36 protein-coding genes are annotated in these 54,383 nt (G+C 69.4%); 12 read left to right on the top strand and 24 right to left on the bottom strand.

Annotated elements, in window-relative coordinates:
• Both ON23_RS35735 and ON23_RS04020 read left to right on the top strand, forming a co-directional pair.
• Positions 1–1,854: hypothetical protein (locus tag ON23_RS35735; protein ID WP_051041959.1), on the top strand; the 1,854-nt coding region annotated here is incomplete at its 5' end.
• A gap of 196 nt (positions 1,855–2,050) precedes the next feature.
• On the top strand, positions 2,051–3,355 hold the full coding sequence (locus ON23_RS04020; protein WP_157170151.1) for an acyltransferase: 1,305 nt from the start codon (positions 2,051–2,053) through the stop codon (positions 3,353–3,355).
• On the opposite strand, the gene ON23_RS04015 is transcribed toward ON23_RS04020, so the two are convergent.
• The 15 genes from ON23_RS04015 to rpsJ form a co-directional block, all read right to left on the bottom strand.
• Entirely contained in the window at positions 3,298–4,614 is a 1,317-nt protein-coding gene (locus ON23_RS04015) for a flavin-dependent oxidoreductase (protein ID WP_063821217.1), read from the bottom strand. The genes ON23_RS04020 and ON23_RS04015 overlap by 58 nt on opposite strands.
• 173 nt (positions 4,615–4,787) lie before the next feature.
• Positions 4,788–5,456 carry a YdcF family protein gene (locus ON23_RS04010; protein ID WP_039776451.1) on the bottom strand — a complete coding sequence of 223 codons (669 nt, stop codon included), beginning with the start codon at positions 5,454–5,456 and terminating at the stop codon, positions 4,788–4,790.
• 15 nt (positions 5,457–5,471) lie between these two features.
• Positions 5,472–5,912, bottom strand: a complete 441-nt coding sequence (locus ON23_RS04005) for a type II toxin-antitoxin system VapC family toxin (RefSeq protein WP_039776449.1) — start codon at positions 5,910–5,912, stop codon at positions 5,472–5,474.
• Positions 5,909–6,133 (bottom strand): ribbon-helix-helix domain-containing protein, encoded by a 225-nt coding sequence (locus ON23_RS04000; RefSeq protein ID WP_039776448.1) that lies wholly within the window; start codon positions 6,131–6,133, stop codon positions 5,909–5,911. The genes ON23_RS04005 and ON23_RS04000 overlap by 4 nt, the downstream gene beginning before the upstream one ends.
• Positions 6,134–6,249: 116 nt before the next feature.
• Complete coding sequence (gene rpsQ, locus ON23_RS03995) at positions 6,250–6,546, bottom strand: 30S ribosomal protein S17 (protein WP_039776446.1); 297 nt, start codon at positions 6,544–6,546, stop codon at positions 6,250–6,252.
• Positions 6,543–6,782 carry a 50S ribosomal protein L29 gene (gene rpmC, locus ON23_RS03990; RefSeq protein ID WP_025347181.1) on the bottom strand — a complete coding sequence of 80 codons (240 nt, stop codon included), beginning with the start codon at positions 6,780–6,782 and terminating at the stop codon, positions 6,543–6,545. The genes rpsQ and rpmC overlap by 4 nt, the downstream gene beginning before the upstream one ends.
• Positions 6,782–7,198 (bottom strand): 50S ribosomal protein L16, encoded by a 417-nt coding sequence (gene rplP, locus ON23_RS03985; protein ID WP_030513364.1) that lies wholly within the window; start codon positions 7,196–7,198, stop codon positions 6,782–6,784. Before rplP ends, rpmC begins: the two co-directional genes overlap by 1 nt.
• Before the next feature lie 3 nt (positions 7,199–7,201).
• A complete protein-coding gene (rpsC, locus tag ON23_RS03980; RefSeq protein WP_039776445.1) occupies positions 7,202–7,999 on the bottom strand; it encodes a 30S ribosomal protein S3 in 798 nt (265 codons plus the stop codon).
• Positions 8,000–8,407, bottom strand: coding sequence for a 50S ribosomal protein L22 (gene rplV, locus ON23_RS03975; protein WP_025347178.1), 408 nt, complete (start codon positions 8,405–8,407; stop codon positions 8,000–8,002). It lies immediately after the preceding gene.
• Positions 8,404–8,685, bottom strand: a complete 282-nt coding sequence (gene rpsS / locus ON23_RS03970) for a 30S ribosomal protein S19 (RefSeq protein ID WP_030513362.1) — start codon at positions 8,683–8,685, stop codon at positions 8,404–8,406. Before rpsS ends, rplV begins: the two co-directional genes overlap by 4 nt.
• Before the next feature lie 14 nt (positions 8,686–8,699).
• The gene (rplB, locus tag ON23_RS03965) at positions 8,700–9,530 is read right to left on the bottom strand and encodes a 50S ribosomal protein L2 (RefSeq protein ID WP_036498168.1); all 831 of its coding nucleotides are present in this window, start codon (positions 9,528–9,530) and stop codon (positions 8,700–8,702) included.
• Positions 9,531–9,563: 33 nt separating this feature from the next.
• Positions 9,564–9,869 (bottom strand): 50S ribosomal protein L23, encoded by a 306-nt coding sequence (gene rplW, locus ON23_RS03960; protein WP_025347175.1) that lies wholly within the window; start codon positions 9,867–9,869, stop codon positions 9,564–9,566.
• Positions 9,866–10,552, bottom strand: coding sequence for a 50S ribosomal protein L4 (gene rplD / locus ON23_RS03955; RefSeq protein WP_039776443.1), 687 nt, complete (start codon positions 10,550–10,552; stop codon positions 9,866–9,868). The genes rplW and rplD overlap by 4 nt, the downstream gene beginning before the upstream one ends.
• Positions 10,549–11,214: a 50S ribosomal protein L3 gene (gene rplC, locus ON23_RS03950; protein WP_039776442.1), complete on the bottom strand. Its 666-nt coding sequence runs from the start codon at positions 11,212–11,214 to the stop codon at positions 10,549–10,551. Before rplC ends, rplD begins: the two co-directional genes overlap by 4 nt.
• A gap of 14 nt (positions 11,215–11,228) precedes the next feature.
• Complete coding sequence (gene rpsJ, locus ON23_RS03945) at positions 11,229–11,534, bottom strand: 30S ribosomal protein S10 (protein ID WP_003938093.1); 306 nt, start codon at positions 11,532–11,534, stop codon at positions 11,229–11,231.
• A 466-nt stretch (positions 11,535–12,000) separates the two neighbouring features.
• On the opposite strand from rpsJ, the gene ON23_RS03940 reads away from it, so the two are divergent.
• Complete coding sequence (locus ON23_RS03940) at positions 12,001–12,477, top strand: hotdog fold domain-containing protein (RefSeq protein WP_039776461.1); 477 nt, start codon at positions 12,001–12,003, stop codon at positions 12,475–12,477.
• 24 nt (positions 12,478–12,501) lie between these two features.
• On the opposite strand, the gene ON23_RS03935 is transcribed toward ON23_RS03940, so the two are convergent.
• Positions 12,502–13,434 carry an esterase/lipase family protein gene (locus ON23_RS03935; protein WP_039776431.1) on the bottom strand — a complete coding sequence of 311 codons (933 nt, stop codon included), beginning with the start codon at positions 13,432–13,434 and terminating at the stop codon, positions 12,502–12,504.
• Positions 13,435–13,554: 120 nt separating this feature from the next.
• Positions 13,555–14,613: an alpha/beta hydrolase gene (locus tag ON23_RS03930; protein ID WP_039776460.1), complete on the bottom strand. Its 1,059-nt coding sequence runs from the start codon at positions 14,611–14,613 to the stop codon at positions 13,555–13,557.
• Positions 14,614–14,786: 173 nt separating this feature from the next.
• Between ON23_RS03930 and ON23_RS03925 the strand changes: the two genes are divergently transcribed.
• Positions 14,787–16,034, top strand: coding sequence for a lycopene cyclase family protein (locus tag ON23_RS03925; RefSeq protein WP_051041954.1), 1,248 nt, complete (start codon positions 14,787–14,789; stop codon positions 16,032–16,034).
• A 112-nt stretch (positions 16,035–16,146) separates the two neighbouring features.
• Here the strand turns inward: ON23_RS03925 and ON23_RS03920 are convergent, their stop codons facing one another.
• The gene (locus tag ON23_RS03920) at positions 16,147–16,941 is read right to left on the bottom strand and encodes an enoyl-CoA hydratase-related protein (protein ID WP_039776430.1); all 795 of its coding nucleotides are present in this window, start codon (positions 16,939–16,941) and stop codon (positions 16,147–16,149) included.
• 145 nt (positions 16,942–17,086) lie between these two features.
• Between ON23_RS03920 and ON23_RS03915 the strand changes: the two genes are divergently transcribed.
• Entirely contained in the window at positions 17,087–18,346 is a 1,260-nt protein-coding gene (locus ON23_RS03915) for a TetR/AcrR family transcriptional regulator (protein WP_051041952.1), read from the top strand.
• Between the two features lie 43 nt (positions 18,347–18,389).
• Here the strand turns inward: ON23_RS03915 and ON23_RS03910 are convergent, their stop codons facing one another.
• Positions 18,390–19,895, bottom strand: a complete 1,506-nt coding sequence (locus tag ON23_RS03910) for an aldehyde dehydrogenase family protein (RefSeq protein WP_444543685.1) — start codon at positions 19,893–19,895, stop codon at positions 18,390–18,392.
• Between the two features lie 563 nt (positions 19,896–20,458).
• Here ON23_RS03910 and ON23_RS03905 point away from each other — a divergent pair.
• The 5 genes from ON23_RS03905 to ON23_RS03890 are packed head-to-tail and all read left to right on the top strand — an operon-like array spanning position 20,459 to position 23,818.
• The gene (locus ON23_RS03905) at positions 20,459–21,457 is read left to right on the top strand and encodes an ATP-binding cassette domain-containing protein (RefSeq protein WP_276326880.1); all 999 of its coding nucleotides are present in this window, start codon (positions 20,459–20,461) and stop codon (positions 21,455–21,457) included.
• A 38-nt stretch (positions 21,458–21,495) separates the two neighbouring features.
• Entirely contained in the window at positions 21,496–22,263 is a 768-nt protein-coding gene (locus tag ON23_RS03900) for an ABC transporter permease (protein ID WP_083903683.1), read from the top strand.
• A 5-nt stretch (positions 22,264–22,268) separates the two neighbouring features.
• A complete protein-coding gene (locus ON23_RS03895; protein WP_369974806.1) occupies positions 22,269–23,126 on the top strand; it encodes an ABC transporter permease in 858 nt (285 codons plus the stop codon).
• A gap of 59 nt (positions 23,127–23,185) precedes the next feature.
• Positions 23,186–23,389, top strand: coding sequence for a type II toxin-antitoxin system HicA family toxin (locus ON23_RS36675; RefSeq protein ID WP_083903680.1), 204 nt, complete (start codon positions 23,186–23,188; stop codon positions 23,387–23,389).
• A gap of 12 nt (positions 23,390–23,401) precedes the next feature.
• Positions 23,402–23,818, top strand: coding sequence for a hypothetical protein (locus ON23_RS03890; protein ID WP_039776427.1), 417 nt, complete (start codon positions 23,402–23,404; stop codon positions 23,816–23,818).
• Between the two features lie 29 nt (positions 23,819–23,847).
• On the opposite strand, the gene ON23_RS03885 is transcribed toward ON23_RS03890, so the two are convergent.
• On the bottom strand, positions 23,848–24,222 hold the full coding sequence (locus tag ON23_RS03885; protein WP_039776426.1) for a MerR family transcriptional regulator: 375 nt from the start codon (positions 24,220–24,222) through the stop codon (positions 23,848–23,850).
• A gap of 65 nt (positions 24,223–24,287) precedes the next feature.
• Here ON23_RS03885 and ON23_RS03880 point away from each other — a divergent pair, with 65 nt between their 5' ends.
• A complete protein-coding gene (locus ON23_RS03880) occupies positions 24,288–25,154 on the top strand; it encodes a polysaccharide deacetylase family protein (RefSeq protein WP_039776455.1) in 867 nt (288 codons plus the stop codon).
• Between the two features lie 6 nt (positions 25,155–25,160).
• On the opposite strand, the gene ON23_RS03875 is transcribed toward ON23_RS03880, so the two are convergent.
• The 3 genes from ON23_RS03875 to ON23_RS03865 form a co-directional block, all read right to left on the bottom strand.
• Positions 25,161–26,408, bottom strand: a complete 1,248-nt coding sequence (locus ON23_RS03875) for an Nramp family divalent metal transporter (protein WP_051041950.1) — start codon at positions 26,406–26,408, stop codon at positions 25,161–25,163.
• A 112-nt stretch (positions 26,409–26,520) separates the two neighbouring features.
• Positions 26,521–27,549, bottom strand: a complete 1,029-nt coding sequence (locus tag ON23_RS03870; protein WP_039776425.1) for an alpha/beta hydrolase — start codon at positions 27,547–27,549, stop codon at positions 26,521–26,523.
• A 194-nt stretch (positions 27,550–27,743) separates the two neighbouring features.
• Positions 27,744–41,387, bottom strand: a complete 13,644-nt coding sequence (locus ON23_RS03865) for a condensation domain-containing protein (RefSeq protein ID WP_051041948.1) — start codon at positions 41,385–41,387, stop codon at positions 27,744–27,746.
• Between the two features lie 336 nt (positions 41,388–41,723).
• Between ON23_RS03865 and ON23_RS03860 the strand changes: the two genes are divergently transcribed.
• On the top strand, positions 41,724–42,020 hold the full coding sequence (locus ON23_RS03860) for a hypothetical protein (RefSeq protein WP_039776424.1): 297 nt from the start codon (positions 41,724–41,726) through the stop codon (positions 42,018–42,020).
• Positions 42,021–42,095: 75 nt separating this feature from the next.
• On the opposite strand, the gene ON23_RS03855 is transcribed toward ON23_RS03860, so the two are convergent.
• Positions 42,096–54,383, bottom strand: a 12,288-nt coding sequence (locus tag ON23_RS03855; protein WP_039776423.1) for a non-ribosomal peptide synthetase, incomplete at its 5' end; no start/stop codon positions are given.

The raw sequence follows: 54,383 nt of genomic DNA, 5'->3' as shown, positions 1-54,383 counted from the left end.
CTGTCCGATCGGGAGATCGCCGCCGAACGCGATCTCGCCGAATGGATTCGCACCCAGCGCCGCCGGCAACGCAAACGCGCGGTGACGGCCCAGCTGTCGGCCGAGAAGCGCGATCGCCGCGTCGCCCTGGCCCTGCGCCGGGCCGACGACGCGGACGCCCGCTGGCACCGGCGGGCCCGCGCTGCGCGCATGCGGGTGTCGAATCCCGATGCGCGCCTGGCGCAACTGTTCCGCCGCGCCGAATGGTCCTCGCGGGCGCTGATCGGCGTCGTCGTTCTCGGCATGGTGTGGGCGGGCGTGAACGTCCAGCACAACCTCGTGCCCAGCGGCGACATGTCGGATCCGCTGTACTGGCTCAGTTACGGCTTCGAGGCGATGATCTCGATCCCGATCATCACCATCATGGTGGTCGCCACCACCGCCGCCCGGTGGGGCCGCGATATCGACCGCGGCAAGGTCGTCTTCCTGGAAACCGCGCTGCTCGGCGTCACCATCGCCCTCAACGCCGGTCCACATCTGGTCGCGGGCGCACCGGCGCGCGCCGCCGAGGCCGCCGTCGCCCCCGTCATGGTGGGCGTCGTGATCTGGTTGCACGCCTGGGTTTCCGCGCGCTACGCCCAGCTCATCGACGACATCCCGATGGAGGACATCGACACCGATCTGCCGCCGACCGGATACCGCCCGAGCTACCGGCCCGATGACCTTCCGGAATGGGCGGAAGCACGTCCGCTGCCCGAATCCACCGGGACCGCGGAATTCCCCAGTTATCCACAGCTCCCGTCGACGGCTGTGCCGCAACCGGTTTCGGTGGCGGGATGGGATGCCTCGCTGCTGCTCGCGGACGCGGTGGAGAGTTGCCGGTCCACGGCTGCCACGGTGGCTGCTTCCGGGGCAGCGCCCGAACCCGTGTCCGCACCGCCGCAGTCCGCCGCGCGCACCGCACCGGCCGTGTCGATGGCGTTCCGATCACCGGTTCCGGCATCCGGCGACGAGGGCGTGGTGGCTTTCGCCGATTCGCCGACCGTCGTCTCTCCTGCTGCGTCGCCCCAGGATTCGGCCGCACCGACCCCGCCGGCCGCCGGCACGACCGCGGCAAACGCATCGTCGACCACGCGGGGCCCGGCTTCCGCCGAGCCGGCCGCGGCATACGAAGTGGTCACCGACGCGACAGCGATCGACGACCCTACCGGCGCGACGGCCACCGACGGCTCTGCCGACTCGGCACCCGGCAAGGCCGACGAGCCGGCGGTAAACGCTTCGGCGCCAACCGAAGTCACGGAGGCCGAGGCGCCGCCCGCGCGCACCGATGAACGGTCGGGATCGCACGGTGCCGGGCTCCGGATCGTCTCCGACGAGCCGCGCAAGACGCGCACCCGGCGGGCCGTGGACGACGCCGTGCAGTTGGTGCTGGGCGAGCCGGTCGCCGAAGCACCGCGACCCGTTGCGGCCGCAGCCGAACTCGACCGCACGACGCCGGCGGACGACCCCGCCGACCTCGCCCACATCGAGGACACGGAGGTGGACGAGGCCGAATTCGCCGATATCGAGTCAGTAGCTGTCGATCCCATGGCTGGGGATTCCATGGCTGTCGATTCCATGGCAGTGGATTCCGTGGCTGTCGATGCGGCGGAGGACGAGACCGGCGAGGTAGCCATCCGGTCGGTGGCGCACGAAATCCGCCGCCGCGGCCTGTCCAAGCTGTCGGTCGACCAGCTCGCCGAAATCCTCACCCTCACCGACGAATCGTGGACTCCCGCCGCGATCGGCGCCGCCATCGGCCTGCCGGGCTCCCGGATCCTGGGAATACTGGAGGCGGCGCGCCGCATCAGCATGCCCATGGCGGTCGGCGGCTGAGCGCCGATTCGCGACGCCGCTACCTGGCGGTTCAGGCGCCTCGAAGGGCCCGATAAGGAACCTCACAGGCTCGGTCGTAATCATGGAGTGCGACGACCGACTCGAGGAAGCAGATGATCGAGACCTTTCCGCGAGCGCATTCGTCGGCGACCTTGCTGCGCGACGGACGGTGCTCCTGCCCACGGATCACGGCACGATGAGTACGGCGATTGCGACCTCGCTCCGCGGTGCGCCCACCTCCGTCACGACCGGATCCGGAGAGGCCGCACAACCCCAGCCGTCGCGGCCCTACCTGCATCAGGTCAACCTGTTCCGGATCCTGACCTTCGCCAGTGTGATCGCCGTACACGTGATCGACAGATCCAGTGATCCGAACAATGTGTCCGCGAACGGGGCCATGGTGCTGCTGCACTTTCCTCGCGAGGCCTTCTTCACGCTGACCGGATTCGTGCTGATCTACCAGTACGCCGACCGGTCCTTCGACGCGCCGCACTTCTGGCGCCGCCGCTTCGCTCTCGTCGGCATCCCCTACGTGCTCTGGTCGGTGTTCTACTGGGGTTATTCGGTGGTCGCCGGCATTCATCAGGAATCCGCGGCCGGAGCGGTACGCCGGTTGGCGATCGAACTCGTGACCGGCGAAGCCTGGTATCAGCTGTACTTCCTGCTGGTCTCGATGCAGATCTATCTGCTCTTCCCGCTGCTGCTCCGATTCGTCCGCTGGTCGGCCGGCCACCACCGGTGGGTGCTCGGGACGAGTGCGCTCGTCCAAGCGGGCATGTTGTGGGCGCTCACGCATCCGCCGACGCTCACCGGTATGCCGGAGGAGCTGTGGGACCACCTCTACGTGACGGTACTGCCGTACCAGTTCTACATCCTGTTCGGCGCGGTCGCCGCCTGGCATATCGGCACCGTCGACCGGGCCGTGCGCCGCTTCGGCCCGCTGCTGATCCTCGGCACGGTGCTCGTGGCGGCGGGCGCCGAGTGGTGCTATCAGCACGCGGTCGCGGGCGGCACCACACCGTGGCAGGCCGACAACGTCTTCAACCCGTACATGGCCGGCTATTTCGTCGCACTGATCGTCGGCCTCTACACCGTGAGTACGTGGTGGTCGTGGCTGCGGCCGAAGTACCGCGTCGTCGGCCGCATCTCGCGCTACGGCGCCGATCGGTCCTTCGCGGTCTTCCTGATGCATCCGATCGTGCTGGAACTGCTGATCCCCCTCTACCCGAGGCTGCACGACGCGGTCGGCGCCGCGGGCGCGACCGTGCTGTTGTTCGTCGCGGTCCTGGCGGTCACCCTCGCGATCGTCGGCGTGGTGCGCCACGCGCCCGGCAGTATCTACCTCACCGGCCGGCCCCGGATCGAGGGAGCAACTCCGCTCGGGCGCCGATGGCGGTCGCTCGGCCCGGCAGCTCCGCAGCGCGCGGCGGCCTTCGAGACCGGTCACTCCGTCCCGGAGTCGTACGGACGGTCGTCGTCCGCCGAGGCACCTGCGGCATAAGTCGTGGCTGCTGCCGCGGTGTCCGATGCGAGGTCGACGGGAACAGCAGCACTGGCATGGCGGTACGCCTCGGCAAGGCCGGCGAGTTCGGCCGCGGTGAGCACCTCCTCGATCCGATCGAAGCCGAGCGGCGCCCGGTGCGCCACCGCGTGCAGAACCCGGTCCATCGGCATATCGCGGTTCGCCAGCACGATGGCGTTGACCGCCGTCCGCCGGACCTGCTGGTAGCGCGTCAGCCCGGCGATCGGATCGGCGGCCGCCGCGAGTTCGGACGCCAGAACGCCGGCATCGAGAATGGCTTGCGAACCGCCGTTGGAGCCGACCGGATACATCGGATGCGCGGCATCGCCCACTATCGTGACGCGTCCGGTACCCCAGTGCGGCAACGGGTCTCGGTCGACCATCGGATACTCGAGCACTTCGGCGCTGCCCCGCAGCAAGGCGGAAATGTCGACACCGGCCAGGCGCCAACCGTCGTAGTGCGGGAGCACATCCGCCAGCCGCCCGGCGCGATTCCAGTCCGGGCTCTGCGCCGCGGCATCGTGCCCGCGCACTTCGGCAACCCAGTTCACCAGCGAATGCCCCCGACGATGCGCGGCGCCGGAAATCGGGTACATGACGAATTTCGCGGCGTGGTTGGAACCCGCGACCACCATCGTCCGGCCGTCCAGGAAAGGCCGAATCTCACTGACTCCCCGCCACATTCGAATGCCGTTCCACAGCGGAGGTCCCTCGGCCGGATGCAATTGCGCTCGGACGGCCGAATGCAGACCGTCGGCGCCGATCAATACATCCGCGGTCTCCTCGACGAAGGTGCCCGCGGACCGGTCGCGGAAGCGGCAGCGCACCCCATCGGCGTCCTCGGTGAACGAGTGCAGCGCCAGCCCTTCACGCACGGCGTCCGCTCCCAGCCGGGCACGCACCAGCTCCACGAGCAACTCCTGCAATTCGCCGCGATGGATCGCGTACTGCGGCCAGTGATGACCGGCGGCCAATCCGCGTGCCTCACTCCAGATTCGGTTCCCGAACCGATCCAGGTGCAGCGTGCGCGACGTCGCGATCGCGCAATCGGCCAGGGCCGCACCGATTCCCAGCTCGGTCAGTTCCCGCACCGCATGGGGCAGCAGATTGATCCCGACACCGAGGGGACGCAATTCGGTGACCGCGTCGAACACCACCGCGTCGATGCCGACCCGGTGCAGACAGGCCGCCGCGGTCAGCCCGGCGATTCCCGCGCCCGCGATCACAACCCGCATCATCGCCCTCCCGCCGGTAGCCGCAGCGAATCGAAATTCCTTACACCCCACACCTTCTCGCTCCTCCCGACGATGCCCCGAGGACGCGAGTAATCTACCGATTCTCAGGTGTGGGCAGCCCAGTCATTCACCGTGGGTGGGTGTGTCCCGGTCGCCGGCCACCCGCGGCCGGCCGGTTATCGGTGCGGCGGCAGCAGACGCCCGGTGAACCCGGCCGCCACCAGCCGGTCGTACGCGGCGCGAACCGCGTCCGGAACATCCTGTTCGATCGCCCATCCCTCGGCCGCATACCGCCACACCCGTTGCGTATCCCCCACCAGCATCGTGACGACCCGCTCCGCGTCGCCGATCCGCGCCACATACTCGTCCAGCGACTCCGGCAGCGAACCGCACACCACCTCGACCTCCGGCCACCGCTTCCGGCAGGTCGCATAACTGCGCCGCTGTTGATACGGCCGGCAGATCAGCAGAACCGACCGCACGACGCGACCGGATTCGCGCAGCAACGCCCGCGAAAGGTCGATGTTCTCAGCGGTATTCGTGGCGCGGGGCTCGACCAGGACAGCTTCGTCCGGAACCCCCTGTGCGACAGCGTGTTCCCGATAGTGAACCGCCTCCCCGTCCGGGAACTCGGCAACCGTCGTCGGCGCATTGGCGCCACTGAACACGATCGTCGGAAAGATCCCCCGCCGAAACAGCTCGACCGCATACGCCGCCACCCCGATATCGTGGCTCCCCAGCCCGACCCCCACATCCACCGGCCGCACCTCATGCCCCATGAGGTTGTACTCCCACAGGGTGCGGACATCGGCGCGAAGGGAGTCGGGCCAAGCCCTCCAGCTCACAGCGACCTCCCGCGGTCACTGGTCGAGATCATCGGGGAACAATCGGAATGCGCGGAAGCGATTCAGTGGACGCAGCACCCGAAAGTCCCTGCAATCCAACGTCAGGATGGCGTCGGTGTCGAAATCGGCAGCCAGCACGACACTGACCGCGTCGACGAGGTCGAGATTCAGGCTCTCGTATGCGGCCCGCACCCGCACGGCGGTTCGCAGGCGATCGGCGCCCACGTCACCCAGCACGAGTCGTCCGGACTCGATCCGATCGGCGAGCAACGCGACGATACGGTCGGCGATCTTCCGATCACCGCGAACACTGGCCACGTGGTGAATTTCCGTGAGCGCCAGCTGGCTGGTCACCAACGTGCTCGCGGAATCGGCGGCACGCCGCACCGCGAAGTGTTCCGGATCCGAGCGATTGAACAACGCGAGGAGGCCCGAGGTGTCGGCGACGACGATCATGCGGACCGGTTCATCGCGCCCCGGATGTCTTCCTTGCGGATCGGGCCCCCCAAATCCACCGTGTCTTCCTCGTCGACGAACGCGACGTCCCAGCGCCGATGGGCCAGAAGATACATACGCACAGCGTCACGGACGATCTCGCTCTTGGCGCGCCCCTCCTCCCGGGCCTGCGCGTCGAGCTCCGCTCCCTCATCCTCGGGAAACCGCATCGTCCATGCCATGCTCCGATGATACCAGGGTAGATACCACCGGTAAGCCGCCGCAGACACACGAAGGCCCGCTTCCCAACCGGGAAGCGGGCCTTCGCGATTCGACTACACAGCCGAGGCGGAGAAGATTACTTCGCCTTCTCCAGGACCTCCACCAGCCGCCACCGCTTGGTGGCCGACAGCGGACGGGTCTCCATCAGCTGCACGCGGTCGCCGACACCGGCGATCTCGTTCTCGTCGTGCGCCTTCACCTTCGAGGTGGTGCGGATGATCTTGCCGTAAAGCGGGTGCTTCACACGATCTTCCAGCTCGACCACGATGGTCTTGTTCATCTTGTCGGAGACGACGTAGCCGATGCGCACCTTGCGCGAGCCACGTTCCTCCTGCTTGGCCGGCGTCTTGGCCGGGCCCTTTACGTCGCTCATGCGGCGTCTCCCTTGCCTTCAGGACCGGAGGCCAGGCCGAGCTCGCGCTCACGCATGACCGTGTAGATGCGCGCGATCTCGTGACGAACCACACGCAGGCGCCGGTTGTTCTGCAACTGGCCGGTCGCCATCTGGAAGCGCAGGTTGAACAGCTCTTCCTTCGATTCACGCAGGCGGGCGACGAGCTCGTCCTCGTTGAGCTCGCGCAGGTCTGCGGCCGGAGTTCCGGTAGCCATCAGAACTGCTCCTCCCTGGTCACGATCCTGCACTTCATCGGGAGCTTGTGCATCGCGCGGCGCAGCGCCTCGCGAGCGGTCTCCTCGTTCGGGTAGGACATCTCGAACATCACGCGACCCGGCTTGACGTTCGCGACCCACCACTCCGGCGAACCCTTACCGGAACCCATGCGGGTTTCGGCCGGCTTCTTGGTCAGCGGGCGATCCGGGTAGATGTTGATCCAGATCTTGCCGCCACGACGGATGTGGCGGGTCATCGCGATACGCGCCGACTCGATCTGCCGGTTGGTGACGTATGCCGGCTCCAGAGCCTGGATGCCGAAGTCACCGAACGCCACCGAGGTGCCGCCCTTGGCCATACCGGTACGACGGGGGTGATGCTGCTTGCGGTGCTTGACCTTGCGGGGCATCAACATGGGTCAGCCCTCCTGATTCTCTGCCGGAGCCTCCGCCACCGCGGTGGCGGCCCGTCCGGCCTCAGTGCTGGTCGCGGTGGTACCGGCCGAACCGGACCGCCGCGGACGGCTCGGCCGCTCCCGACGCTCGCGACGCTCGGGCTGCGCGGCGGCGGCGGTGACCTCACGCTTGCCGCCGACGATGTCGCCCTTGTAGATCCACACCTTCACGCCGATGCGGCCGAAGGTGGTGCGAGCCTCGTACAGGCCGTAATCGATGTCGGCGCGCAGCGTGTGCAGCGGCACGCGACCCTCGCGGTAGAACTCCGAGCGCGACATTTCGGCGCCGCCGAGGCGGCCCGAGCACTGCACTCGAATGCCCTTGACGTTCGGCGAACGCATGGCCGACTGGATGGCCTTGCGCATCGCGCGACGGAACGCCACACGGTTGGACAGCTGCTCGGCCACACCCTGGGCAACCAGCTGCGCATCCGACTCGGGGTTCTTGACCTCGAGGATGTTCAGCTGAACCTGCTTGCCGGTGAGCTTCTCCAGCTCGGCGCGGATGCGGTCGGCCTCGGCGCCGCGACGACCGATCACGATGCCCGGACGCGCGGTGTGGATGTCCACCCGGACGCGGTCACGAGTGCGCTCGATCTCGACCTTCGAGATGCCGGCCCGCTCCATACCCGTGCTCAGCAGCTTGCGGATGGCTACGTCTTCCTTGACGTATTCCTTGTACTGCTTGTCGGCGTACCAGCGGGACTTCCAATCGGTGGTGATACCGAGGCGGAAGCCGTGGGGATTGATCTTCTGTCCCATTTACTTAGCCCCTCCCTTCCGGCGGCTACGAGCCGGGGCGGCGGAAGCGACGCTCTCGACCTCGATGGTGATGTGGCTGGTGCGCTTGCGGATCCGGAACGCGCGGCCCTGGGCGCGCGGCTGGAAACGCTTCATGGTCGCGCCCTCGTCGACATACGCCGTCGAGATGACCAGGGTGTCGGGGTTCAGGCCGAAGTTGTTCTCGGCGTTCGCCGCGGCACTGGCCACGACCTTGGCGACGGGTTCGCTGGCGGCCTGCGGTGCGAAGCGCAGGATGTTCAGCGCATCCTCGACCCGCTTGCCGCGGACCAGGTCCACGACGCGGCGAGCCTTCATCGGAGTGACGCGAACGTGCTTCGCGGTCGCGCGCGCGGTCGGGTTCTGAAGCGTGGTGTCTTGTTCGCTCATCGCCGCTTGCTCTTCCGATCTTCCTTGACGTGGCTCCGGAACGTCCTGGTCGGCGCGAACTCACCGAGCTTGTGCCCGACCATGTTCTCCGAGACGAACACCGGCACGTGCTTGCGGCCGTCGTGGACCGAGAACGTGTGGCCGATGAAATCGGGGATGATGGTCGAACGACGCGACCAGGTCTTGATGACCTGCTTGGTGCCCTTCTCGTTCTGGACGTCCACCTTCTTGAGGAGGTGTTCGTCGACGAACGGGCCCTTCTTGAGGCTGCGTGGCATCTTTAACCTCCTCCTTAACGCTTCTTGCCGCGGCGGCGGACGATGAGCTTGTCGCTCGGACGGTTGGGCTTACGAGTACGGCCTTCGGGCTTACCCCAGGGCGAGACCGGGTGGCGACCACCGGAGGTCTTGCCCTCACCACCACCGTGCGGGTGGTCGACGGGGTTCATGACGACACCACGGACCGTGGGGCGGCGACCCTTCCAGCGCATACGGCCGGCCTTACCCCAGTTGATGTTCGACTGCTCGGCGTTGCCGACCTCGCCGACGGTGGCGCGGCAGCGCACGTCGACGCGGCGGATTTCACCGGAGGGCATACGCAGGACGGCGTAGGCGCCTTCCTTACCCAGCAGCTGGATGCTCATACCGGCGGCACGAGCCAGTTTGGCGCCACCGCCCGGACGCAGCTCCACCGCGTGGATGGTGGTACCGGTCGGGATCGAGCGCAGCGGCAGGTTGTTGCCGGGCTTGATGTCGGCACCGGTGCCGGACTCGATCCGCGTGCCCTGGGCGATGCCCTTCGGCGCGATGATGTAGCGCTTCTCGCCGTCGGCGTAGTGCAGCAGGGCGATGTTGGCGGTGCGGTTCGGGTCGTACTCGATGTGAGCGACCTTGGCCGGGATGCCGTCCTTGTCCAACCGGCGGAAGTCGATCAGACGGTAGGCCCGCTTGTGACCGCCACCGCGATGACGGGTGGTGATCCGGCCGTGCGCGTTACGACCACCGGACTTGGTGAGCGGACGCAGCAGCGACTTCTCGGGAGTGGACCGGGTGATCTCGGCGAAGTCCGAAACGGACGACCCGCGCCTACCCGGCGTAGTCGGCTTGTACTTACGGATTGCCATGAGTTCTTCTCTGCTTTCTGAAGATCCGACCGCTTAGGCGACCGGGCCTCCGAAGATCTCGATGGGCTTGCTGTCGGCCGAGATGGTCACGAGCGCGCGCTTGGTGCTCTTGCGCTGGCCGTAACCGAAGCGGGTCCGCTTGCGCTTGCCCTGACGGTTGGCAGTGTTGACGCTGGTGACCGTGACGCCGAAAACCTTCTCGACGGCGATCTTGATCTGCGTCTTGTTCGAGTCCGGGTGCACCAGGAAGGTGTAGGTGCCCTCTTCGATCAGCCCGTAGGACTTCTCGGAGATCACCGGCGCGAGCAGAATGTCGCGGGGGTCGGCGATGGTGGTCACTTGCTCTCCTCCTGTGCAGACTCGGCCGGGCCGTGCACGAACGCGTTGAGCGCCTCGACGCTGAACACGACGTCGTCGCTGAGCAGCACGTCGTAGGTGTTCAGCTGGTCCGGCGCGATCGGGTGCACACCCTGCAGGTTCGCCACGCTCTTCCACGCGGTGACATCTTCGCGGCCCACCACGACCAGAACCTTCTTGCGGTCCGACAGCTCGGCCAGGAAGTTCTTGGCGGCCTTGGTCGACGGCGTCTGGCCGGCGACCAGTTCGCTGATCACGTGGATGCGCTCGTTGCGGGCCCGGTCCGAGAGGGCGCCACGCAGGGCGGCGGCCTTCATCTTCTTGGGCAGGCGCTGCGAGTAGTCGCGCGGCTGCGGGCCGTGCACGGTGCCACCGCCGGTGAACTGCGGCGCACGGGTCGAACCCTGGCGGGCGCGGCCGGTGCCCTTCTGGCGGTACGGCTTCTTACCACCGCCGCGGACCTCGCCGCGGGTCTTGGTGGCGTGCGTGCCCTGGCGAGCCGCGGCCTGCTGGGCCACGACGACCTGGTGCATCAGCGCGATGTTGGCGGTCGCGTCGAAGATCTCCGCGGGGAGGTCGACGGTGCCGTTGGTCTTGCCGCCCGGTTCCTTGACCGGAAGCGTAAGATTGGTCGCCTTTTCCGACTTCACAGTGTCGGTGCTCATGCCCGGGCACCACCCTTCGCAGCACTCTTGACGATCACGATGCCGCCCTTGCGGCCCGGGATCGCGCCCTTGATCAGCAGCAGGCCGTTCTCGGCGTCCACCTTGTGGACCGAGAGGTTCTGCGTGGTCACGCGGTCGTTACCCATCCGGCCGGCCATCCGCATGCCCTTGAACACGCGACCCGGGGTGGAGCAACCACCGATGGAGCCCGGCCGGCGGTGCACGGCCTGCGCACCGTGGGCCGCGCCCTGGCCCTTGAAGCCGTGACGCTTCATGACACCGGCGTAGCCCTTGCCCTTGCTGGTGCCGGTCACGTCGACGTAGGTGCCCTCTTCGAAGACATCGGCCGACAGTTCCTGGCCCACCTCGAACGAGCCGGCGTCGGCGACGCGGATCTCGGCGATGTGGCGACGCGGGGTGACACCGGCCTTGGCGAACTGCCCGGCGACGGGCTTGATCACCTTGCGCGGGTCGATCGCGCCGAAAGCGATCTGAACGGCGGAGTAGCCGTCGCGCTCCTCGGTGCGGATCTGAGTCACGACGTTCGGTCCGGCCTTGACGACGGTCACCGGAACGACGCGGTTCTTCTCGTCGAACACCTGGGTCATACCGAGCTTGGTGCCCAGAATGCCCGCGGCGGGCCTGTTCTTGTTGTCAGTCATATCTGCAATCCCCGTCACTGAATGTTGACGTCGACGCTGGCCGGCAGATCGATGCGCATGAGCGCGTCGACCGTCTTCGGCGTCGGGTCGAGGATGTCGATCAGCCGCTTGTGCGTGCGCATCTCGAAGTGCTCGCGCGAGTCCTTGTACTTGTGCGGCGAGCGGATGACGCAATACACGTTCTTCTCGGTCGGCAACGGCACCGGCCCGACGACGCGGGCACCGGTGCGGGTCACCGTCTCGACGATCTTGCGTGCAGACGCATCGATCGCCTCATGGTCGTAGGCCTTGAGCCTGATGCGGATCTTCTGTCCCGCCACGCTGAGTGTCCTTTTCTCCGCTTACGTTGTGACCCAGGAGCTTTCGCTCCCGAACCACCCTCATTTGCACAGCCCGAACACACGAAGACGCATCAGCCACCATCACGACCGGGGCGCACCCGATCCATCGCCGCTGTTCATCTGTCATGGTTCTTCCGGTCCACGCGGTCGGGCGTGTCGCCTCTCCGCTCATTCTCCGACCCCGGGCATACTTCACCTGGTGGGTCTCGGAACTTCGTCCCGGACGTACCCGCGCCGGACTCGACGCCGATACTCAGTGGGTCCTGCTCACCTACCGGCGATGGACACACACCACCGCTGCAGGCAACCCGAACAGTATGCCCGAGGCCCCCCACCCACTCCAAATCGGGGGTCGTCCGCTCCCGCGGACATGCCGCGGTCCTGGTCGGACGGTACCGGAGCGGGTCGCGGCGCGTCGAACTTACTCCAGAGTAAGATGCTCGCCATGAGCACAGAGACCGCCACGTATCGCGGCTGGAAGAAGCTGCCCGACAATCGCCTCGGACATGCCCTGTTCTCGGTCGGCATGATCGCCCGCGTCCCCTACTTCGGCACCGTGGTCCCGAACGTGGTGCGGCTGGAGCCGGGATTGTGCGAGGTCACCGCGCCGAAATGGTTCGGGATCCACAATCATCTGGGTACCTTCCACGCGATCGCGGCCTGCAATCTGGCCGAGGTCGCGATGGGGATGCTGAGCGAGGCGACGGTGCCGACCACGCACCGCTGGATTCCCAAGGCGATGAACGTGCAGTACCTGGCCAAGGCCGAATCGGGTCTGCGCGCGGTCGCGAAACTCGATCGGATCCCGGACTTCGACACCCTCACCGAGGGAACGGAAGTGGTTGTCCCCGTGTCGATCTACGACAAGCGCGGTGTCGAGGTCGTGCACGCCGACATCACCACCTGGGTGACACCGAAGTAGCCGATCCGGCCCGGCCGCGCCGCCTCAGCAGGGCGGGGGCGGCGGCGCGTCCGCGACCGCGGCCAGGATGTCGGCGATCACGCGCGGGGCCGACAACAGCTCGTCGTGGCCGACCGCGAGGTTCGGGCAGCCGTCCTGCACCCAGGAATTGCGGTCTCCCGGCCGCGGCGCGGCCAGCAGCGCGGTCTCGGGAGGTGTGATCACCTCGTCGGTGCGGCTCGCGATCGCGGTGTAGCGGATGCCGGGCGGGGTCTCGCCGCCGGCGTTCAGCGCGGCCAGCGTCGGGGCGCCCGGGACCTGCTCGGCCCCGGCGGCCCCGAAGACCTGAGCCGCGGTCTGCTGCCCGTCCATCCCCAGGGCCCCGTAGAACGGGAACATGCTGGGCAGACCCTCGAAAGTGGATCCCCGGTACGGCGTCCCGACGGTGACCACACTCGCCACCACGTCGGGGCGGCGCCGAACCAGCTCGCGGATCTCGGTGCCGCCGGTGGAATGGCCGACCATGATCACCTTGGCCGCGCCGGTGTCGTTGCGGACCGTCGAGACGAAGGTGCTCAGCTCCGTCGTCTGGGACGCGATGTCCGCGACGCCGTAGATCACATTTCCCTGCAGGGCCGCCGCCACCGGGCCCAGGCCGGGCCACCCCCGATCGGCGGCGCCGCTCGTGCCCGGCGCCGGGAACGGAACCCGGCCGATATCGGCCGCGAATACGCAATATCCCGCGCGGCGCAGCGCCGGCGCCAATGCTCCGAAACTGCGCTGCGCGTCGGTGGCGGCACCGTGCGCCAGCACCACGGGATAGGGTTTGTCCGGCGTCGGCCGGCAGCTGAAGTCGTTCGCGCCGGGCAATGGCGGAACCTCCAGCGGATATGCGCCGACCACGGGCGCATGGCCCGTAATTATGGCGACCAAGGCGCAAAAGAACACGGCTGTCGCCGAGAACCGCACCCTACTCATGGCAGCCCATGGTAGGGGAAGTGCGCGATATTTCCCGGCTCCCGGACCGCCGCCCGTTGTCACGAATAATGAGCGATGATGCGGCATTTTCATCTCGCCCGCTGCGGTTCGAGATATCGATCACAATCCCAGGCCTTCGGCGAGAACCGGCCACGACTGCTCGAGGTCGTCCTGCCAATAACCCCAGGTGTGGGTACCCGTGGGCCGGAAATTGTAGGTGGCCGGAATGCCGAGTGAATCCAATCGCGTCTGCATGTTGTGCGCGCAGAGGTTGGTGGCCGCCTCGATGATGCCGCCGATCACGATCTGGTTCGAGAAACCCCACGCTCCCGGCAGCGAGTACTTGCCGCCGTAGGTGTCGTACGGACCCGGCAGCCCGGTGCCGTTGGCGATATAGATCGCCTTGCCGCGCAATCCTTCCGCGTGCACGTAGGGATCGTTGCGCGCCCATTCCGGATCGCCCGTCGGGCCCCACATGTTGTCGGTATTCGACCATCCCCAGGTATTCACCGTGAGGCGCACGAATTCCTGACCCATCGGATCGCTGGTTTGCGCACAGCCACTGTAGGACCCGACGGCGGAATAGAGTCCGGGCGTGAGGGCGGCCAACGCCAATGTTGTGGTCGCCGACATCGAATATCCGGCTATACCGTTGCGACCGTTGGCATTCAGGAATTTATCGAGCAGGGGCGGCAGCTCCTCGGTCAGGAACGTGCGCCATTTGTTGCGTCCGAGAAAGGGATCGTCGTTTTTCCAGTCGGTGTAATAACTGAACTGGCCGCCGATCGGCGTCACGACGTTGACGTTCTTGTCCGCCAGGAAATTCAACGCATCGGTGCGACTCGCCCAGGTGGCGCCGTCGATGCCGCCGCCCGCGCCCAGCAGTAGATACAGCACCGGCCGCGGCGTGGCCTGATCGGCGGCGCGCTGGACCTGTACCTCGATGTCCTTGGCCATCGACGCCGAATGGACCGTGACGGTCTGATGCCGCGCGTCGTCGGTGCGCACCCCGACGATCGCCGACGCTCCTCCCCCCGATCCGGACGGCACCGGATCGGCGAAACCGGTGGCGGGGTACGTCATCAGCGCACTCGCCGCGAGCACCGCGGCGATGACCGGACCGATTCGCGGCCTGAATCTGCGCCGCGGAATTCGCCCCTCGTATCGATATCTTCGCATCTCGTTCTCCCTGGCCACCAGCAATTCGCGAGCACCCCCCGACGGCGCCCGTGGTCTCAGGTTATGAACTGCCCCAACGCATTTCACGACGCGAATTGCTACGCCACGAGTTTTCGGGGCGTAACGTCCACGGCCCGCGCGGCGATGCGGGGCCGGGCTGGGAGAATGCAGCCATGAGTGCGCAGGATGTCCGTCGAGCCGATCTGTGCGTGGTCGGGCTCGGGCCGACCGGCCGTGCCGTCGCACACCGCGCCATGCGGGCGGGGCTCGACGTCGTGGCGGTGGATCCGCGGCCCGAGCGGCTGTGGCCGCCGACCTTCTCCTGCTGGGTCGACGAACTTCCCGCGTGGCTGCCGCACAGCGCGATCGCCCAGCGCATCGAGGCGCCCACCGTCTGGACGCAGACGCCGCATCGAATCGACAGGCCGTACTGCGTACTCTCCAAGCCCGGGCTACGCGACGCGCTTCCTCTAGACGATGCCACCGTCCTGACTGGTCGCGCTACCTCCGTCGACGCTCATCGCGTCGGCTTGCAGGACGGCAGCACGGTCACGGCCACCACGGTGGTGGACACCCGCGGGCTGGCTTCGCCCGGGTCGCGGCGCACCGCCAGCGCGCACGGCATCTTCGTCGACGCCGACCGGGCGGCACCGATGATCGCCGACGGCGAAGGGCTGCTGCTGGATTGGCGCGACGAGAACGGCGCCGGCCCGGACGAGCCGCCCTCGTTCCTGTACGCCGTCCCGCTCGGCGACGGCACGGTGATCTTCGAGGAGACCAGTCTCGGCCTGCGCGGCGGCATGCCGCAGCACGAACTGCGCCGGCGCGCCCTGCATCGGCTCGCCACGCACGGCGTCCGGCTGCGCGGTGACGAACCGTCCGAGGCCGCGCACTATCCGCTGGATCAGCCGCCCCCGTCGATGCGCCGGTCGTCGCGCGGCAACGATCCGGTGCCGTTCGGCTCCCGCGGCGGCATGATGCATCCGTGCACCGGCTACAGCGTCGCCGATTCGTTCGCGCTGGTCGACACGCTGGTCGACGCGGTGCGCTCGGGCGCCGACCCGGTCGCGGCGCTGTGGCCGTGGCAGGCGCGGCTGGTGTATTGGATGCGGATGCGCGGCGTCTACGGCTTGGGGCGGCTGACGACCGCGCAATCGATCTCGATGTTCGAGGCCTTCTTCACCGCCTCCCCGCGCCAGCAGCGGGCGCTGCTGTCGGCGCACGACGACTACGCGGCGCTCGGGGCGGTGCTGTTCATGACGGTGTCGCGGACCTGGCCGTTCCGCTGGCGATTCGATCTGGTCGGCTGGGCGAATCGCAACCGCTGGGTGGGCTACGAGTATCCGGCGGCGACGTCGGACCCGGTGCTGGACGCCACGCTCGACCCGGCGTTCCCGGAGGACGACAGCGTGGGCGGCTGACGGCCGCACCCGGACACAGCGCCGGCGAGCGCGGCCCGCCCGAACACGTCCCCCACAGCTCGGCCGCCGAAACATACTGCGGCGCAGCGTTCCCGGCGGGAGTTGCGGTCTCCTAGTGCGCGAACACCGCTGTGCGCTTGCCGAGCATCGCGGCGGCGCCCTCGGCGAAATCGGGGCCGCGCAGCAACTCCGCCTGCCCGGCCTTCTCGGCGGCGAGCGCCTCGTCCAACGACGCCAGGGCGGCCCGGTTGAGGGTGCGTTTGGTGAGTTCGAGGGCGCGGCGCGGGCCGTGGGCGAGTTTGGCGGCGACCGCTTCGACCTTCGCATCGAGTTCGTCGACGGACAGGACCCCGGCCAGCAGGCCGCGCCGATAGGCCTCGGTGACCGGCAGCCGCTCCCCGAGCAGCGCCAGCTCCGCGGCCAGCGCCCGCCCGGATGCGGCGGCGACCAGCGCGGCGGCGCCACCGTCGGGCATCAGGCCGATGTTGATGAAGGCCTGCAACAGATAGGCCTCCTCGCTCGCATAGGTGAAATCGGCGGAAAGTGCCAGCGCCACACCGATTCCCGCGGCGGCCCCGCGTACCCGCGCGATCACCGGCACCGGCGCGTCGATGATCGAACGGATCATCCGGTTCGCGCCGTCCATGGTCATCTCGGGGGTGATGCCCCGCTCCTTCTCGGCGGCCGCCGCGGCCAGATCGGCGCCGGTGCAGAAATCACCGCCCGCCCCGGTCAGCACGACCACGCGAATCGACGGATCCGCGGTCACGTTTCCCAGGGTGTCGCCGAGAGCGATCATCGCGTCGTAGCTGAGCGCGTTCTTGCGACCGGGATTGTCGATGGTCACCCGCAAAACGCGATCGTCCCGCACGATGGTGAGGCCGGGCGTGTGGTCGTGATCGCTCATGGTTACTCCCAGGTGGGCCGCCGCCGGTGGCGACGAGACGAGAATGATGGTTAACTTTGCGAATTGTGGTTAACTTATGTTGACTTGTCCGGCGCTGTCAACCAATCGGCGGCGACGACGAGCCGACACGCAGAAGGAGAGGTGTATGGTCGCGGATCGCAGCGAGGCCGGGCTCGCATCCGCGCGACCGGGTACCACCCCGACGACCCGGCGTCGGCCGAAGAATCGCAAGGCACAGATCGTGCGGGTCGCGGCCCGCGCCTTCAGTGAACGCGGCTATCACCCGGTCGGCGTGGACGAGATCGCCGCCGAGGTGGGCATCTCGGGACCGGCGCTGTACCGCCACTTCGCCAACAAGTACGCCCTGCTGGTGGCCGCCGCCGAGGCCGGCGCCCAGCAACTGCTCGACGCCGCCGAGGCCGCCGACGAACCCGGACTCGATCCGAAATCGCGACTCACCGCGCTGATCCGCGCGCTGGCCGAGCACACCATCGATGTGCGCCGCGAGGGCGGGTTGTACCGCTGGGAGCGCCGCTACCTCGAGCGCGAGGACCGCGCGCGCATCCGCGTGATCTACGACGAACTGCAGGATCTGATCGAATCCGCGGTCGCCGCGCTGCGGCCGGAGGCATCGCCCGCCGACGTGGAGCTGATCGCGACCGGCATGCTGGGCGTGATCGGCAGCATCACCGCCCACCGCACCGCCCTGTCCAACGCGCGGCTCACCGATCTGATCCTCGATATGTCCTGGTCGCTCCTGCACACCGAGCTGCCGCCGCTGCCCGACCCCGCGGCCACCGGAGCGCCGGTGCGCGGGCTGCCGCTGAGCTCCAAACGCGAACAGCTGCTCACCGAGGCGATCCGCATCTTCGGCCGCCAGGGCTATCACGAGGCCAGTATCGAGGAGATCGGCGCGGCGGTCGGCATCAACGCCTCCAGCGTCTACCGCTACTTCGCGAGTAAATCCGATCTGCTGGCCGCCGCGTTCCACCGCACCGGGGAGCGCGTCGCGATCGCCAATTCCGAGGCGCTGGCGGAGGCGACCAGCCGCTCCGATGCCGCGTTGCGCATCGCGGCGCGGTTCGCGCGGCTGACCTTCTCGACGCCGGAGATCCTGCCGGTCTACTTCGCCGAATTCTCGAATCTGCCCGCGGCCGAACAGCAGAAGCTGCGTTCGGTGCAGCGGCAGAACGTGCTCGAATGGGCGCATCTGCTCGACGACGACCCGGCCGAGGCACGCTGCCGCGTCCATGCGGCCATCGCGCAGGTCGTCGACGTCGGGCGGCGTGTGCGCTTCGAGAATCGGCCGGAACATGTGGCCCGGGTCTGCGCGTTGATGGAAGCGGTTCTGCTGGGCTGGAATTCAGCGCCCGAAGCGACAGAGGGCGAACAGCTCGAGGCGTAGCGGGCGCGCTGGTGCCGGCTGTGGCCGGCACCTCCGGCTGTGGCTAGAACCTGCTGTGGCGGATCCGGAAGATCGCCCGCGTCAACCGCAGGTGGCGCGGGTGCCGGTCGAAACTCGACAGATCCACCGGCGCCCGGTAGCGCTTCTCCGCGATCGCCAGGGTGCGGCTGAATTCGCGCAATCCGGCCTCGCCGTGCGTATGCCCCTGCCCGTACTCGCCGACCCCGCCGAAGGGCAGGGCCGGGTTGGCGGCGTAGGCCATGGTCGAATTCACCGTCACCACACCGGTTCTGATGCGTTCGGCGAAGTCGGCGACACCCCGCACGTCGCGGGTGAACACCGAGACGGCCAGGCCCTGATCGGCGGCGTTGATGCGATCGATCGCCTCGTCGATATTCGCCACCCGATTCACGATCAGCACCGGCCCGACCGCCTCCGCGGTGATCGCCTGGCTGTCCTCGGGCACATCGGTCAGCACGATCGGCTCGATATACGGTTCGCGGATCGATTCCAGGCCGCCCACCACGGCCCGGCCGCCGCGCGCGATCGCATCCTTGACCTGCCGGCGGACCACCTCGACCTGGGAATCCATGATCATCGGACCGTAGGAGGCCTTGCGATCGCCACCGGGCCGTAGCGAACGCGCCCGGGCGACGACCCTTTCCAGGAACGGTTCGTACACCGAGTCCGCGACGTAGGCCCGCTGGATACCGGCCGGGCTCTGCCCCGCGTTGGACATGGCGCCGAACACCGCCGCTTCGGCCGCGGTGTCGAGTTTGGCGTCGACATGCACGATCATCGTGCCTTTACCGGCCTTCTCCACCACGACGGGCGTCAGCGTGGGCGCGCACAGTTCGATCACCTCGCGCGCACCGGCCTCGGAGCCGGCGTAGGCGATCTTGTCGACCCGGGCGCGGCACAGCTCGGCACTGGTCGCGCTGGTTCCGGTGATCACCTGCAGGACAGGCTTGTTCGGCGCCAGTGCGGCCCAGCTGTCGGCCAGCCAGATACCGACACCCGGGGTGAGCTCGCTGGGCTTGAACACCACCGCGTTGCCGGCGGCCATCGCGTACGCGATCGAGCCCATCGGGGTGAAGACCGGGTTGTTCGGCGAGCCGAGCACCCCGACCACGCCCAGCGGCAGATACCCCACCGAAGCCCGCTGGTTGCGGGTGAGCCAGGTCGAGGCGAGTTTGCTTCGCCCCAAGAGCTTTTCGGCGTTGCGCGCGGCCCAGTTCAGATGTTCCACGGCGAGCATGATCTCGATCGCGGCGTCGACGCGCGGCTTACCCGATTCGGTGCAGATCAGTTCGGCCAGTTCGCCGGCATTGCGGGCGATACTGCGCTTCCATTCCAGCAGCCAGCGCTTGCGCCCGGCGAATCCGATTGCCGCCCACCAGGTCTCGGCCGATCGAGCGGCGCGCACGACCTCGGTGACCGCGGCCGCGTCCAGGATCGGATATTCGCCGATGAGCTCGCCGGTGCGTGGATCGTGGGACTTCAGCATCTCGGCCATTGGCCACCCTCTCGCCGGCGGAGACCTCGGCATTCGTTCGACGTGTGCACCAGCAGCGGGCGGGCGACGATGCCGCGGGCGGGTGCGGACGAATCGATACCGCTGCCCTGATCGTCAGACTATGGTGCGTTCCGGGCGGGCGACAACAACCGCGAACATCCTACGAACCGCCCGGTCCGCGTCCGGACCAGCGACAATGGTGATCGAGACCGATTCGCCGACAGAAGTGTGAGCAACGCCACAGATTGAACCCGCGGAGGCGTTTCGACAACACCATGTTTCAGATCGCGGTAGAAAACTACCGCGGCGGAAAACACCAGGGCCCGGTCGGCGCCCCGAGCCCGCGGCACCGACGGCCGCGCAGCGAGACGAAGTAACATCGCGCCCGGTGGAAGGTATCCATCAACCGGGACAAAGATCAGCGTTCCGGACAATCCGGTCGCGGCCCGGCCGATAGTGGAGAGTTGATGCCGAGTTTGGACAACGCAGAATCGCACACACCGCGTGAGGATTCGGGCGCCACCGACGCGGCAGCGTCTCGGGCAGGTACCGACGCGGCAGCGTCTCGGGCCGGTACCGACGCGGCAGCGTCCCGGGTGAGCACCGACGCGACCACCGGGGCCGATACCGCTGTGACCGCATCGGGCACCGATCCGGCCGTCGTGGTCGACGATGTGCGCAAATCCTTCGGCGAGGTCCAGGCGCTGCAGGGCATCAGCTTCACCGCCGCCCGTGCCTCGGTGCTGGGCATCCTCGGTCCCAACGGCGCCGGCAAGACCACCACGGTCAAGATCCTGTCCACTCTGCTGCGCCCCGATTCGGGCAGTGCCTCGGTGGCCGGGCACGACGTGGTGGCCGACGCGGCCGGAGTACGCCGCTCGATCATGATGACCGGGCAGTACGCGGCGCTGGACGAGAATCTCTCCGGCCGCGAGAACCTGGAACTGTTCGGGCGGCTGATGGGCCTGCCCAAGAAGGACGCGCGTCGCCGCGCCGACACCCTGCTCGAGGAATTCGACCTGGTCGGCGCCGGTAAGCGCGCGGTGCGGCACTACTCCGGCGGTATGCGCCGCCGCGTCGACATCGCCTGCGGATTGGTGGTGCGGCCGGAGGTGGTCTTCCTCGACGAGCCGACCACCGGCCTCGACCCGCGCAGCCGCCAGGGCGTGTGGGATCTGGTCAACGCGCTCAAGGAGCAGGGCATCACGGTGCTGCTGACCACGCAGTATCTGGAAGAGGCCGACGTCCTCAGCGACAACATCATCGTCATCGACAAGGGCACCGTGATCGCCGAGGGCACGGCCGACGAACTCAAGGAGAAGACCGGCGGCAGTTACTGCGAGGTGGTCCCGCTGGATCCGACGCAGCTGCGCAAGGCGGTGACCGCGCTCGGCGAGCTGGTGCCCGAGGCGTTGCGGCACGAATTCGCCGGCGACCGGATCTCGATCCCCGCCCCGGACGGGGCGAGCACCCTCGCCGAGGCGGTGCGCCGTCTCGACGCCGCGGGCCTGGAACTGGCCGATATCGCGCTGCGGCGGCCCTCGCTCGACGACGTCTTCCTGTCCATCACCGGACACTCCGGCGGAGTTCAGTGAGCGCGCCGGTGGCCGCCGAGGCCCGTCTCTTCGCACAGATGCCCGAGGCGCGGATCTCCAGCTTCGCCCAGTGGCGGGCGCTGACCGGTCGGATCGTGCGCACGATGGCGACCAAGGGTGAACTGGTCGTCGCGGTGATCACGCCGCTGGTGTTCACCCTCGGCTTCTATCTGCCGCTGCGGTATGTGATGCAGTTCCGCGGCATCGACTACGCGCAGTTCGTGATGCCGATCATCGTGCTGCAGACCATGTCGTTCACCATGATGTCGAATGCGCAGATCGCCGCCTTCGAATCGATGACCGGTCTGCACACCCGGATGCAGACCATGCCGATCGGGCCGATGGTCCCGCTGACCTCGCGCATCTGCGCGGGTCTGGTGCGTTCGGTGACCTCGCTGATCGCGGCGTTGATCTTCGGCTACATGATCGGCTTCCGGTTCACCGCCGGACTCGGCCAGGCCGTGCTGTTCTGCGTGTTCTCGCTGGCCGTCGGCACGGTGCTGGCCATCGGCGCGGACGCGCTGGGCAGTTTCACCAAGAGTCCGGAGGCGCTGAGTCAGGCACTGACCCTGCCGACGCTGATCCTCGGCATGCTGTCGTGCGGCTTCGTACCGGAATCCGGATTCCCGGCGTGGATCCGGCCGTTCGCGCGTAATCAGCCGGTCTCGCAGTTCTCCTTCGCGCTGCGGGATATGGCCGCGGGCGGGGTGAGCTGGCATGTGCTGTGGGTGCCGCTGGTGTGGTTGATCAGTCTGACGGCGGCGTTCGTACCGCTGGCGGTGTGGGCGAGTGTGAGGCGATCGTGAGCAGTCTGACCATCGATACGACCGAGACCGCCCCGGAAACTCTCGGCTGGCAGACGCCGCTGCCGACGGTCGCGCCGCGGTCGGAGCGGTCCGTCGCGACCTGGGCGCGGCACAGCCTGATCCAATGCAAGCGGCTGCTGATGGTGTGGGCACGCGATCCAGCGACCACCATTCAGACGCTGATCTATCCCGCCCTGACGCTGCTGATGTTCCGGATCGTGCTCGGTGATTCGATCACCGCGGCCACCGGCATGCCCAGTGTCTACGGCACGGTCCCGCTGATCACGCTGGTGGCGGCGATGTCCGGAGCCGTGGTAAGTGCGCTGGGCTTCAAAACCGAGAAGTACACCGGCCTGCTCGGCCGCTTCTGGACGATGCCGATCCACCGGGCCGCGGGGCTCACCGGGCGGCTGCTGGCCGAGGCGCTGCGCGTCCTGGTGACCACGCTGTTCGTGATCGCGGTCGGTGTCTGCATCGGCTTCCGCTTCTGGAACGGCCCGCTGGCCTCCCTGGCCATGATCGGCATCCCGGTGCTGTTCGGCGTGGGCTTCGCGGTGATGGTGACCGCCCTGGCCACCGTCTCCGAGGGCGTGATGCTGGTCAACATCATCAGCATCATCAATACCCTGCTGATGTTCTTCAACTCCGGCTTCGTCCCGGTCTTCGCCTACCCCACCTGGTTGCAGACGATCGTCGAGAACCAGCCCATGAGCACTGCCATCGACGCGATGCGCGGACTCTGCTGGGACGGCCCGGTCGCCGAACCCCTGTGGAAGACCGTGGCCTGGGTCCTCGGCATGATCGTCGTCTTCGGCTACCCGGCCGTCCGCGGCTACCGCCGCGCCGCCGAAACAGGAGCCTGATTCGACAAGGACACGTCTACTCATTTGACTTGTAATTGTCCAATGAGTAGACAACACTGGTGATCAGCGAACAGCCGACCCGGACGATCCTCCAGGAACTCATCCGTTCGGGATGGAGCCGTAAGCGCCAGGGCAAGGGCAGTCACAGTCTGTGGCAGTGTCCGACCGGGCAACATTCGGTGACTGTTCCGGATGGGCATACGACGATCCGAGCCGGCGTGGTGCGGAGCATCCGGAAAGCGGTCGACGGCTGCAGTTGCTGAGAGGAGACGGCGATGAAATACGAGGCACACGTAACCGGACGCGAGGGCCGGTGGTGGGCGGTGACCATCCCCGCACTCGGCGAGGACGCACAGACCCAGGCACGCAGACTCGACGACGTCGCGGACGAGGCACGGGACTATGTCACCCTCACCCTCGACGTAGCCCCCTCCACGATCGATATCGAGGTGGTGATCGATGACCTCGGTGGCGTGCGCAATATCAACGAACGCGCCGCGCGTATCCGCGCCGGACGGGCCGAAATCGAGCGCATCGAGCGGGAGAACCAGGCCGAGGCGCAGGCGCTGGCCGTCGAACTCGCCGAGCAGGGAATTCCGTTGCGAGACATCGCAAGTCTCACCGGATACACCTTCCAGCGGATCGGACAGATGACAGCATCCAAGGCACGTGAGCAGGCCCAGGCGAGCTGAGCCCGCCGATCCGGCCGCCAAGGGCCGGCCTACGAGGCCGGGCGGGCGCAGCCGCGGAGTTCGCCGATGTAGGCGGTCATGGCGTCGCGGTTGCGGATGAGCAGGTCGATGCGCTGGGTCAGGCGGTCGCGCTGGTGTTCGAGGGTGGCGATGATTTCCGGTGTGGCGTCGGCGAAATGGATGTCGCGCGGGTCGTCCAGGCAGGGCAGGATCTGCTTGATGATCCGGGTGGGCAGGCCCGCGTCCAGTAGCCCGCGGATGTGCAGGATCTGATCGACCAGACGCTCGTCGTAGTCGCGGTAGCCGTTGGCGCAGCGGCGCACCCGGATCAGGCCCTGCTCCTCGTAGTAGCGCAACAGCCGCCGGGACGTATCGGTCCGCTCCGCCAACTCACCGATTCGCATATGCCCTACCTCACAACGGCTTTCGATTGACCTTCACATGTATGGCAAGGTTCGACGATACCGGCATGAGCACGGACATCACACTGTACGACTACTCCCCCATCACCGAGCGCGAGCCGATCCACTGGCCCGAGGGTAAACGAGTCGCGTTCTACGTCGGCCTCAATATCGAACATTTCTACGTCGACCTGCCGGGCACCGCGACCTACGAGGGCACCACCGCCCTGACGCCGGACGCCCTGAACTACGGCTGGCGTGACTACGGCCCGCGGGTGGGCATCTGGCGCCAGATCCAGTTGCTCGACAAGTACGGGATCCGGGCCAGCGCGCTGTTGAATTCCGATGTGGGCGAACGGTATCCGCAGATCATCGCGGCCGGGAAGGAACGCGGCTGGGATTGGCTCGCGCACGGCAGCAGCAACAGCCATCTGCACACCGGCCTGTCGCTGGACGAGGAACGCCGGGTCCTGACCGATATCGTCACCACCATCGAGAAGACCACCGGCCGCCGGCCCCGGGGCTGGATGGGACCGGGCCTCACCGAAACCTTCCACACGCCGCAGCTGCTGGCCGAACTGGGACTCGAGTACGTCCTCGACTGGACCAACGACGATCAGCCCTATCGGCTGAATGTGCCCGGGCTGCTGAGTGTTCCGTATTCGGTGGAACTGAACGACATCGGCATCTTCGTCAGCAAGGGCCTCACCGGCCCCGATTTCGTCCGCATGGTCCGCGACCAGCTCGACCAGCTCTACGCCGATTCCGCCGACAGCGGCCGGGTACTGGCGCTGGCGCTGCACCCGTTCGTCACCGGGCAGGCGTTCCGGCACCGCTATCTGGACGAGGCGCTCGACTACGTGGTGAACCATCCGGGCGTCTGGGTGACCACGAGCGACGAGATCGCGGAGCATTATCGACGGACGACGGCGTGACGGCCGCTATCGCCCGGCGACGGTCAGATAGATCAGCAACAGGTTCAAGGCGCTGATCACGGCGGCGATCAGCCACGCGGCCGCGGTGGTCGCCCGATGATTGGCGTCCGCACCCATCAGGACGCGATCACTCGTGAACCGCACCAGCGGGATCAGCGCGAACGGGATGCCGAAGGACAGCACCACCTGCGAGACGATCAGGGCGCGGGTGGGGTCCACGCCGGCGGCGAGGATGAGCAGAGCCGGAATCAGGGTGACGACGCGGCGGAACAGCAGGGGGACCTTGCGCCGAAGCAGCCCGTCCATGATCATCGCGCCGGCGTAGGCACCCACCGAGGTGGATGCCAGGCCGGAGGCCAGCAGGGCCACGGCCAGCAGCAGGGCGGCCCAGGGACCGAGGACCTCGCGGACCGCGGCGTGCGCGGATTCGATCGAGTCGATATCGCGGCCGCCGAGCGTGGCGGCGGCCATCAGCAGCATCGCCAGATTGACCGCACCGGCGATGATCATCGCGAGACCGACGTCCATCCGGGTCGCGCGCAACAGGCGGCTGCGGCGCGGGCCCGGCTCGGTGCGGCCGTGCCGGTCCCGGGTCAGGCCGGAGTGCAGATAGATCGCGTGCGGCATCACCGTGGCGCCGATCATGGCGGCGGCGAGCAGTACGCTCTGCGCACCGTCGAATCGCGGCACCAGCCCGCCGGCCACGCCGGAGGGCGACGGCGGCGAGATCACCACACCGGCCAGGAAGCCGATCGCGATCACCGCCAGCAGGCCGATGATCACCCGCTCGAACGGTTGCTGTCCGCGGCGGTTCTGCACGGCCAGCAAGGCCATCGACACCACGCCGGTGATCACGCCGCCGAGCAGCAGCGGCAGTCCGAACAGCAGATTCAAGGCGATGGCGCCGCCGACGACTTCGGCGAGATCGGTTGCCATCGCGGTCAATTCGGCCTGTCCCCAATAGGCCAGCCGGACCGGGCGCCCGGCTCGTTCGCGCACGATCTGCGGTAGCGAGCGGCCGGTCACCACGCCCAGTTTCGCCGACAGATACTGCACCAGCGCGGCCATCACATTCGCCATGACGACCACCCACACCAGCAGATAGCCGTACTGCGCGCCGGCGCTGATGTTGGAGGCGACATTGCCGGGGTCGACATAGGCGATCGCCGCCACGAACGCCGGGCCCAGCAGGACCACGAGCGAACGCAGCCGATTCCGGCTCGCCGGCCCGGATTCGACGGTGATCGCATCCATGAAAAATAGTTTACGGGTGACCGAACTTTTTAGTGAGCCAGGCCCCGGAAAAGAGCGAATCCGCCCCGATCGCGAGGGCGATCGAGGCGGATCCGTGGTTCGGGTGAGGCGGTCAGATGCCCAGACCGCGGGCCAGCACCGGCCACGAGTCGAGGAAGTCGTCGTGCCAGTAGCCCCACGAGTGGGTGCCCGAGCTGCGGAAGTTGTAGGTCGCCGGAATGTTCAGCGAGTCCAGCTTCGCCTGCAGGTCGTGGCTGCAGTAGTTGGTCGCGGCCTCGATCACGCCGCCGACGACGAGCTGGTTGCCCAAGCCGTAGGCACCGGGGAGGGCGTAGGGGCCGTTGAGGGTGTCCCACTGGCCGGGCAGGCCGTTACCCGAGGAGATGTACAGGTTCGCGCCGCGCAGCTGATCGGCGTGCAGCAGCGGGTCGTTGTCCTGCCAGGCCGGGTTGTCGTCCTCGCCGTACATGTTGCGCACGTCGCCGCCGCCCCAGGTGTTGACGGTGAGCTTCACCGCTTCGCGGCCGACCTGGGTGCTGCTCTCCGCGCAGCCGGAATAGGCGGCCACCGACTTGTACAGGCCCGGCTTGGCGATCGCCAGGTTCAGCACCGAGGTGCCCGAAGTCGACAGGCCCGCAATGGCATTGACACCGTTGGTGCCCAGCGCGCCGTCGATCAGCGGGGGCAGCTCCTCGGTGAAGAAGGTCTTCCACTTGTTGCGGCCCAGGCTCGGGTCGTCCTTCAGCCAGTCGGTGTAGTAGCTCCACTTACCGCCGATGGGCTGCACGACGTTGACGTTCTTGTCGGACAGGAAGCCGTTGACGATATCGGTCTTCTTCTGCCACGACGCGTCGTCCTCGCCGCCGCCCGCGCCGTTGAGCAGATACAGGGTCGGGCGCGGCACCGAGGCGTCGGCGGGGCGCTGCACATCGACCGGGAAGGTGCGGTTCATCGCCGCCGAGTGAACGTACAGCCGGATGCTGCGGTCGTCCTTGTAGGTGGCCTTCTCGATCCGCGATCCGTCGGGCGACTGCGGGTCGGCCAACAGAGACTTCGAGGCGATGACCGGATCCTCCGCCGAGGCGGACGTTGCGCCGACTCCGGCCACGACGCCTGTGAGGACTCCGGTGGCCGCGAGCACGGCAGCAGCTCTCAGACCACTACGCCGGAAGTGTCGACGAATCAATGTTCACACCTTCGCTATCTGCTCGAATTCGGTTTCAGCTCTTCCGTGGGGCGCCCGGCGAGGCGCCACCCGGACGGTCGAGACCTCGCCCGACCCTACGGCCTATCTAGTCGTCTGACCAGACCGGTCCGTTACGCATGCGCCGCCCATCATGCCGGAGACCGCCCCTCCGGGCGAGGACCGGCCCCGCGCGCCAGGAGTGGCCCGGGGTCGGAGGGGGCCGCCGATCCGGAGGCCGCCGGCGCGTCGAGGTCGGCGAGGTCCGCATCCGGCGTCTCGACGAACCGGGCGACGAGTGCGGCGAGCCGTTGCGAGAAGGCGCCGGCGGCCGATTCGCCGAAGACATCGCACGCGTATTTCAGGGTGACGCGAAGCTGGTTGTCGCGCACCACGACTACGGTCAGCGGATAGTCGAGATCGTCCGCTACGGCGAACCCGGTGACCCCGACGCCGTCGACGGCCAGCCGGTCGAGTACCTCACGATCGACCGGGAACGATTCGAATACGACCAGGGAGTCGAACATTCCGGCCACACCGGCGGCATCCTCGATATCGCGCAACCCCAGACAGCAGGATTCCGACAGCGCGGACTGTTCGGCCTGCAGGCGGGTCAGCAACTCCGTCACGGTGCCCGAGGACGCCCCGCGCAGCCGCACCGGAACCACGGCGCGGAACGAACCCACCATCGCCGCCACTCCGGGCAGGGCCGCCGGCCGGCCGGAAACCACTGCGCCGAAGACGATGTCGTCGCGGCCGGTCTCCCGCGCGACGACCAGCCCCCACGCCGCCCGCACCACCGTGTCCACCGATACGTTCAGCCGGACGGCGAGCCGGGTCAAACGTTCGGTCTCCGCGGCCGACAGTTCGAAGCCGACGACGCCCGTCTCGTTCGAGCGGGCGCGACCCGCGTCGGCCGGGGCCAGCAGCGTCGGTTCGGTGACTCCGGCCAGTGCGTGCCGCCACCGCGCGCGTGCGGTGGTGAGATCCTGTGCGGCCAGCCACCGCAGATACTCCGCGTGCGAGACGGATTTCGGCAGTTGCCTGGTCCGCGTGCCCACCGCGTAGCGGGTCAGCAGATCCCTGACGAGCAGCGAGGCCGACCAGCCGTCGATCAGCGCGCGATGGCCGGTGATCAGCAGGCGGTAAGCCGCGGAAGGCAATCGCAGGAAGGTGAACCGCAGCAGCGGCGCCCGATCCGGCTCGACGTTCTCGGCGGAGTCGAGTGCGGCGATACGCGTCGCCTCGGCCTGTGCCGCGTCGAGTTCGAGATCGGTGAGATCGATACCGCGCCAGGCGACGTCGACTCGGGACGAGACCACCTGGATCGGATGGCCGGCGCGGTCGGCGGTGAAAGCGACGCGGAGGGCGTCGTGGCGCTCGAGCACCGCTTGCGCCGCGGCGCGCAACCGGGACTCGTCCACGGAACCGTCGAGATCCACGGTGACCCTGGTCAGCGCCGGGCCCGCCGGGGAGTCGGCGCGTGCGGCCAGCATATCCGCCTGCGCCGCGGGTACCGGCCAGACGTCCGCCAGGTTCGGGTAGGTCTGCGACAGTTCGGAGATCTCGCTCTGCTCCATCCGCACCAGGGCGAAGTCCGACACCGTGAAACCGCCGGCGTCGGGGCGTGTTCCGTGTTCGGCCAGACCACCGAGGGCCCGAACCCATTGTCCGGCGAAGTCTTTCACCTGATCGACGGTGAAAGCCGCCGCCGCGTAGTCGAATCGCGCCAGCAGGCCGTCATCGGTCGCGTCCACGGTGATGTCGAGCAGCACGTCGCCGGGCGGCGGTCCCGGATAGGGCCGGGCCGGACGCAGGTCCCGATAGCGGAAGGCGGTGCGCCCTCGGGCCGCCGCGGCCAGCTGCGGACCGGTCCGCGGGTTGAGGTAGCGCAGCAGGCCGTAGCCGACGCCGCAATCGGGGACGGCGCGGCGCAACTCCTTGATCCGGCCGATGGCCACGCCGGCAGCGGGGCCGCCGAGCAGGGCCTCGTCCACATCGATTCCCGCAAGGCTCACGAGCAACGGGTGGGTAGCCGTGAAACCGCCTGCGGTCGTGGCGTATTCCGCTCCGCACGCCGCGCGACCGTCGGCCGGCAGCTGCACCACGGCACCGATCAGGTCGCCCGCGGTGCCGCGGGGTGTGGGTTCCTGCGCCAAGGCGAACGCGGTGAGCAGTACCTCCTCGACGGTGGCATGGTAGGCCCGCGCCACCGCGTCCACCGCGTTCGCGCCCTCGGCGGTGATCACCAGCGACACCCGGCCGCGGGCCGCGAGATCGAGACCCTGGATCGGGGCGTCGGCCGGGGCGGGCCGGAGATGGTCGTGCCACCAGTCGAGTTGCTCGACGGTGCCGGCGGCGTCGGCCCGCTCGTGCAGGACGCGACTGAATCCGATCGGGCCGGCGTCGACGGCCGCGGGCGCGGAATGGCCACCCGCCCAGGCGTCCGACAGCTCGTCGATCACGATGCGCCAAGACGTATCGTCGACCACTAGGCAGTTCGCGACCACGACCACACTCGCCGCCGCATCGCCGCCTTCGGGCGAGGGGATCAGCCCGAAGGCGATGTTGTGCCCGCTCGCCGGATCCAGTTCCCGGCCCATCGCCCGGACCGCCAGATCGACGGCCTCGGAGCCCGGCGCGAACTGCCGCAATACGGCCGCCGGAGGCGTTTCCGGGATCACGAAGACTCGGGCCTCCTCGTCCAGCCGCGCCGACAGCATCGGATGCCGCTCGAGCACACCCGCGACCGCTTCCCGGATCCGCTCGGGATCGCAGTCGGACGGAAGGTCGACCACGATCGCCTGCTGCGGCAGCGCGGACGCTTCCAGTCCCAGCAGCCGAATCGCCATCGGCGGCAACGGCATCGGGCCGCCGGTGGTGGCCGGCGCCTCGATGACCGCGAGGCGGGCGAGCGATTCGATCGTGCGCGCGGTGAACACGTCGCGAGGCGTGAATCGCAGACCCCGGATGCGCGCCCGCGCGGCGAGCCGGACGGCCAGCGCGACGTCACCGCCCAGCGCGAAGAAGTCGTCGGTCGCGCCGACGTGCTCGATCCCCGCCACCTCGGCGAAGACCTCGGCGAGCAACCGCTCGGCCGGTGTTTCCGGGGCTCGGCGGGCCGGCTCGATCGCCGGGCCGCCCGCGCGCGGTTCGGTACGGCCCAGGTATTCCAGCGTCGGCACACCGCGCTGCCGGCGAACCACGTAGCCGGTGCGGAACAGCCGCTGCCCGGGCACCCCGCTGGGATCGGCGACGAACCGGTTCGCGGTGGCACCGGGGCGGTCGTGATATCCCCGCGCCAGCTGGACACCGCCGAGATACAGCTCGCCGGCCACTCCCACCGGCACCGGCCGCAACCGTGCGTCGAGGAGCACCGCGCGCACGCCCTGGTTCGGCGCAGCGATCACCGGCACCGCCTCGGTCGCCGCCACCTCGCCCACGGCGAAGGCGACGGTGCTCTCGATCGCGCCGAAGGCGGTGTGCACGCGACGATCCGGGCCCTCGGGGCCGCTCGGCCTCCACGCCGGCGCATCGCCTCTGGCCGGCTCGGCATCGGTGAGGATGATCCGCACCGACTCCGGGAGATCGCCGTCCAGTGCGGCCAGCGTCGGCACGTCGAGGACGGCATGCGTCACCTCGCGGTCCTGCATGACCCCGGCCAGTTCGGCGCCGCCCGCGATGTGCGGCGGCACGATCACCAGCGGCCCGGCCGTCCCGACGGCGAGCAACAGCTCCAGCAGCGCCGCGGCACGCGCGGGCGATGCGAAGGCCAGGACCCGAGCGGCCTGGTCCGGCTCGTAGCGCTCACCGAGTTCGGCGCTCAGGTTTGCCAGCCCCGCGTGGGTGAGCACGACGGCGCTCAGCCGGTCGGCGACATCGTCGGAATCGGGAGCGTAGAGCAGCCACGCGGCATTGTCCGGATCCAGCGCGACCGTGCGTTCGGCATCGGAGATCGGTGCGCCGGAACAGGAGTCGACCTCGTAGGCGAACCTCGGATCGTCCAGCACGATCCAGCCGCCCGCGGTGTCCGGTAGCTGCGGGTCCGCGGCTCGCACCGTGACGCCGAGATCCGCGCGGCATTCGGACACGATCCGGGCGATCCGGTCGGCGGGACCGCTCGGATCGATCGGCACCAGCACCGCACCCGATTTCACCACCGACCAGAGCGCCACCACGGCCTCGAGCGAACGTCCGATGGCCACCGCGACCCGGACATCCGGGCCCGCTCCCAGTTCGATCAGCCGCCGGGCCAGTTTGGTCGAGGCCAGGTCGAGCTGGGCGTAGGTGAACGCGCGACCGCCCACGACCACCGCCGGGCCGTCCGGATCGGCGGCGACTGCGGCCGCCATCAGGTCGGGCAGTGTCATGGGCGCGCGCACCGGCACGTCGATGTTCGCGACGAGATCGTCGGGCGCCGCGGGCATATCCGGGCCGTCGAGCGCGATATCGGCGTCGTGGGCCACCACCGCCAGAATCCGGACCAGGTGCTCAGCGGCCTGCACGACCGTCTCGCGGTCGAACAGGTCGGTGGCATAGATGAATTCACCGCGGATCCCGGCCGCTCCGCCGGCGCCCGTGCGGTGTTCGCGCAGACTCAGTCGCAGATCGAACCGCTCGCTGTCGGTAACCGGTTCCGCCACCACGGAACTCAGATCCGGTACGTCGAAACCGCACGCCACCGGATCGCCGAAGGAGAACGCCACCTGCGCCAGCGGATGCCACGCTCGGCTGCGCTGCGGAGCCAACGCGTCCACCAGGCGTTCGAAGGGGACGCCGGCGTTGGCGACAGCCCGCAGGTGGGTGTCGCGGACCTCGGTCAGCACCTGCGCGAAGGTGCGATTCGGTGTGACCCGGCTGCGCAGCACCAGAGTGTCGGCGAACGGGCCGACCACGTCGGCGAGGCCGGGTTCGCCACGGCCCGCGACCGGGATGCCGATCGCGACGTCGTCGGTACCGGACATCCGAGCGAGCACCACCGCGAGCGCCGCGTGCACCACCGTGGACACGGTCGAGCCGTATGCCGGCGCCAGCGCGGTGAGGGCGGCGTGCACCCGCGGATCGACGGTGATGCCGACCGTGCCGACGTCGAAACTCCGCTGCCGCGGGCGATCGGCCGGCCAGCGCGGTTCATCCGCGAGATCGGCGAGTTCGGTTGTCCAGTAACGCAACCGGTCGGAAATCGGGGATTCCGGATCGTCTTCGGAACCCGATACCGCGCGCTGCCAGTGCGCGTAATCGGCGTAGCGCACGGGTAGCGGTGCCCACACGGGCGCTCGGCCCGCGCGCCGGGATGTGTACGCGGTCGCGAGGTCCCGGACCAGCAACCGCATCGAGATATCGTCCACGGCGATCCGGTGGGCGGTGATCACCAGCACGTATTCGGTACCGGACAGCTGATGCAGACGCACTCGGAACGGAACCTCGACGGTGACGTCGACACCGCCGAATTCGCCTGTCCCCCGGTCCGCGCCGGTCTGCACGACCTCGAGATCCGGCGTCGCCTCGGCCACCGGCAGCACCCGTTGGATCGGGATGCCCGTTCCGGCCTCGGCCTCGGGATAGACCGTGCGCAGTATGTCGTGTCGTGCCACCAGGTCGGTCAGCGCCTGCCGCAACACCGCCACATCCAGTGCGCCCGACAGCCGGATCTCGCAGGAGACGAGGTAATCCGTCGCGGTGGTGTCGAACTGGTCGAGCAGCCAGAACCGTTGCTGGGCGTAGGACAGCGGCAGCGATTCCCGCCGCGGCGCCGCGCTCAGCGCCGGTCGTGTGCCACGCTCCAGCCACGCGGCCAGCGCCCCCACCGTCGCGGCCTCGTACAGGGCTCTCACCGGCACGTCGAATCCCAATGCGCCGCCGATGTTCTCGGCGGCGCGGACCGCCTGCACGGAGTTGCCGCCGCGCGCGAAGAAGTCGTCGTCGATGCCGATCCGGTCGAGGCCGAGCACCTCGGCGAAGGCACCGGCCACGACTCCCTGCACCGGGGTGCCGGGCGCCCGGAAACCGGTGGGCGCCGATTCCGGTTCCGGCAGGGCATCTCGATCGAGCTTCCCGTTCGCGGTCAGCGGCAGCGAGTCGAGCACCACGAACGCGGCGGGGATCAGACGGGCGGGCAACGCCGCGCGCAACGCCGATCTCACCTGCGCCGGATCGAGTTCCCGATCGGCGGAGACGAGATAGGCGACCAGTCGATCACCGGTGCGCGGATCGGATTTCGCCACCACCGCCGCCTGCGCGAGTTGCGGCAACCGCAGCAGCACGGCCTCGATCTCGCCCGTTTCGACGCGGAAACCGCCGGCCACCGCCTGCTGATCGGTGCGGCCGCGATAGTCGAGGCCGCCGGCCGCGGTCCACGCGACCAGATCGCCGGTGCGATACATCCGCCCACCGCCGCCGAACGGGTCGGCGACGAAGCGTTCCGCCGTCCGGGCCGGACCCGCGACATACCCGCGGGCGAGGTCCGGACCCGCCAGATACAGCTCGCCGGTGACACCGGCCGGGACCGGATGCAGGCGCGAATCCAGCACGCGGACACGGTTGTTCGCGGCATCGGCCACGTGCTGCGCGTCGGGCCGATGGTCGACGATCGAGATCCCGCCCTCGGCGTAGGCGGACAGGTGGTGGAACGCCACCGGATGCGAGGCGTCCGGACGGTGTGGCGGCGTGGCGGGCACATCGCCGAGGACGATCACGCGCCGGAGCGAACTCGGGCTCGCCGCCGGGTCGTCGAGCGACGAGGCCGGTGCCGCGGCCACGGTGTGCAGCGTGGTCACCCGTTCGCGCTCGATCAGATCGGACAGCGAGCCGTCCGTCGCGTCCGGTGCGGCGAGTACCAGGCGGGCGGACGCCGTGACCGCGGTCCAGAACTCCCAGGCCGCCGACTCGAAGGGTGAGGTGGTCGCGGGGAGCACCGCATCGTCGGGCCCGAGCTCGAATCGTGTTCGATACCGGGCCAATTGGCGCGCGGCGGCGCTGTGCGCAACGGTGAGGCCCCGGAGCCGGCCGTTCGCCCCCGGACCGACGATCACGGAGGCCGGATGCTGCGGGAGCAGCGGCGCGAGCCGATCGTCGTCGCCGACCGGCCGCGGCGAGACACCGGACAGGTCCAGTTCGTCGATGCGTACGACGTCCTCGCGGACCACACGCCGGCCCGCCTCGGTGAACGCCGGCATGGATTGGGAGCGGCCGCGCCAATCACGGGCCACCACAGCGGGTTCGGCGGGCGCACCGGGCCCGGAGGGCACCGGCAGGTTCGTCGCGGACAGTACGACAACCGGCTCGGCGGCGGCGAGGAGGCGGCCGATCCTCTCGGCCGGCTGATCGGGATCCACGGGCACAGCAGCGCCACCGGCGACCGAGACCGCGAACATCGCGATCATGAAGTCCACACCGCGCGGCATCACCAGCGCCACCCGCGACTCGGGGCCCACACCCAGCGAGATCAGATGTCGCGCAAGGCGGTTGACCCGGGCGTCGAGTTCCGCGTAGCTCAGTCGCACCGGAGCCGGTTCGGACCCGCCGGCCTCGGCCGAGTCGGCCCACACCGCCACCGCATCCGGTGCGGCGGCGACGGCGGCCGCCAGCAGGGCCGGCAGGGTGGTGGCGTCCGGATCCGGTTCCCCGGTCGCGCCACGGCCCGGCAGGGTCCGCTCGGTGGGTGTGAGGATGTTCAGGTCACCGACCGGCGTCACCGGGTCGGCCACCACCCCCGCGAGCAGCAGCGTCAGCCGCTCGGCGATCGTGGTCGCGGTGGCGGCCTCGAACAGGTCGGTCGCATATGTGAGAGCGCCACCGATTCCCGTGGGATTTCCGTCCTCACCGTAGGTGTCGGTCAGGCTCAGATGCAGATCGAGCGGCGTGGCGGCACTATCGGCATCGACCTCGGTCACGCTCAGACCGGGCAGATCCCATTCCGGCAGTGCCGATTCGGCGGCCCGGTCGCGCAACGACAGGCCCACCTGGAAGAGCGGATGATGCGCCGTCGACCGGGGCGCGGCCAACGCCTCGATCAGGATTTCGAACGGCAGTTCGGCATGCGCGTGGATCTGCGCGTCGCCGTCGCGCCGGCGCGTCAGCAGCTCGGTGAACGGCGCCCGCGGATCGACGTGGGTGCGGACCACCACGGTATCGGTGAATACGCCGATCAGATCGTCGAGTTCGGTCTCCGTGCGGCGCTCGACGGGAGTGCCGACCGCGATGTCGGTGCTGTCCGACAGCCGGGCGAGCAGCACGGCGAAGGCCGCATGGACGACCGTGGCCAGTGTCGCGCGGTGCGCGCGTGCCACCTCGAGCAGCCCGGCGTGCACCCGCGGCGCTATCCACACCTCGACGCGGGCGCCGGCCCGCGTCGCCAGCGGCGGACGGGGACGGTCCGTGGGCAACGCCAGGACCTCGGGCAGCCCGCGTAGTTCACGCTGCCAGTACGACAGTTCGCGGTGGGCGACCGAACCCGGCTGCGACGCCGATCCGAGTACGCCGTCGCGCCAGAGCACGTAATCGGCGTACTGCACCGGCAGCGGCGCCCACTCGGGCGCCGCGCCGCGAGTACGGGCGGCGTAGGCGGCCAGCACATCGCGCACCAGCGGACGCGTCGAGGACGCATCGGCGGCGATGTGGTGGACCACCACGATGAGGACGTACTCCCGCCGCGCTCCCGGGGCGAGATCGGCGATCTCGACCAACCGCACCCGCAGGGGGATCTCGGTCGCGAGATCGAACGGCGTTGCCGCCGTTGCCTTCACGGCTTCCGGCACATCGGCCGCGTCCAGCCGTTCGGAACGCAGCCGCAGCCGGATATCGGCGGGAAGCACCGTCGGCACCGGTCCGTCCGCGGTGTCCGGATACACCGTGCGCAGGATCTCGTGCCGGACGAGAACGTCGTCGAACGCGATACCGAGCGCCTCGGTGTCCAGGCTGCCGGTCAACCGCAGCGCGAAGCTCAGGTGGTGGGCCTCGGCACGCGGGCGCGACTCCGGCGCGGCGGCCTCGCCACGGTCGAAACGCTCGAGGAACCACATCCGCTGCTGTGCCGGAGCGAGCGGCAGCCGCTGCGGACGCTCGATCGAACCGAGGCGGGGCCGGCGGCGGGCATGGATCTCCGCGTCGAGAACGACCGCGAGCCTCGCCACGGTGGGGTTCTCGAACAGCCAACGCAGCGGCACCCGTTCGCCGAGCGCCGCGTCCAGCCGGGTCACCACCCGGAGAGCGAGCGCGGAATCGCCGCCCAGTGCGAAGAAGTCGTCGTCCGCGCCCACCCGCTCGCGGGCGAGTTCCGCGCCGAAGGCGTCCGCGACGACCTGCTCCGTGGGAGTGACGGCCGCACGGAACTCGGGCTCGGCACGCATCGGCTCGGACGATGCCGTCCCGGCGGCCCGGGTCGCGCCCGGCCGCCGCCGGAATTCCATCCGATGATCCGTGCCGCCCACCCGAACCAGGCGTGCGGGCCGCGTGTCCTCCGGGGCATCCCAGCGCGCCCGATCGCCGGTCCGGTACATGCGTTCACCGGAGCCGAACGGGTCGGCCACGAAACGTTCCGCGGTCGCACCGGGACGGCGCAAGTACCCGCGAGCCAGCCGCTCGCCGGCGACATACAGTTCGCCCAGCTCTCCCTCCGGCACGGGACGCAGGCGGTCGTCGAGCACATAGGCGCGAACGTTCCACTGCGGCAACCCGATCGGCACGACCGGCCGATCCTCGCCGTCGGCCGGCCAGTAGGTGACCGAGATCGCGGCCTCGGGCGGCCCGTACAGATGGTGCACGCGGGCATCGCAGACGGCGTGTACCGCATCGACGGTTTCCGGGTACAACTCGTCGCCGATGACGAAGACGTCCTGCAACGTGGGGCAGCTTCCCGCGGCGGTGTGCTCGGCGAACTCCGACAGTGCCGACGGGGAGAAGTCGGTGACCGTAACACTGTGGGCGGCAACAGTTTCAGCGAGAACGCGGGGATCGCGCTCGCTGCCGCGCGCGGCGAGCACCAGCGTGGCGCCGGCCCGCAGAGGCAGCAGGCAGCCCCACAGCGCGACATCCGCGGTCACCGCCGTCCACTGGAGATAGACGTCCCGGCTGCCCAGTGGATAGGCCGCCGACATCCACTCCAGCTGCTGGTCGAGCGCGGCGTGCGACAGCACGGCGCCCGTCGGCCGGGCGGCCGTGGCCGGGGTGAAGACGACGTAGGCCGGATGCTCGGGGAGCAACGGCGACAGCAACTCCTGCGGCCTGATCGGGCTCGGATCGAACCCGCCGAGATCCATCGTGTCCAACCGCAGCAGGGGGATGCGCGCGGGCACGGTGATGACGTCGGCGACGGTGGTCACCACGCAGACGGGCCGTGCGATATCGACGATATGTGCCGTGCGATCGGCCGGATCGTCGGGATCCAGCGGCACACAGACGCCACCGGCCGCCAGGATCGCGTACATGCCGACGAGCAGATCCGGGGACCGGCGAACGGCCAGGCCGACCGACGTCTCCGGACGCACCCCGCGGGAAATGAGCAGGCGGGCAAGCTGATTGACCTGAGCGTCCAATTGGGCGTAGGTGAGTTCGGCGCCGGCACAGGAGACGGCCACCGCGTCGGGCACCTGCGTCACCGCTCGACGGAAACCGGCCGGCAGCAGCGCCGGCGCGATGGGGTGCCGATTGTCGTTGTATTCGTGAATGATCCGGGTCAGCTCGTCGGGCGCGAGGCCCTCGAGGTCGCCGATCGGGCGGTCCGGAGCGTCGGTCACCTCCGTCAGCAACCGCAGCAAACGATCGGCCAGACCGGCCACCGTCGGCTCGTCGAACAGATCGGTCGCGTACCCGAATCGCGCGGACAGCTCCTGCCCCCGGCCGTCGGAACGGACCGGCACCACGGTGAGGTGCAGATCGAACGGCGTTGCGGTGCAGTCGATCTCGACCGGCGCGAGCGACAGGCCCGGCAACGACAGCGGAATCCGATCCGGCTCACGCACCGACAACAGGACCTGCACCAGCGGGTGACGGTCACGCGAACGCCGCGGGCTCAGTCCTTCCAGCAGGAGTTCGAACGGCAGGACGGCATGCTCGAACGCGTCCCGGTCGCGCCGCGCCACCGTCGCCAGCAGTTCGGTGAACGGCGTCGCCGGGTCCACCGGCGTCCGCAGTGCGACAAGATTTTCCAGCGGTCCGACCAGGGCGGCGAGGGCATCTTCGCGACGGCCGGAAACCGGAGTGCCGACCACGATGTCGCGCCGGCCCGACAGCCGCGCGAGCAGAACGGCCAACGCCGCGTGCACCACGGTGAAGAGGTCGACGCCCGATGTCAGCGCCAGCTCGTCGATGCGCTCCCGGAGCCGGGCGTCGATGGCGAACGGATATTCCGCGCCGCGCCCGGAAGCCACCGGCGGGCGCGGGCGATCCGCGGGCAGGGGCAGCGGCTCGGATATCCCGGCGAGCACCTCCCGCCAGTATTCGATCTCCCCGGCCGCGAGCGACGTGGGATCGCGTCGATCGCCGAGGAGTTGGGCATGCAGCAGGGTGTGGTCGGCATAGTGCAGCGCCAGCGGCGGGCGCGACGGAACCGCGCGATTGCGCCGCGCGAGAAAGGCGATCAGCAGATCGCGCAGGAGCACGGCCATCGACTCGTGGTCGGCGGCGATGCGATGCACGACGACCGCGAGTACGTGCTCCGCGTCGTTCAGTTCGGCCAGCGCGAACCGCACCGGCACCTCGGTCGCGACATCGAAGGCGGTGGCCACGGTGCCGGCCAGCCAGGCGGGGAGTTCCGCCTCGTCGATCGAGACCGGCTCCACCTCCCGCACGGCCTCCTCCGGCGACAGGACGACCTGGTGGGGTACGCCGTCGGTCTGTGGATAGACGGTCCGCAGGATTTCGTGCCGCTCGGCCACATCGGCCAGAGCCGCCCGCATGGCGTCCACATCGAGACGGCCGGACAGCCGCAGCGCGGAGGCGACCGCATCCACGGGTGCGGTCGTGTGACCGTCGCCGGCGTCGAACTGATTGTGAAACCAGATGTGCCACTGCTGCGGCGACAGCGGAAGACGGTCCGGACGCGCCGGCGGAACCGACAGTGCGGACGGCACCGGGCCCGCAGGGGGCTCCGGTAGCGCCGACGACACCGGGCGCGCAGGCGGCTCTGAGGGTGCCGACGACACCGGGAGCGCCGACGGCACCGGTAGCGCTGACGGCTGCGGGCGCACAGGCGCCTCCGGCAGTGCCGACGATTCCGGGGGCGCGGACGGCACCGGTAGTGCGGACGGCACCGGGCGCGCAGGCGGCTCCGGCAGCGCCGACGGCTCCGGGCGCACAGGCGGCTCCGGCAGCGCCGATGACACCGGGCGCGCCGACGGCTCCGGCGCGACGACCCGCCCGGCTGCCGGCAGCACCGGCGCGGAAGCAGCAGGCTCCGGCGCGGAAGCAAAGAGCCTCGGCGCGGACACAAAGCGCTCCCGCGTGGACGCAGCGGACTCGGGCGCAGAAGCAGCGGACTCCGACACGGACGCAGCGGGCTCCCGCGCGGGCACAAAGCGCTCCCACGCGGACGCAGCGGACTCGGGTGCAGAAGCAGCGGACTCCGGCACGGACACAACGGACTCCGACGCAGACACGGCACGCACCGGCGCAGAAGCACCGGACTGCGGCACGGACACGGCAGGCATCGGCGCAGAAGCAACGGACTCCGGCACGGACGCTACGGTTTGCGACGCGGATGGCTCGGCGGCATGCTCGCGCGCGTCGGTGCCGGGTTTCGGCAGGAATTCGAGTTGTCCGCTCTCGGTCCGCCGCACCACTTCTCCGGTGCGGAACAGGCGAGAACCGTCGGGCTCGAACGGATTCGCGACGAAAGCCGCAGCGGTGGCCGCCGGACGGCCGTGACAGCCCCGCGCCAACCTGTCACCACCGATGTACAACTCGCCCGCCACGCCGTCCGGCACCGGCCGCAGCTGATCATCGAGCACCCATGCGGCGATACCCCGCAGCGGCTCACTGATGCCCGGTGCGACACCCGCGGTCGCGAGTACGGTGACGGGCGTGACCGCCTGCGTCTCCGGGGTGAGAACGGCGTGGGTGACCTCCGCCGCGGCCGACAGTTCCGTGAGGTCCGTGCCCGGGGCCACCGTGGGCGCGGCGACGACCAGCGTCGCAATCCCCCGGATCGCGGTCAGCAGCTCGAGCAACGAGAGGGCCGAGGCCGATGCCGCCGGATGCAGTACCCGCGATTCGGCGTCGACGCCCAGTCGCTCGCGACGCTCGTCGCAGGCGGCGCACAGCCCGGCCTGGGTGATCACGGTGCCGACGGCCGCGTCCGCTTCGGCGACCGGATAGAGCACTGCCGCCGGATGTTCGGCCCGCAGCGGGCGCACCCGGTGGGCATAGGTCACCGGATCGGCGGGCAACCGGTCCAGCGCGGCGCCCAGTTCGGCGCTGTCGAGACACAGCCATTCCGGCCCGGCCGGCAGTTCCGCGAGATCGGCCGTCATGGTCAGCCCCACCGCGGGACGGGCGTCGGCGAGAATTCGGCTCGTCCACGTCTGCGGCGCGGCGGGATCCAGGAGTACGACGGCGGCGCCGGTCTGCGCGACCGCCCAGATCGCGATCACCGCTTCCAGCGAGGGCGGGGCCGCCACCGCCACCCGATCCTCACTGCCGATGCCGCGCTGGATCAGCAACCGGGCCAAGGGCGCCGACTCGGCGTCCAGCTCGGCATAGGTGAGATCGGCGACCGGGCCGGTGCCGTCCGCGACGACGACGGCTATCGCGTCCGGATCGGATTCCACCGCGGCGGTCAGCAGTTGCGGCAGCGTTCTCACGAACGATCTGTGGGACCGTGCTCGGCGAATGCCGACAGAGTGAGTCATACCGTGGTCTCCTGCCGAACATCTTCCCGCCGCTCGAACAGCCGAACCACGAGCCTCTACCTCCTACCGCCGGTTGCCCGCTCATTGTCGGGCATGGGCCGACCCCACGCACCCCGGGCGCCGATCCCTCAGCATGGTCGCAGATCGGCGGCAACGGCGGGTGAAACCGGGCCACCCGGATAAACCACTGTGGCGAAGCGACATACGTTGTCCGGTGCGCGACCGGCATGCCAGAATCGCCCCTGTACGGATGACGGGTCGGGAAGAAAACTACACGGAGGACTTTCGATGTTGCGAACTGCAGGTTTTATCGGCGCTGCCGCGCTGGCCGGCCTGGTCACAGTGCTCGCGCCCGCGTCCGCGAACGCGGCGACCGGCTCGCTCGGCATCAACAGCCGGATCATCGGCAACCCGTCGGGATGCATTCAGGTGAACGGCAGCCCGCTGATGGCCAACTCGGTGGCCAACTACACCGATCGCGACGCCATCGTCTTCAGCAACGCCGACTGCACCGGTGATGTCACCGGCACGGTGCCCGCGGGTGCCGTCGGCGCCGCGAACGGCGGCAGCATCCAGATCGGCTGACATGCGGTAGCAGCTCGGACAGTCGAAGGCCGCGTGGCGAATTCGCCACGCGGCCTTCGTCGTGTCAGGGCCCGGTCACTCCGCTCGGTCGCGGTCGCGCAACAGCTCCTGCAACACCGGACCGATCACCGCGAGCGCCTCGGGCTGAGTCATCAGCTCGTGGCGGGTCGGGACCGGGTGGTCCACGACATCGCCGGCGTACGGACGCCATCCGGCGATGACGTCGTGGGTCCGGCGCTCGTCCGCGGCGGCGCGGAAGTAGTGCACGGTGCCGTCGAACACCTGCGGCACGAATCCGCGGGTCAGCTGAACCGAACGCATGGCGCTGGTGTAGATGCGCCGCAACCGATCCTGCGTGAGCACGACCAGATCCGCCGGAATCGCATCGTGCAATCGCACGAAGTCCTCCTCCGTCAACTGGTCGAGACGCTCCGGGTCCACATCGCGAATGCCGAGTTCCGCCAGCGTTTCCTGCATCGCCTCACGGAACGTGCCGAGGTCGAACCCGTGATCGCTGTCCAGCATGGCGAGCAGATCCACCTCGTGTCCCGCCGCGCGCAGCCGGACCGCGACCTCGTGCGCGAGCAGACCGCCCAGCGACCAGCCGAGCAGCCGGTACGGCCCCTCGGGCTGGCGGGCGACGATCTCGCGGACGTACCGGTCCGCCATCTCCGCCAGCGACCGCGGCGGTTCGGAATCCTCCGACAGCGCGGCGGCCTGCACACCGAAGATCGGCTGCTCCGGATCCGTGTAGCGCGCGAGCCCGGCGTAGCACCAGGACAGGCCGTACATCGGATGGATGCAGAACAGCGGACGCCGATCGCCCGCGGCGCGAATCGGCAGGATCAGCCCCAGCGCGGCGTCGGACTGCTCGTCGTATTCCAGACCGGCTTCCAAGGATTCGGCGATCCGCGCGGAGATACCGGCCACCGTGGGATCCAGGAAGAACCACTGCACCCGAATCTCGGCCCCGGTGACCCGGCGCAACTGATGCACCACGCGACCGGCGTTCAAGCTGGTCCCGCCGAGGGCGAAGAAGTCGTCGTCCAGACCGACTCGATCGGTGTCCAGCACATCGGCGAAGGCCGCTGCCACGGACTGCTGCAATCCGGTCACCGGTTCCCGGTAGGGACGCGCGGCGAGCGCGGGAATCGGCAGTGCGCGGCGATCCAATTTCCCACTGGCATTGAGCGGTAGCTCTGCCAGCGGCATCAGCACGGCCGGGACCATGTACGCGGGCAGGCGGCGCCGCGCATAGGCGGTGAGCTCGTCCGGGTCGACGGCGCGGCCGGCGGCCGGGACCACATAGGCGACCAGGCGGTCCGGATCGGGTACCACCGCCGCGGCCGCGTGCGCCACCGAGTCGTGATCGAGCAGTACTGCCTCGATCTCGCCGAGTTCGATGCGCTGACCACGCAGCTTGACCTGGAAGTCGGCGCGGCCCAGGTATTCCAGTCCGGCCTCGCCGAACCGCACGATGTCGCCGGTGCGGTACAGGCGACCACCCGGCTCGAACGGATCGGCGACGAACCGCTCGGCGGTCAGCGCCGCAGCGCCGTGGTAACCGCGAGCCAGCTGCACACCGGCGACGTAGAGTTCGCCGGCCGCACCGGCCGGCACCTGCCGCAACTGCCGATCGAGCACGTACACGCGGGTATTGGCGACCGGATCACCGATCGGCACCGCGGTGCGCCCGGCGCGGGCGGCGGTCACCACGGTGGCCTCCGCGGGGCCGTACCAGTTGTGCAACTGCGCGGGCAGGGCGTCGTGGAACGCGGCGGCGGTACCCGTCGTCAGCGCCTCACCGGCGGCGAACACCAGGCGCAGCGGGGAATTCGGTTGCCGGCCGAGCTCCAGGAATGCGTCGAGCATCGCGGGCACGAAATGTACCGTGCCGATCGACTCCCGGGCGATCACCTCCGCCAGGTACTGCGGATCCCGATGCCCGTCCGGCTCCGCCACCACGATCCGGGCACCGGTCTGCAAGGGCCAGAACAGTTCCCAGGTGGAGATGTCGAAGGTGATCGGCGTCTTGTGCAACACCGTGTCACCGACCCCGTGCGGATACCGTGCCTGTGCCCAGCGGAACTGGTTGGCCACCTGCCGATGCGTGATCACCACACCCTTGGGCCGGCCCGTCGAACCCGAGGTGTAGATGACGTAGGCCGCGTTGTCGGGGCGCGGACGCGGAAGCGGTTGCGCCGCATGCGCGGTCAGGCTCGCCACGTCCACCACCGGAATGCCGGTGGCGGTGGTGAATCCGTCGGCCGCCGTGGTGAGCACGCACAGCGGGCTCGACCCGCGCAGCACATGATCGTTGCGTTCGGCCGGATGGTCCGGATCGACCGGCACATAGGCGGCGCCGCTCTCCAGGACCGCGTAGAGCGCGACCACCAGTGCCGCCGAACGCCGCATCGCCACCGCCACGCGGGTCTCCGGCCCCGCCCCCGCCTCGACCAGGGCACCGGCGAGACCTGTTGCCGCGGAACGCAATTCGGCGTAGGTCAGGGTCCGGTCGCCGAAGGTGACCGCGGGTGCGTCCGGAGTGCGGTCGCACTGCGCGTGGAACAGCGACACCAGGGTGGCGTCGTCGAGCAGTTCCGGCGCGGCGGTGTCGTTGCGTGCCGCCAGGCTCGTCCGCTCGGCGTCGAGCAGCAGCCCGATGCCCGGCAGACCGCGACGCGGCGCGGCGACGAACTCACCGATCAGCATGCGCAACCTGTCGGTGACGGCGGCCGCGGCCGCCGCGTCGACGGTGTCGTGCCGGTACAGCATCTTCACCCGGAGCTGCGAATCCAGGTTCACCAGCACGGTCAGCGGGTAGTGCGTGAAGTTGACCGCCTGCAGCCCGGTGACGGCCATGCCGTCGATGGTGCTCGCTTCCTGCAACCCCTCGGTGTCGATGGGATAGGACTCGAACGCGATCATCGTGTCGAACAGGCCCTCCACACCGAGAGCGCCCTGGATTTCGGCCAGCCCGATGTGGTGCTGGTCGAGCCGGGCCGCCTGCTCGGACTGCAAGCGCTGCAACGCATCCCGCACCGACCATCGCGGATCGAACCGGACGCGCACCGGAATCGTGTTGACGAACAATCCGATCATGTCGTCGATGCCGTCGAGCTGCGGCGGACGACCGGAGACCGCGGCCCCGAAGACCACGTCGTCGCGATCGGTATGGGCCGCGATCACCGCACCCCACGCCGCCTGAACCACGGTATTGACAGTCACGCCGGCCTTGGCGGCGAACGTCGTCAACGCCCGCGTCTGCTCCGGCGACAGGTCGAAGGTCAGCGTGCCGATGCCGTCACCCGGGGTGGCGGGCGCCGCGAGCGCCGGAGCCAGATGACTGGGCTCGAGCCCGGCCAGGGCACCGGCCCACTCCGACAGCGCCCGATCGTGGTCCTGCCGGGACAGCCACGCCAGGTAGTCGCGGTACGGCCGGACCCGCGGCAGCATCGACGAATCACCCCGCACCGCGTACAGAATGAGCAGATCCTTCATCAGCAGCGGCATGGACCAGCCGTCGAGCAGGATGTGATGCGTCGTCAACGCCAGGTGGGTGGCGCCGGAGTCGGTGCGGTACACGGTGAATCGCACCAGCGGCGCGACCGCCGGATCGAACCGGTACCGGTCCGCGGCCAGCACCTGGGTCAGCTCGTCGTCGGCCACCCCGGTCACGACCTTCCAGGGCACCTCCACGTCGTCGACCACCAGCTGCACGGGCACGCCGGTCGCCGTGGTGACGAAGGCCGTCCGCAGATTCGCATGCCGATCGAGCACCGCCTGCGCGGACCGGTGCAACCGGTCCAGATCGATATCGCCGGACAGTTCCAGGGCGAACTGCATGACGTAGTCGTCGACTCCGTCGGCCGCCTGCAGTTCGGTCAGGAACAGCAGACCCTCCTGCAGCGGTGACAGCGGCAGCACGTCCGAGAGCCCCGGACGGGCCTCCCGCCAGGCGTCGAGTTCCGCCTGGCCGACCCGCACCAGCGGCACGTCCGACGGAGTGAGCCCGCCGGCCGCCGGATCCTGGGCATGGCGGGCGAGCGCGGTCAGGGCGGAGACCCAGTCCTGCGCCAGTTCGCGCACCGCGTCCTCGCCGACGATATCGGCCGCGTACAGGAAGGTGACGTCCATGAGCGGGCCGTCCGGACCGTCGTTGACGATCGCGTTGACGTCGATCACGGCCGCCGCCGGCATGTCCGGATCTTGGTCCGCGACAACGGATCCCAGTTCCGCCGTGGGCAGCCAGCCCAGATCCGGCAGGCCCTCGGGAACGCCGCCCGCGGAGACCCGGCCCAGGTAGTTGAAACTGATCTGTCCGAGTTCGCCCGCGACCGCCGGAGCGGATTCCGGGTTGAGGTACCGCAGCAGGCCGTAACCGATTCCCCGGTCGGGCACCGCGAGCAGTTGTTCCTTCACCGACTTCACCAGGTCCGCGGTCACCGCCGCGCCCGCGAACGCGGCTCCGACGTCGATGCCGGTCAGATCCAGCGAGACCGGATAGATGCTGGTGAACCAGCCGATCGTGCGGGTCAGGTCGGCGCCGGGGACCGTGGTCTCCTCGCGGCCGTGGCCCTCCAGCTTCACCCGGGTCACCGGTGCGTCGATGCCCCGGCGACCACGCCAGGTCCGCACCGCCAGTGCCAGCGCGGCCAGCAGGCCGTCGTTGACACCACCGCGGTACAGCGCGGGCAGGCGGGTGAGCACGGCGTCGGCGACCTCCACCGGCACCCGCGTCTCGAAGCGACGCACGGTCCGATGCGTGTCGACCGCCGGATCGAGGGCGCGAGCGCCCAGCAGCGGATCCGGCGTCGCGAGCACGCTACGCCAGTAATCCGTTTCCGCGACCCGCTCGTCGGACTCCGCCGCGGTGACCAGACCGTGTGCCCACCGCCGGAACGACGTGCCCACCGGCGGCAGCTCGATCGGAGCACCGGCCGAGCGCTGCGCCCAGGCGACCGCCAGATCCGGGATCAGGATGCGCCAGGACACGCCGTCGATCACGTAGTGGTGCGCGGCGACGGTCACCGCGTCGCGGCCGTCGGGCCGGCGCAACCAGGTGAAGGTCAGCATCCGGCCCGCCTGCGGGTCGAGCGCCGCCAACGCCGAATCCATTGCGGCGCTTGCGATCCGGTTCAATTCGGCGGCGTCGACCCCGGCGGGGACGTCGACCGTGGTGACCAGGTCGCGGACATCCACCGAACCCGTGGGCAAGGCCTCGAAGGTCCAGCCCTCGCCGGTCCGCCGGACCCGCGAGCGCAGCACATCGTGGTGGTCGAGCACCGCGGCGATGGTCGCGATCAGACCCGATTCGTCGATGTGCTCGGGCAATCCGAGCACCATCGTCTGCGCGAACCGGTTGTGCACGCCGCTGTCCAGATAGGCCGCCAGCACGGGAGTCAGCGGGATCTCGCCGACCCCGCCGCCGGGCAGTTCGGCCAGTACCTCGGGTTCGGCCAGCCCGTCCGCCACGGCCACCCGGGCCAGTCCCGCGACCGTCCGGTGTTCGAACACATCCCGCGGGGTGAAGACGATCCCGGCCGCTTTGGCCCGCGACACCAACTGAATGGACATGATGCTGTCACCGCCGACCGCGAAGAAGGAGTCGTCGACCCCCACCTCCGGCACGCCCAGCACCTGCGCGAACAACTCGGCCAGCCGCGTCTCGAGCGCGGTGAGCGACGTCCGCGACGCCGTCACCGCGAAGGCCGGCGCCGGCAACGCGCGGCGATCCAGTTTGCCGTTGGCGGTCAACGGAATCGCGTCGAGCACCACGAAGGCCGACGGCACCATGTACTCGGGCAGCGATTCGGCCACCCCGGCACGCCAGCGATCGTCGACGTTTCCGGCGGACGGACGGTCCGCCGGGTCCTCGGGCACCACGTAGGCGACGATGCGCGGATCGCCGGGGCGGTCCTCACGCACCAGCACCGCGGCCTGGGCGATGCCGGGGCGGGAGAGTACCGCCGCCTCGATCTCGCCGAGTTCGATGCGGAAACCGCGCACCTTCACCTGATCGTCGGCACGACCCAGGTATTCCAGATCGCCGTCGGCGTTCCAGCGCGCGAGGTCACCGGAACGGTACAGCCGGGTGCCCGGCGCACCGAACGGATCCGCCACGAACCGGCCCGCGGTCAGCGCCGGCTGCCCGAGGTAGCCGCGCGCCAATTGTGTTCCGGCGACGTAGATCTCACCCGGAACGCCGACCGGCACCGGCCGCAGCCGGTTGTCCAGCAGATAGGTGCGCAGACCCGGAATGGCCCGCCCGATCACGCTGCCGTCGGCCTCGGCGACGGCCGCCGCGTCCAGGGCGCGATAGGTGACGTGCACGGTCGTCTCGGTGATGCCGTACATGTTGATCAGTCGCGGCGCGGCATCGCCGTGGCGGTCGTACCAGCCGTTCAACCGTCGTAGCTCCAGCGCCTCACCGCCGTACACCACGTAGCGCAACGCCAGTGGCGCCGCGGAATCGGCGGCGGCCTGGTCGGCCGCGTCGAGCTGATAGAACGCCGAGGGCGTCTGGTTCAGCACGGTGACCCGTTCGCGGCGCAGCAGTTCCAGGAACTGCTCCGGCGAGCGCGAGGTGTGGTAGTCCACCACGACCAGTGCGCCGCCGTGCAACAGCGGGCCCCACAGCTCCCATACCGAGAAATCGAACGCGTAGGAGTGGAACATCGTCCACACGTCGGTCTCGTCGAAGGCGAACCAGTCGCGCGTGTTGGCGAACAGCTTGGCCACGGTGCGATGCGGCACCTGCACGCCCTTGGGGCGACCGGTCGAACCGGAGGTGTAGATGACGTAGGCGATGCTGTCGGGAGTCGGCGTACCCCGGCGCTCGGCCGGCGTGATCGGGTCGGCCGACACCGCCGAAAGATCCAGCCGATCCAGTTCCACCACGGTCGGGACCCCGCGCAACTCGATCTCGCGATCGGAGGTGGTGACCGCGCAGATCGGCCGGGCGTCGTCGAGCATGTAGGCGATGCGGTCGGCCGGATACGTCGGGTCGACCGGCAGGTATCCGGCTCCGGCACGGATCGCCGCCAGCAGTGCGACCACCAGATCCGCCGAACGCGGCAGTGCCACCGCCACCAGCGTCTCCGGACCGGCGCCCGCCTCGATCAGCGTGCGCGCCAAGCGGTTCACCCGCTGCGACAGTTCCGCGTATCCGATTCGTTCGTCACCGAAGATCAGCGCGGTGCGATCGGCGTGTGCGGCCGCCGCGGCGTCGAACACCTCGACCAGCGTCGTCTCCGGCCCGGAATCCGTTCCCGCCGAGACCCATTGCCCGAGAACGCGGTCGCGTTCGGCATCGGTCAGCAGCTCGATATCGGCGACCGCGGTATCCGGTGCGGCCGCGATCTCGCGCAGCACGCGGTGATACCGCTGCGCGAACTCGCGGATCGTCGATTCGTCGAACAGGTCACGCGCGTAGGTGATCCGGCCCGCGAGGGTCGCATCACCGGCCGCGTCTCCCGCCTCGAACAGCGTCACCGACAGATCAAACTTTTCGATCGCCACGTCGAAATCGACGGCCTCCACCCGGAGTCCGGGCAATTCGAACGAGCCCGACGGCAGGTTCTGGAACGCCAGCGACACCTGGAACAGCGGCGAGCGGACGGTCGAGCGCTCGGGGGCGAGCGCGTCCACGAGCCGTTCGAACGGAATGTCGGCGTTGGCGAACGCCGCCAGGTCGGTCTCCCGCTGGCGCGCGAGCAGGTCGAGGAAACTCTCGCCCGGCCGCAGCTCGCTGCGCAGCACCAGCGTGTTGACGAACATGCCGATCAGATCATCGAGTGCGGCCTGGCCGCGGCCGGCCACCGGGGTGCCGATCGCGACGTCGGAGCTGCCGGACATGCGGCCCAGCAGTACCGCCAGCGCGGCGTGCACGACCATGAACATCGTGGTGTTGGCCCGGCGGGCCAGCTCCACCAAACCCTGCCGCACGTCCGCGTCGACGGTGAAGTCGATGCCGGCGCCGAGGTAGCTCGGAGCGTTGGGCCGCGGCCGGTCGGCCGGCAGCGTGGACTCCTCCGGCAGGTCGGCCAGGGCGTTGCGCCAGTAGTCGATCTGGCGCGCCGCCAGCGATTGCGGATCATCCTCCGCACCCAGCAGCTCGCGCTGCCAGACGCTGTAATCGGCGTACTGCACCGGCAGCGGCGCCCACTCGGGCTCGAGTTGCTGCGCGCGAGCGGCGTAGGCGGCCATCACATCCCGGGTGAGCGGTCCCATCGACCAGCCGTCGCCCGCGATGTGGTGGACCACGAACACGATCACGTGCTCGTCGGTCCGGTCGGTGAGCCGGAACAGCGCGACCCGCAGCGGAACCTCCGCCGACACATCGAATCCGACGGCGATCACGTCGATGATCCGCTCGGCCAGGTCGCGCTCGGCCACCCGCATCGGCAGAATCTGCGGAGCCGCCTGCGAGGCCGGCTCCACGACCTGCACCGGACCGTCCTGCGTCTGAGGGTAATAGGTACGCAGAATCTCGTGGCGGGCCACGACATCACCCACCGCGCGGCGCAGCGCCGGAACATCCAACCGCCCGATCAGCCGGACCGCGATCGGAATGTTGTACGCCGCGGACTCGGTGTCGAACTGGTTGAGGAACCACATCCGCTGCTGCGCGGGCGACAGCGGAATCCGTTCCGGCTCCTGGCTTCCCGTCGCCGCGGGCGCCGTGCTGCGCGCGGTCAGCGCCGGGCGTGCCGCGGCGGCCGAGGTCTCGACCTGGGCGGCGAGGCGCTCCACCGTCGCGGCCTCGAACACCAGCCGCACCGGCACCTCGGCGTCGAGGGCGGCGCCCAGGCGCGCGACCACGCGGGTGGCGCTGAGGGAGTTGCCGCCGAGGGCGAAGAAGTCGTCGTCCAGACCGACCCGCTCCACGCCCAGCACCTCGGCGTAGACCGCCGCGACCGCCTGCTCGGTCGCGGTGACCGGAGCCCGGAAGGCGGTGGCCTCGAAGACCGGCTCCGGCAGGGCGGCGCGGTCCAGCTTGCCGACCGGAGTGAGCGGAATCCGGTCCAGCACGATGATCATCGCCGGCACCATGTGCGCCGGGAGCTGTTCCCGGGCGTGGGCGTCGAGGACCTGCCGGTCGAATGCCGCCGTCGCGCCGGTCGCCGCGGGCAGCACGTAGGACACCAGCGCGGTCGCGCCGCTGGGCGCCGTACGCCCGACGGTCACCGCGAAGTCCACCGATTCGTGGGCGGTCAGCACCGCGTCGATCTCACCGAGTTCGATGCGGAAGCCGCGCACCTTGACCTGGAAGTCGTTGCGGCCCAGGTATTCCACCCGGTACTGCGCCTGGCCGCCGTCCTGCGGAGCGGACAGCCAGCGCACCACGTCACCGGTGCGGTACATCCGCACACCGGGCAGCCACGGACAGGCCACGAACCGCTCGGCGGTCAGGCCGGGGCGGCGATGGTAGCCGCGAGCCAGTTGCGCGCCGGCGACGTAGAGCTCCCCGGCGACACCGGCCGGTACCGGACGCAGGCGCTCGTCGAGCACCCACGCGGTGATGCCGCGGATCGGCCCACCGAGGGTGACCGGCTCGCCCGGCCGCAGCGCATCACTGATGTTGGTGGCGATGGTCGCCTCGGTGGGACCGTAGGCGTTGTAGAACCGCCGGGTACCACTGGCGACCGGAACCGCCCAGCGGCGCACCAGCTCCGGAGCCCAGCTCTCACCACCGGTGACGACGACCTCGAGCTCGTCCAGTCCGGTCGGATCGACCGACGCCATCGCGGCGGCGGTGACGAATGCGTGCGTCACCCGCTCGGCCCGCAGGAATTCCGCGAGTTCCGCACCGCCGTACACGGTGGTCGGCGCGATGACCATGGTGGCCGGTCCGGCCAGCGCCAGCAGCAGTTCGAGCATCGCGGCGTCGAACGACGGGCTGGCGAAGTGGAGCGTGCGCGACTGCGGGGTGACACCGAAGCGGTCCCGCTGTTCGGCCAGATATCCGGCGATACCGGCGTGGGTGATCAGCACACCCTTCGGCAGACCCGACGAACCGGAGGTGTAGATCATGTACGCGACATCGGCCGGCCGCAGCGGATGAATCCGCTCCGCGTCGGAAACCGGTGCGCCACTGCGCCGTTCGAGCTCCAGCCCGAACGCGGGATGGTCGAGCAGCAACCACTCCACGGTCGCCGGGAACCGGTCGCGCACCGCGCCGACGACAAGGCCGAGGCGGACCTCCGAATCGGTGACCATGCGCTCGATGCGCTCGGCGGGATAGTTCGGGTCGATCGGCACGAAGGCGGCGCCGGCCTTGGCGACCGCCCAGACGGCGAGCACCGATTCGATCGACCGCGGAATACCCAGTGCCACCCGGTCGCCCGGGCCGATGCCCCGGCCGATCAGTTCCCGGGCCAGTCGTGAGGAGCGGGCATCCAATTCGGCGTAGGTCATCGACCGTCCGCCGCCGCGCAGCGCGATCGCTTCCGGGGCGGCCGCCGCGGCGGCGGCCATCAGGTCGGGCAGGGTGCCGGAGGTGGTCACCGCCGGACCGGCCACCCGGGTCAAGCGTTCGGTCTCCGCCGCCGAGAGCAGCGGAAGATCGGCGACGTCGATGGCCGGATCGGCGGCGACGGCACTCAGCACCCGGCCGAACCGCTCGGCGAAAGCACGAATCGTGGCTTCGTCGAACAGATCCCGCGCATAGGTGAACCGCACCGCGAGGCCGCTGTCGGTTTCGGTGACGGTGACCGTCACGTCGAAACGTTCGACGCCGGTGTCGGATTCGAGCGCTGTCGCCCGCAGTCCGGGCAGCTCGAAGCTGCCCGAGGGCAGGTTCTCGAACGACAGTGCCACCTGGAACAGCGGGCTGCGGCCGGTGGACCGGACCGGATCCAACGCTTCCACGAGACGCTCGAACGGCAGGTCGGCGTGCGCGAAGGCAGCCAGATCGGTATCCCGCTGGCGGGCCAGCAACGCGGTGAACGGTTCGGTGGCCGCTGTCGTCGTGCGCAGCACGACGGTGTTGACGAACATGCCGACGACGTCGTCGAGTTCGGCCGCCCCGCGACCGGCCACCGGGGTGCCGATGGCTACGTCGGAGTTACCGGACAGCCGCGACAGCAGCACCGCGAGCGCGGTGTGCACCACCACGAACACCGACGCATTTCCGTTGCGTGCCAACGCTTTCAGACCGGCATGCACGTCGGCGTCGACCACCGCGTCGACGGTGCCCGCCCGGAAGGACTGGGTCGCCGGTCGTGGCCGGTCGGCGGGCAGCGTCGATTCCTCGGGCAGCCCCGCCAGCGCGGACTTCCAGAAGGCGATCTGCTCGGCGGCCAGCGAGTCGTCGTCCGTCTCGTCACCGAGCAACTCGCGCTGCCACAGCGCGTAATCCGCGTACTGCAGCGGCAGCGGCGCCCATCCCGGCTCGTCGCCGTTGCTGCGGGCCGCGTACGCCGCCATCAGGTCACGGGTCAGCGGTCCCATCGACCAGCCGTCGCCGGCGATGTGGTGCACCACCAGGACCAGGGCGTATTCGTCGGCGCCGAGCGCGAAGAGAGCAACCCGGACCGGCACTTCGGCCGCGACGTCGAAACCGCGGGCGACCACCGCACCGATACTGTCCGCCAGTTCCGTCGCGTCGACCGCGACCGCCCGCAGTTCGGGAGTGGCCTCGGCGGCGGATCGGATGCGCTGCACGGGTCCTTCGGCGTCCTGGGGGTACCAGGTGCGCAGGATCTCGTGGCGCGCGACCAGATCGGCCACCGCCGCGTTCAGTGCGTCGATATCCAAGGCGCCGGTCAGCCGCACGGCCGCGGTGATGTTGTAGGCCGGGGAGGCGGTGTCGAACTGGTTGAGGAACCACATCCGCTGCTGCGCCGGCGAAAGCGGAATACGGGCCGGACGCGGTCCCGCGACGAGCGCGGGGCGTCCGGCGGCCGGAGCCTGTGCCTCGACGCGCGCGGCCAGTCCGGCGACGGTGCCGGTTTCGAAGACCAGACGGACCGGCACCTGCGTGTCGAGGGCGGCGCCGAGCCGCGCCGCGACCCGGGTGGCGCTCAGCGAGTTACCGCCCAGCGCGAAGAAGTCGTCGTCGCGACCCACCCGCTCGATGCCGAGCACCTCGGCGAACACCGCGGCCACGGTCTCCTCGATGGGTGTGGCGGGGGCGGTGTACTCGTGGGTCTCGAACACCGGCGCCGGCAGCGCCTTGCGATCCAGTTTCCCGGAGGTGTTGAGCGGCAACGCATCCAAGACCAGCACGGCGGACGGCACCATATAGGACGGCAAGCGGTCGGCGACGGCGTCGCGCAGAGCCGCGGAGTCCAACGTGGCATTCGGGGCGGCGACCGCATAGCCGACGAGCTGCTCGCCGGCCGGCCCCGGAGCCACGAC

Origin of the sequence: Nocardia cerradoensis NBRC 101014 (assembly GCF_000308535.1) — a bacterium.
Taxonomy (GTDB): Bacteria; Actinomycetota; Actinomycetes; order Mycobacteriales; family Mycobacteriaceae; genus Nocardia; species Nocardia cerradoensis.
The sequence above is the reverse complement of the archived record's forward strand: the minus strand, read 5'-3'. Positions and strand labels throughout refer to the sequence as shown.

Bases quoted from the DNA above. Each gene is read 5' to 3' on its own strand.
- rplD (WP_039776443.1), bottom strand. From the start codon at position 10,552: ATGAGCACCGACACTGTGAAGTCGGAAAAGGCGACCAATCTTACGCTT.
- ON23_RS03890 (WP_039776427.1), top strand. From the start codon at position 23,402: ATGAAATACGAGGCACACGTAACCGGACGCGAGGGCCGGTGGTGGGCG.
- rplV (WP_025347178.1), bottom strand. From the start codon at position 8,407: ATGAGCGAACAAGACACCACGCTTCAGAACCCGACCGCGCGCGCGACC.
- rpsQ (WP_039776446.1), bottom strand. From the start codon at position 6,546: ATGAGCGACGTAAAGGGCCCGGCCAAGACGCCGGCCAAGCAGGAGGAA.
- ON23_RS03900 (WP_083903683.1), top strand. From the start codon at position 21,496: ATGCCCGAGGCGCGGATCTCCAGCTTCGCCCAGTGGCGGGCGCTGACC.
- ON23_RS03920 (WP_039776430.1), bottom strand. From the start codon at position 16,941: ATGAGCGATCACGACCACACGCCCGGCCTCACCATCGTGCGGGACGAT.
- ON23_RS03925 (WP_051041954.1), top strand. From the start codon at position 14,787: ATGAGTGCGCAGGATGTCCGTCGAGCCGATCTGTGCGTGGTCGGGCTC.
- rplC (WP_039776442.1), bottom strand. From the start codon at position 11,214: ATGACTGACAACAAGAACAGGCCCGCCGCGGGCATTCTGGGCACCAAG.
- ON23_RS03940 (WP_039776461.1), top strand. From the start codon at position 12,001: ATGAGCACAGAGACCGCCACGTATCGCGGCTGGAAGAAGCTGCCCGAC.
- ON23_RS03880 (WP_039776455.1), top strand. From the start codon at position 24,288: ATGAGCACGGACATCACACTGTACGACTACTCCCCCATCACCGAGCGC.
- rpmC (WP_025347181.1), bottom strand. From the start codon at position 6,782: ATGGCTACCGGAACTCCGGCCGCAGACCTGCGCGAGCTCAACGAGGAC.
- ON23_RS03910 (WP_444543685.1), bottom strand. From the start codon at position 19,895: ATGCCGAGGTCTCCGCCGGCGAGAGGGTGGCCAATGGCCGAGATGCTG.
- ON23_RS04020 (WP_157170151.1), top strand. From the start codon at position 2,051: ATGAGTACGGCGATTGCGACCTCGCTCCGCGGTGCGCCCACCTCCGTC.
- rpsS (WP_030513362.1), bottom strand. From the start codon at position 8,685: ATGCCACGCAGCCTCAAGAAGGGCCCGTTCGTCGACGAACACCTCCTC.
- ON23_RS04015 (WP_063821217.1), bottom strand. From the start codon at position 4,614: ATGATGCGGGTTGTGATCGCGGGCGCGGGAATCGCCGGGCTGACCGCG.
- ON23_RS03915 (WP_051041952.1), top strand. From the start codon at position 17,087: ATGGTCGCGGATCGCAGCGAGGCCGGGCTCGCATCCGCGCGACCGGGT.
- ON23_RS03930 (WP_039776460.1), bottom strand. From the start codon at position 14,613: ATGCGAAGATATCGATACGAGGGGCGAATTCCGCGGCGCAGATTCAGG.
- rplB (WP_036498168.1), bottom strand. From the start codon at position 9,530: ATGGCAATCCGTAAGTACAAGCCGACTACGCCGGGTAGGCGCGGGTCG.
- ON23_RS03935 (WP_039776431.1), bottom strand. From the start codon at position 13,434: ATGAGTAGGGTGCGGTTCTCGGCGACAGCCGTGTTCTTTTGCGCCTTG.
- ON23_RS03885 (WP_039776426.1), bottom strand. From the start codon at position 24,222: ATGCGAATCGGTGAGTTGGCGGAGCGGACCGATACGTCCCGGCGGCTG.
- ON23_RS03875 (WP_051041950.1), bottom strand. From the start codon at position 26,408: ATGGATGCGATCACCGTCGAATCCGGGCCGGCGAGCCGGAATCGGCTG.
- ON23_RS04005 (WP_039776449.1), bottom strand. From the start codon at position 5,912: ATGATCGTCGTCGCCGACACCTCGGGCCTCCTCGCGTTGTTCAATCGC.
- rpsC (WP_039776445.1), bottom strand. From the start codon at position 7,999: ATGGGACAGAAGATCAATCCCCACGGCTTCCGCCTCGGTATCACCACC.
- ON23_RS04000 (WP_039776448.1), bottom strand. From the start codon at position 6,133: ATGGCATGGACGATGCGGTTTCCCGAGGATGAGGGAGCGGAGCTCGAC.
- ON23_RS03860 (WP_039776424.1), top strand. From the start codon at position 41,724: ATGTTGCGAACTGCAGGTTTTATCGGCGCTGCCGCGCTGGCCGGCCTG.
- rplP (WP_030513364.1), bottom strand. From the start codon at position 7,198: ATGTTGATGCCCCGCAAGGTCAAGCACCGCAAGCAGCATCACCCCCGT.